This window comes from Nocardiopsis sp. NPDC006198, from assembly GCF_040613895.1.
GTDB classification, from domain to species: Bacteria; Actinomycetota; Actinomycetes; order Streptosporangiales; family Streptosporangiaceae; genus Nocardiopsis; species Nocardiopsis tropica.
In genome coordinates, this window is the sequence record NZ_JBEXSY010000010.1 from 114,427 (window position 1) to 155,511 (window position 41,085).

Below are 41,085 nucleotides of genomic sequence, written 5' to 3' on the forward strand. Positions count from 1 at the left end.
GGCGGGCGGACCGCCGCCGGGCAGGACGCCGGTGCGGTCCGGTGAAGGAGGGGCGACGCGGGTGGGACCCGGCCCGCCGTCGCGGTCGTCGGAGCCGGGGCGGAGGACACGCGTGACCCAGCGCGTGGCTCCCGCGCGGTCCGGGCCGCTCCGTGCGGTGGTCGCGGTGGGGTCGATCCGTTGGGTCGGCGCGTTCTCGTCACCGGGGTCGGGCGTGACCATGGAGGTCGGGGCCATCCTTCGGATAGGCGGTGGTGTCGTCGGTGTCCGGGGGGATCGACGGACCCTTCCAGGGTAGGTCCCGTGCGGCACCGTCGCCGGTGCCGCGGAACCGTCCGCGAGCGGGTCCGCCGTCTCCCTCCTACCCCGTTTGACTCCTCACGCCTCCGTGGAGTTCCGCCCGGTTCCCGCCGCTCCGGCGCCGCCCGGGTGCTGCTCCCTCGGGACGAGGCCGAGTGCGGAGCAGGCCTCCCGGTACAGGCGCACGACCTCGGCGCGGATCTGCGGACGCTCGGTCAGCGGCCGCTCCCAGGGGACGCGGACGACCCGCTCGGCGCCGTCCTCCGTCACCGCGTAGTCGCCCCCGTCACCGTCCAGCCCGGTCATCCGGGCGGCGGTGGCGCCGGGCGCTCCCCCGAAGGCCCGGCAGATGAGGAGGGTGTCCTCCGGGTGGTCGCCGTTCATGTGCGCGGCGACCGCGGCGACGACGTCGGGGGAGAAGGGGTTGGGCGGGGACAATGTGCCTCCTGGAGGTGGGCGGTGTCACGGAAGGACGAAACGGGGGAGGGCTGTGCGCCCTCCCCCGCCGACGATATCCGAGACCCCCAGGATGATGACAGGGTGTCGTCACCTTGGCCGGGCGGTGTCCGTGTCCCACCGGGGGCCTGTCCGGCGCCCCCGGGTCCCGGCCGTCCCGGGGCGGCCGCCCGCCGCCGCACCGGGTCCCGCGGGTCTCAGGCCTGGCGGGTGAACTCGGCGTCGATCTCGATGGTGATCTTGTCGCCGACGACCACGCCGCCGCCGTCCATGGGCATCTCGATGTCCACGCCGAACTCCTTGCGGCTGATCTGCGTGCTGGCGGCGAAGCCGGCGCGGTCCAGGCCGTACGGGTCCAGGGTGGAGCCGTTGAACTCCAGGGCCAGCTCGACCGGGTTGGTCCTGCCCTTGATGGCCAGCTCGCCCTTGAGGACGAAGTCCTCGCCCCTGGCCTCGATGCCGGTGGAGCGGAAGGTGAACTGCGGGTTCTGGTCGACGTCGAAGAAGTCGGCGGACCGGATGTGGTTGTCGCGGTCGCCGTTGTCGGTGTTGATGGAGCCGGCGTCGATGGTGGCCTCGACGGAGGACAGGGCGGGGTCCTCGGGAACCGTCAGCGTCGCCTCGAACTTCTCGAAGCGGCCGCGCACCTTGCTGACCATCATGTGGCGCACCGAGAAGCCGATGACGGAGTGGGTCGGGTCGATCGTCCAGGTGCCGGGCTTCAGTTCCTGAGCTGCCATGGTGTGTCTCCCTGTCGGGTTCGGCGGACCCGCGGGTCGGGTCCGGTGGTCTCTACTGAGGAACAAAGTACCTTAGAAGATTCTTCCTGGGAAGGATTCTAGGGTCTCCGCCGGAACCGTGCAAGGGGCGCCCGCCCGCCACGGCCTAGGCTTGGCGCATGGAGAACGCTGCGTGGCTCGACGGAGGCGAACAGCGCGTCTGGCGCGGGTTCCTCAGGATGAACGCCTGGATCTACGACGAGCTGGAGAAGGACCTGCGGGACCGCACCGGGCTCTCGCTCGTGGAGTACGGCATCCTCGTCCACCTCTCCGAGGCCCCCGGCCGCCGTATGCGCATGCGGGTGCTCGCCGACAGCGTCATCGTGTCCAAGAGCAGGCTCTCCCACCAGGTCGCGCGGCTCGAACGCGACGGCTACGTGCGCCGCGAGCACTGCGACGACGACAGGCGCGGGCTCTGGGCGGTGCTGGAGGACGAGGGGGCGGCGGTCCTCGACCGGGCCGCGCCCGGACACGCCGTGCGGGTCCGCTCCCTGGTCTTCGACAAGCTCTCCGGGGAGCAGGTGCGGCAGCTCGCCGCCGTCATCGACGCGCTGGAAGGTGACGAAGCCGTTTCCCGGGGACAGGACTCCGTGTGACCGGAGTACGGGCCGCCCGGGCCCCGGGTAGAGTCGGAGCCCGTGAGCAGACCATCGATCATCGGCGCCCAGAACTTCCGTGACGACGACGGCGGAGCCGACCCGGAGGTCGAGTCCTGCCTGCGCCGGCACGCGGCGGGCGAGATCGGCGACCGCCAGGTCCTCGCCGCCCTCAGCCGGTCCCGCCTGCTCATCCCGGTCGTGGCCGTGGCCACCGGGACCGAGGAGGGGGTCGGCGGGCTGACCAAGGACAAGAGCAGCGAGGTCGCCGTCCCCATCATGACGGGCAGGGACGGGCGCCGCGGAGTGCTCGCCTTCACCTCGGTCGACGCGGTGCGGCGCTGGCGGCCGGACGCGCGCCCCGTGCCCTTCACGACCAAGGACGCCTGCCAGGCCGCCGTGGAGGAGGGCGCCGACGCCCTGGTCGTCGACGTCTCCGGCCCCGTGCCCCACACCGTCCAGGGCCGCTTCCTCACCATGCTCGCCGAGACCGGCGCCGTTCCCGAACCCAAGGACGACCCGCAGGTCCTCGCCCTCGTCTACCGGGTGACCCACGGCGAGTTCGGCATCGAGCGCGTGCGCATCCACCCCTCCGAGCGGGGCGAGATCGGCATCCGCCTCGAACTCGAGGAGCGCGACGACGAGGCGCTGCGCCGCGTGGCCGAGAGGCTCGCCTCCGAGCTCGGGCACGTGCTGCCGGGGGGCATCGAGCTCAGCGCCGTCGTACGGGCCAGGCGCGACTAGGGCGCGGCCCGCGGGGCCCGGCCCGCGCCGATCGCCGCGAGCCCGGAACGACCCGCGGAACACGGCCGGGGGACCCCGTCGCGGGCGGGGTTGTCCACAGGGGGGACCGGGTTGTGTCGCGGCGGGCGGCGGAAGGGTAACTTCCCACCATGCCCACCCCCGCGGTGCTCGCGTCCTCCCCGTACCTGTGGACGGTCCTCGTCGCCGTCCCCCTCGTCCTGCTCGGCCTGGCGGTCGGCCGGCTCAACGGCCGGGTCGTCCCGCTGTTCGGGCCCGCAGGCCCTCCCCGGCCGAGGGGAGGCCCCGGCGCCGTCCCGGTGCCCGCGGAGGGCCCGCCCGGGGCGGGCCGCGACGACGCCGGGGCGGAGCCCGGGGCCACCGGGGGCGGTCCCCGCCCCGGGACCGCCGAGGAGGAGGACGAGGGACCCCCGCCGCCGCGGTGCCCCCACTGCCTGGCCGAGATCCGTTTCCTCCCCGGGCTCCCCGCCGTGGAGGCCCGGGCCTTCCGAAGACGCGGGGCCTGCCCCCACTGCGAACGGGCCATCCGCTCCGACCCCGCCGTGATCGCCGCCACCGCCGTCCTCTTCGGGCTCGTGGGCGCCGTGTGCACCCTCGGCCCCGACCTGTCGCCCTTCGGCCTGCTCGCCGTCCTGTGGCTGGTCTCGGTGGGCGTCCCGCTGTCCGTCATCGACCTGCGGGTGATGCGCCTGCCCGACGCCGTCGTCGCCCCCGCCTACCCGGTCGCCGCCGCGCTGCTGGGGGCCTCCGTCCTCCTCCCGCCGAGCGGACCCGATCCGGGGCGGGCCGCCGATGCGCTCCTCAGTATGGTCTTCGTCACGGTGGTCTACTGGCTGCTGTGGAGGGTCCACCGCGGCGGGATCGGGTTCGGCGACGTCAAGCTCTCCGGCCTCACCGGCCTGTACGCGGGGTGGGCGGCGGGCCCGCTCGGAGCGCTCGTCGCGGTCTTCTGGGCCTTCGCCGCGTTCTCCCTCGTGGGACTCGCGCTCATGGCGCTGCGCCGCCTCACGCGCAGGGACCCCTACCCGCTCGGCCCGTTCATGCTCGCCGCCACCCTGGCGACCGTCCTCGCCGGGCAGCCCCTGCTGCCGTAGGCCGTCCCGGCCCGCGTGCGCCCCGAGCGGGGCGGACGCCCTCCCGGGCGGCCGGGCCCCCGCACCGCCCCGGATGCCACCCCGGCCCGCGATCCGTGGGAGGATCGTGCACATGTTGCGTTGGCTGACCGCGGGGGAGTCCCACGGACCCGCACTCGTCGCGATTCTGGAGGGCCTCCCGGCCGGTGTGTCCGTCACCTCTGACGACATCGCCGCCGCGCTGCTCCGCCGCCGCGCCGGGTACGGCCGTGGCGCCCGGATGAAGTTCGAGAAGGACCAGGTCTCCGTCATCGGAGGCATTCGCCACGGCCGCACCCAGGGGGGTCCCGTCGCGATCGAGGTCGGGAACACCGAGTGGCCCAAGTGGGAGAAGGTGATGTCGCCCGACCCGGTTCCCGTCGAGGAGCTGGAGGGCCTGGCGCGCAACGCGCCCCTCACCCGCCCCCGCCCGGGGCACGCCGACCTGGTCGGCATGCAGAAGTACGGGCACGTGGAGTCGCGCCCCGTCCTGGAGCGCGCCAGCGCCCGTGAGACGGCGGCCCGCGTCGCGATCGGCGAGGTGGCCCGGCAGTTCTGCCGCCAGGCCCTCGGCGTCGAGATCGTCAGCCACGTGGTGTCCATGGGACCGGTCGAGGTGCCCGAGGGCTCCCCGGAACCGCGCCCCGAGGACCTGGCCGCCGTCGACGCCGACCCGCTGCGCTGCTTCGACGCCGAGACCAGCGCCCGCATGGTGGCGGAGGTCGACGACACCAAGAAGGCCGGCGACACCCTCGGCGGCGTGGTGGAGGTCCTCGCCTACGGACTGCCGCCCGGCCTGGGCAGCCACGTCCACTGGGACCGGCGCCTGGACTCCCGGCTCGCCGGGGCCCTCATGGGCATCCAGGCGATCAAGGGCGTCGAGGTCGGCGACGGGTTCCGCACCGCCGCCCGGCGCGGGTCGGTCGCGCACGACGAGATCGAGCCCGGACCGGACGGCGTGCGCCGCCGCACCAACCGCGCGGGCGGGGTCGAGGGCGGCATGACCACCGGCGACCCCCTGCGCGTGCGCGCGGCGATGAAGCCCATCGCCACCGTCCCCAACGCGCTGGACACCATCGACATCGGGACCGGCGAGCCCGCCCGGGCCGACCACCAGCGCAGCGACGTCACCGCGGTCCCGGCCGCCGGCGTGGTCGCCGAGGCGATGGTCGCCCTGGTGCTCGCCGAGGCCGCCGTCGAGAAGTTCGGCGGCGACTCGGTCGCCGAGACCGCGCGCAACCTCCGCGGCTACATGGAGTCGCTCGACATCCGCTGATCCGGCGGCCGGCGTCCCGCCCCTTCCCGGGGCGGGGCGCGGGCCCCGCACGGCACGCCCCCGATCCCCGGCGCCACGGGGCAGGGGCGGCCCCCGCGGGCCCCGCCTCCCGGGCGGCGCGCCCCGCGCCCGGCGGGACCTCCGTGACGCGGCCCCCCGCCCCCTGCACGCCGGGTTTCTGCTAGACAGGAGGGCAGACGCACCCGCCGGCGGCCCCACGGGCACGCGACGGCCGGGTGCGCTGACAGCACTCGCAGGGTCCACCGGACAACCCGCGCACGCGGGCGGTGGCCCGGATCCCACCTAGGCAGGCAGAGCGTGGCAAGAGCGATCGCGGTGCTCATCGGTTCGCCCGGATCGGGCAAGTCCACCGTCGGCGAGGCGCTGGCCCGACGGCTCGGGGCGGACCTGCTGTGCACCGACACCGAGATCGAGCGGCGTGCGGGCAAACCCGTCGGCGACATCTTCATCGAGGACGGCGAGGAGCGCTTCCGCGCCCTGGAGCGCGAGGTCGTCGCCGAGGGCCTGCGCGCCTGGGAGGGCGTGATCGCCGTCGGCGGCGGCGCCGTACTCGACCAGGACACCCGCACCGACCTGGCGGACCACCACGTGGTCTACCTCCACGTCGAGTTCGGGGAGGCCGCCAAGCGCGTGGGCATGGACGCGGCCCGGCCACTGCTCTCGGGCAACCCCCGGACGCAGCTACGCAAGCTGCTCAACGAGCGCCTGCCCGTCTACGAGGGGCTGGCCACCGTCACCGTCCCCACGACCGGGTTCCACCCCGAAGAGATCGTCGACTCCATCCTGCCCACGCTGACCGGGCAGAGCACCGGAAGGGCCCAGCAGTGACCGTGACCCGCATCGGCGTCGGCGACCCCTCCGGCCGCTACGACGTGGTCGTCGGCAGCGGCGTCCTCTCCGAGCTCCCCTCGCTGGTCGGCGACGCCGCCCAGGTCGCCGTCATCCACCCCGGTGGCCTGGACGGGATCGCCCGCCCCGTGGTCGGCGCCCTGGAGGCCGCCGGATACCGCGCCCACTCCCTGCCGGTCCCCGACGGCGAGGCCGCCAAGACCGCGGCCGTCGCCGCCGACCTGTGGTCCCGGCTGGGACGGCTCAACTTCACCCGCAGCGACGCGGTGGTGGGCGTCGGAGGGGGCGCCGCCACCGACCTGGCCGGGTTCGTCGCCGCCACCTGGCTGCGCGGGGTGCGCTCCGTGCTGGTGCCCACGACCCTGCTCGGCATGGTCGACGCGGCCGTCGGCGGCAAGACGGGCATCAACACCCCCGAGGGCAAGAACCTCGTCGGCGCCTTCCACCCCCCGGCCGGCGTCCTGTGCGACCTCGCCACCCTGCCGAGCCTGCCCAGGGCCGACTACGTGGGCGGCCTCGCCGAGGTCATCAAGGCGGGGTTCATCGACGACCCCGTCATCTGCGACCTGGTGGAGGAGGACCCGGAGGGCGCCGCGAGCCCCGAGGGCGCCCACACGCGCGAACTCATCGAGCGCGCCATCCGGGTCAAGGCCGACGTCGTCTCCGGGGACCTCAAGGAGAGCGGCCGCCGCGAGATCCTCAACTACGGCCACACCCTCGGGCACGCGATCGAGCGGGCCGAGAACTACACCTTCCGGCACGGCTACGCGGTCGCCATCGGCATGGTGTTCGCCGCGGAGCTGGCCCGCCTGGACGGGCGCATCGGCGCCGGCCTCGTCGAGCGCCACCGCTCCCTGCTCTCGTCGGTGGGCCTGCCCACCTCCTACGCGCAGGAGTCGTGGCCGGAGCTGCGCGCCGCCATGAGCGTGGACAAGAAGGCCCGGGGGGCGACCCTGCGCTTCGTCGTCCTCGACGGCCCGGCCTCCCCCTCCATCCTCAGCGGCCCCGCCCCCGAACTGCTGGACGAGGCGTACCGCGCGGTCACCGGCGACGCCCGGGTCCCGCACAGCCACTAGACTGCACACAGGTGATGTGCGCACTGGTGCACTCGGGGAGCTCCCCGAGGTGCCCGCGCACCGCCCCACCGACCACCGACCGGGCCCCGCCCGGTCCCCGACGTGTCACACCCCTGGAGAGACGACCGAAGTGGCCTCGACGAACGACATCAAAAACGGCACGACCCTGCGACTCGACGGCGGCGTCCTCTGGAGCGTCCTCGAGTTCCAGCACGTCAAGCCGGGCAAGGGCGGCGCGTTCGTCCGCACCAAGCTGAAGAACGTGCTCACCGGCAAGATCGTCGACAAGACCTTCAACGCGGGCGCCCGGGTCGAGTTCGCCAGCGTGGACCGCCGCGACATGGAGTACCTGTACCACGACGGCGAGTCCTTCATCTTCATGGACACCCAGACCTACGACCAGATCCCGGTCTCCGCGACGGTCGTCGGCGACAACAGCGACTTCCTGCTGGAGAACACCAAGGTCACCGTCGCCACCAACGAGGGCAACCCGCTCTACGTCGAGCTCCCCGCCGCCGTCGAGCTGGAGATCACCCAGACCGACCCCGGCGTCCAGGGCGACCGCTCCACCGGCGGCACCAAGCCCGCGACCGTCCAGACCGGCGCCGTCATCCAGGTGCCCCTGTTCATCACCGAGGGCGAGCGCGTCAAGGTCGACACCCGTACGGGCGACTACCTCGGGCGAGTCAACTGATGAGCGGAGCACGGCGCAAGGCGCGGCGGCGCGCGGTCGAGGTCCTCTACGAGGCCGAGGTGCGCGGCACCTCCGTGGAGGACGTCATCGGGCGCCGTCGGGCCCAGCCCGAACCTCCGATCAACGAGTTCACGGAGAACCTGGCCCGCTCGGTCGACGGGCGGCGCGAGCGCATCGACGAGCTCCTGGGCGCCTACGCCATCGGCTGGACGCTGGAGCGCATGCCGGTCGTCGACCGCAACATCCTCCGGATGGGCGCCTACGAGCTGCTCTGGGCCGAGGACATCCCCGACGGCGTCGCGATCGCCGAGGCCGTCGGTGTGGCCAAGGAGCTCTCCACCGACGAGTCGCCCAACTTCATCAGCGGACTTCTGTCACGCTTGATGGAGAACAAGGCGACGCTCTCGCTCTGACACCGCCGAACGGGTGGGACGGTCGGGGCAACGTGCTTGAGGGGACGCAAGTGACTGACAGGACCGGCGTGAGCGCGACCACCGGCAGCGGCTCCGGCGCGGGCTGGGCGACCGGCCCGGCGCGGGCCGCCGGCGCGGCCCGGACGGCGGTCGTGTGGGACGCCCTCTCACAGCTGCTGGAGGGCCTCGCGGACGACGGTCCCCTGGAGATCGTCGACGCGGGCGGGGGCACCGGCGGAGCCGCGGTCCCGCTCGCCGAGCTGGGCCACCGCGTGACGGTGGTCGAACCCAGTCCCGACTCCCTCGCGGCCCTCGAGCGCCGTGCGGCCGAGCAGGGCGTCACCGTGCGCGGCGTGCAGGGGGAGACCCGCGACCTGGCGTCCCTGTTCGCGCCCGGCAGTGCCGACCTCGTGCTGGTGCACAACGTGCTGGAGTACGTGGAGGACCCCGTCGCGGCGCTGCGCGACGTGGTCGGCATCACCCGTGAGGGCGGCGCCGTGAGCCTCCTCGTCACCAACGCGGCGGCAGGGGCGCTGCACCGCGCCCTGGCCGGGCACATCGCCGAGGCACGGCGCCTGCTCGGCGACCCGGACGGTCGCTGGGGCGAGGCCGACCCGATGCCGCGCCGGTTCACCCGGCAGCAGCTCCTCGAACTCGTCGACGGGGCCGGCCTGACCGGGGGGAGCGTCCGCGGCGTCAGGGTCTTCGCCGACCTGGTGCCCGGGCACGCCTGGGAGGGCGACGCCCAGGCCGGACAGCACCTGGTGGAGCTGGAGCGCTCCGCCGCCGAGCACCCCGAGCTGACCGGGATCGCCACGCAGCTGCACGCCATCGCCCACCGCCCCTGAGGGGCCCGCCCCGGACCCCCGCTGACGCCCTCCCGGGCGCCGCTCGCGGGGGCGGGGTTCCGCCCACGCCCGCCGCTCCGGGGCCCGGGCGTGCGGGGTTCCCGAGTCGGGAACCCGGGGGCGCACACGCCTGGGCAGGGCATAACCTGGTCCTATGAGCCGACGTCAGCTGGAACGCGGTGCCGCGCTACGGGGCATGGTCTCCCCCGACGGCATCGTGCCGTTGGGCGCCGACTTCCCCGCGGACGGGTCCGGTCCCGACTCCGACTGCCACATCCTGCACCTGGACATGGACGCCTTCTTCGCGAGCGTCGAGCAGCTGCGCCACCCCGAGGCGCGCGACCGGCCCGTCATCGTGGGGGGCACGGGTCCCCGCAGTGTCGTCTCCTCCGCCGACTACCTCGCCCGCTCGCGCGGCGTGCACTCGGCCATGCCGATGGCCCGGGCGCTGCGCCTGTGCCCCGACGCCGCCGTCTTCCCACCCGACGGCGCCGCCTACCGGCAGGCGTCGGAGGCCGTGATGGACATCCTTCGCTCGGTGACCCCGCTGGTGCAGCCGCTCTCCCTGGACGAGGCCTTCCTGGACGTGTCCGGGGCCCGCCGCCGACTGGGCGGACCGGTGCGGATCGCCGCGATGATCCGTGAGCGCGTGCGCTCCGAGCAGCGGCTGACCTGCTCCGTCGGGGTGGCCGCCAACCGCTTCACCGCCAAGCTCGGCTCCACCCACTGCAAACCCGACGGGCTGCTGCTGGTGCCCACCGCCCACGTGCGGGGGTTCCTGGACCCGCTGCCCGTGGGCGCGCTGCCCGGGGTGGGGGACAAGACCGAGCAGACCCTGGCCAGGCTGGGCCTGCGCACGGTCGGCCAGCTGGCCCGGTACGAGCCGGACCTGCTGCGCATGGAGCTGGGGAACAAGGCCGGCACCCGCCTGGCGGCGCTGGCGCGGGGCGAGGACGACAGCACCGTGGTCGCCGAGACCGCCGACAAGAGCGTCGGCGCCGAGGAGACCTTCGACGACGACGTCGCGGACCCGGACGTGGTGGACAGGGAGCTGTTGAGGCTCGCGGAGAAGGTGGGGCGACGGCTGAGGGCGTCGGGCCAGGTGGGGCGCACGGTGAGCGTGAAGCTGCGCCGGGCGGATTTCTCCACGATCACCCGCTCCAGGACCCTGGCCGAGAGCACCGACGTGGCCCGTGAGATCAGCGCCGTCGCCCGCGATCTGTACGCGGCCTCCGGACTGCGGCGTACACCGTTGCGCCTGATCGGCGTACGCGTCGAGGGGGTCGCTCCTGCGGACCGGGCCCATCGTCAATTGGCGTTGGGAGAGGAGGACTCCGGTTGGCGGGACGTTGAACGGGTTATGGACCAGGTGACAGCTCGTTTCGGTCCAGGCGCGATACAGTCGGCTGTGTTGGCCAAGCGTGACGAAAACGACGTATGATGCGGCAACTTCCGGGGCCCTCGGAGCGTTCTAAGGGTACGACCGGAGTCAGGGTAGAAGAGAGGCATGGAAGCCGGTGTTTCCGATACAGGGCGAGGGTATCGTGGCCGTTGTGGGCCAGGTGCGCGCGCAGCTTTTCTTTCCACCAGGCGCTAGTGCAACGTATTCTGGGCATACCACTGACCAAGAGACTGTTCATCAGTACCCGTCACCCCAATCGGGGACTGTCGTAGGGAGGCGCCGTGCCGCTCTCTGAACACGAGCAGCGCATGCTCGACCAGATCGAGCGGGCGCTGTATGCCGAGGACCCGAAGTTCGCGAACACAGTTCGGCAGACGAACCCCGCGGTCCATTACAAGCGCTGGATCATCAAGGCAGGGCTTGGTTTCGTCGTCGGCGTGGTGCTGCTGATGACGGGGCTGATGCTCCAGTCCACCGCTGTCCAGGTCACCATCAGCGTCCTCGGTTTCCTCGTCATGCTCTCGTGCTTCCTGTGGGGGGCCAACGCATGGCGGAAGGCGTCCGGCGGGGGTGCCGAGGCCGCGGCCGCCGCGGCGGAGCCCAAGCAGAAGCGCAGGGGCGGCAGCCGCCCCGGCATGATGAACCGCTTCGAGGAGCGCTGGCGCCGTCGCCAGGAGGGCGAGGAGTGACACCGCTCCTCCCCGGCCGCCACCGGCGACCGGGCGGAGCGCGTTAGCAGCCGGTGCGCGCCGGTCCCCGGGCCGGGGGCGCACCGACACGTGGTGGGGTCCCGCAGGGTATCGCGGGGCCCCACCACGGTGTTGTGGGGCACGTACGAATCGCCCGTCGTGGAATAGTTCAGACTTCTCTTTGGTCTGCGCTTGTTACGCGCCTTCGAGGCTGGCCGAAACCCCGCCCCCGGGGTCCTGTTCATGGGCCCGGAGGGGGCCGGGACGGGCCCGTGGACGGTGCGCTGCCGCGGCTCTCGGCCGCCCCGCCCCTTCACCCGTGCCGGGACGTCCGGGCCCGCCCCGCCCGGCGGCGGGGAAGGGCCCTGCGCCCGCCCGCGCCGCCCCGCGCGGGCGGGCGGGCGGGGAACTCCTAGGGCGTCGTGGCCGCGAGGTCCCGCGCGGGCCGGGGCCTGTGCCAGGGCGCCAGGGACCGGGGCAGCAGGGCCGCGCGGACCCGGGTCCCCCTCCCCGCCGCGGCGGCCAGGCCGGCACAGGCCGCCGCCAGGTCTGCGCGCAGCCCCCCGGCCCCGGTCGGCGCGGGCGCGTAGCGGGCCGACTCCTCGGCCAGGGCCAGCCGCCACAGCGCCGCCACGGCCTCCGCGGGCACGGGAGCCGGAACGTCGTCGGTGCGGGGGACGTCCGTCCCCGTCCCGAAGCGGGACAGTCGCTCGGCCGTGGCACGCGGGCTCTCGGTCGGAGCCCACGGGCCGCCCAGGTCCAGGCAGGTGTCCCGGAGTTCCCGCCAGGCGGTGTGCGCGGCCGCGGCCGGCTCGCCGCCCGACAGCGAAGCCGTCCGGGACCAGCGCAGGAGGGCCCGCGCCAGGGCGGGCAGAGCCAGAAGCAGCAGTGCGCCGACCGCACCCCCCGCCGCGGGGAGCCAGGACAGGTCCGGTCCGGCGTCGGAGCCGCCGCCGGAGGCCGCGGCGGGCTCGGTCTCCCGGTCCTCGGGCGCCTCGTCCGCCCCGGGGGAGGCGTCGGGCTCCTCGGCGTCCTCGCTCGGATCCGTGCTCGGGGAGGGCTCCGTGTCGGGGCCGCCGGGCTCCTCGGCGGGCCGCTCCCCGGCGCCGCCGTCGCCGGACGCGTAGTCGGGCACCGTCGCCGAGCCCTGCCCCTCGCCGCCGCTCGCGGCCGGGGTGGGCTCGAACCGCACCCAGCCCGCACCCTCGAAGTACAGCTCCGGCCACGCGTGCGCGTCGCCCACCGTGACCGCCCACCGGCCGTCGCCCATGCGCTCGCCGGCCGTGTAGCCCACGGCCACCCGCGCGGGGATGTCGGCCTGCCGGGCCATGACCGCCATGGCCCCGGCGAACTGCTCGCAGTAGCCCACCCGGTCCTCCAGCAGGAAGTGGGAGAGCGGGTCGGCGCCCTCGGGCACCCCCGGCGGGGACAGGTCGTAGGTGAACAGGCCCCCGGTGAAGTACTCCTGGATCGCGAGGGCCCGCTCGTACGGCGACTCCGCGCCCTCGACGAGGCCGTCCGTCAGCGCCTGCACCGAGGGGTCCAGGCCGCTCGGCAGGTTCCGGTGGTCGCCGGGGAGGGAGACGGGGGCCCCGGAGCCGGCCAGTTCGTCGCCCGTGGGGACGCGGTCCACCGTCTCCACGGAGAAGTTCAGGCCGGTGGGAGGGCTGTCGGTGGTGAACACCATGAGGCTGTCGGGGTCGGCGTACCACTCCCCGGGGGCGTCCACCGCGCGCGCCCAGTACGGCAGCGGCAGGAAGTCCATCCGGGGCGAGTCGGAGTCCAGAGAGATCCGCGTCGTCACCGGGCCGCCGTCGGGCTCCCCGTCCCACCCGGCGGGCAGCGGGAGCTCCCCGCTGACCAGGGTGTCGCCCGAGGCGCTGACCGGCGTCATGGTCCAGTTCTCGCCGTCGAACTCGTTCAGCACGTACGTGCGCAGGTAGTCGGGCTGCTCGGCGTCGGTCCGGTAGGTCAGCACGGTGCGGTCGGAGGAGGCCCCCAGCTCCCGGCGGAGCGAGACCAGCGGGTGCGTCGTGGTGAGGACGTCCCCGCCGGTGTAGGCCCCGTCGGCCATGGCGTAGAACGCGTCGCTGCGCAGTGAGGGCACCGCCAGCGGCACCGTCAGGGCCAGCAGCACGGCCGCGGCCGAGGCCGCCGACACCGTCGCCACCCGGAGCACCCGGCCGAGCAGGCGGGCCGAGGGGTCGCGGCCGTCGGGGACGCGCGTGCCCCACTCGCGTCCGCGCACCCACATGTCCACCGCGAGGAGGAACAGGAAGCCGAGGGCGCAGGAGGCCGCGGCCACCGCTCCGACGCCGGCGTCGTCCACCACCAGCGGGACGGCCACCAGCGCCAGCAGCAGGCCGCCGACCATGCCGGGGCAGCGCGCGGTCACCGCGAGGAAGTCCGAGGCCATCGCGAACACCGCGAACACCAGCGCGATGATCATCGTCACCCCGTAGGAGGCCGCCACCGGCGGCGCGTTGCCGTCGATGCTGGCGACGCCCTCCCCGAACACCTGCGCCAGGTGCTCCAGGGAGTCCCAGGTCGGGAGGAGGCCCAGCAGGGCCTCGTGGGGGGCGAAGAGGGGCGTGCTGAGGAACGCGACCGCGAACAGCTGGAGGAACGGCACGGGCAGGGAGTTCCACCCGCTCAGCCGGTACAGCGCGGAGATCCCGCAGACCGCGGTCGTCACGAAGGCCGCGGGGACCCACCAGGTCTCGCCGCGCACGACCGTGCCCAGCAGGGGCAGCGCCGACAGCAGGCAGACCAGGGACGCCAGGGGCATCAGTGCTCTCAACGCGGACCCTTTCCGGGGGTGCGGGGCGCGGCGGCCCGGACGGGGCCGTACGTTCCGGTGCGGACGGCCGCGAGGGCCCACAGCCGGGGCAGGTCCGCGAGGGAGGAGAGGACGAGGACGCGCCATCCGGCGGACGCGAGGATGTCGCGGACGCCGGCCGCGGCGTCCGGACCCTCCCACGCGGCGTGGGCGCACAGCACGGCCACGCGAGCCCCCCGTCCTCCGGTCCGGGCGAGGGCGGCGGCCTCGTCGGGGGACAGCGCCCCCAGGACCGCCACGACCAGGCTGGACGTGCCGCGGGATGTGCCGAGCAGGCCGATGCCGCCGAGCAGTCCCGGGGTGTCGGAGGGTTCCACGACGGCCAGGCCGTCCAGGACGCCCGCGGCGCTCATGGTCGGCACCCGCCCGCGCTCGGTGTGGAAGCGCAGGTCGTGGCCGCCGTCGAGCAGGCCCAGCGCCACGGAGGCGGCGACGCTGACCGCCGTCTCCAGGGATCCGGCGGGGCCGTGCCCCCGGTGGGCGGACCACCGGGTGTCCAGCAGGATCGTGCTGTTCTCACGCCAGTGCTGCTCGTCCCGGCGCACCATCAGCTCACCGTGCTTGGCGGTGGAGCGCCAGTGGACCCTGCGCAGTTCGTCCCCGTACTGGTACTCGCGCGGCACCGGGTCCTGCTCCCCGGCCCCGGTCACCGAGCGGCGGGGGCTCTCCTCGCCCTGCGAGCCGTCGGCGGACCCCGGCGACGCCAGGGGCACGGTCACGGGGGTCACGAGCAGGTGGGCCGGCGCCCCGACACGGCGTCCGACGCGCACGCACCCCAGCGGGTCGGTCACCGCCACGCGGAGCGGGCCCACCGGGTAGTTGCCGCGTGTCGCCGGCCTGACCAGGTAGGAGACGTCGCGGACGGAGCGGGGGCCGAGGTGGCCCACCGTGTACCGGGGCTCGGCGCCCAGCGGGACCGGCAGGGTGTCCTCGACCGACAGCGAGGCGACCGGCCAGACGGGGGAGGAGTTGCCGATCCTGACCAGGATCCGGGCGTCGTGGCCGGCCGGCACGCGGACGGGCGCCACGGTCCGGCTGTGCACGACCCGGGAGGCGGCTCCCAGGACCGTGAGGGCGGAGAGCGGCGGCACCGCGGCCAGGAGCACGCCCACGGCGACCAGCTCACGCTGTCCGACGAGGAGGCCGGCCACGAGGGCGATCGCGCCGAACACGAGCATGAACACCCCGCGCGGGGTGAGGGTCCGGCGGGGGCGCTCCTGCGGGTGGAGGGTGTCGGGCGGCGGCGCGGAGGGAGTCCCGCGGCTGACGCCCGGTGCGGGGGTGTGCGCGGGAGGCGCCTGGTGTCGGACGTCGGGCGGACGCATGGACCCTCTCTCGGAGGCGGCCCGCACCCGGCGGGCGGGACAGGCGGGGAGGCGGGAGGAGCGGGACGCCGCGCCCCCGCGGGGGCGCGGCTACTGCGGTCCGGGCACGGGCAGGCGCGCGACCAGCTTGGCGACGATCTGCTCGGGGGAGAGGCGCTCCATCTGCGCCTCGGGTGCGGGCAGCAGGCGGTGCGCGAGCACCGGGACGGCGAGCGCCTGCACGTCGTCGGGGACGACGTAGTGCCGCCCGTCCAGGGCGGCGTACGCGCGTGCCGCCCGCACCAGGTGCAGGGTCGCGCGCGGTGAGGCCCCCAGGCGCAGGTCGGGACTGGTCCGGGTGGAGTTGACCAGGTCGACGACGTAGCGGCGCATACCGGGGGCGACGTGGACCGCGCGCACGCGGTCGGTGAGGTCGCGGATCTGTGCGGCGTCGGTCACCGGGACGAGGGTGTCCAGGGGGGAGCGGGAGCTGTGCGAGTCGATCATGTCGAGTTCGGCCTGCGGGGCCGGGTAGCCGACGGACACGCGGGCCATGAACCGGTCCCGCTGCGCCTCGGGGAGCGCGTAGGTGCCCTCCATGTCGGAGGGGTTCTGCGTGGCCACCACCATGAACGGGCGCTCCAGCGCGCGGGTCTGCCCGTCCACGCTCACCTGGCGCTCGGCCATGCACTCCAGGAGGGCCGCCTGGGTCTTGGGGGAGGCGCGGTTGATCTCGTCGCCCAGCACGATGTTGGCGAAGACCGGACCGGGGTTGAACTCGAACTCGCGCCGGTCCTGGTGGTAGACGCTGACGCCGGTGATGTCGCTGGGGAGCAGGTCCGGGGTGAACTGGACGCGCTGCACGGAGCAGTCCACGGCCCGTCCCAGGGCCTTGGCCAGCATGGTCTTGCCGACCCCCGGGACGTCCTCGATGAGCAGGTGCCCCTCGGCGAGCAGGACCGTCAGGGCGATGCGCAGCACCTCCGGCTTGCCCTCGATGACCGTCTCGATGGCGCCGCGGACGCGGTCCGCCACGGCGACGATCTCGCCGACGTCCTCCTGGACACCGCCCCCGCGACCGCCGTGGTGTGTGCCGAGTGACACGAGACCCCTCCCGCTCCGTATGGCTTCGTGTGTCGGTGTTCGGAACCGAGGCTAGGCCCAATCGGAGCGATTGCAAACCAAAGTGCCGGAATCGGCGGCCGATTGATTCCACGGGCAACCAAAGAGGTCAAAGGGCCCGAATCGCTCTTCCGGGCATTGGCGGCGCCCACGCGGCACACCCTGCCCCCTCCGTGCGCCCGTGCGCGTGGAGGGGTCGTTTTCGCAGGTCGGCGGGTATGTGGGGGGAGAGTGCCGGACGACACCCGGCGGCATCCGCGCGGGCTTCGCCCGCCCCACCCTCCTGACCTGCGCATTTGTGGATTCTTCGGGGTGTGAATCCCGATTGGAGCTGTTGACGGTGGGGAAGAGTGGAGTAAGGTGGAGCATCGTGGAGAGGGTGAATTCTCCACTTCGGGGAGTGAGGGGGTGGGAGTGTGTTCCTCGGCACCCACACGCCTCGCCTCGACCAGAAGGGACGGCTGTTCCTTCCCGCGAAGTACCGCGACGAGCTGTCGGGGGGTCTGGTGGTCACCAAGGGCCAGGAGCGCTGCCTCTACGTCTTCCCGACGGAGGAGTTCCGGCGCATCACCGACGCGCTCGCCAGCACCCCGGTCACGGCCAAGTCCGTTCGCGACTACAGCCGGGTCCTCTTCGCCAGCGCCTCCGACGAGACCTGCGACAAGCAGGGCAGGGTGACCATCCCGTCGAAGCTGCGCGAGTACGCGGGTCTCGAGCGCGAGTGCGTCGTCATCGGCGCCAACACCCGCCTGGAGATCTGGGACGCCGACGCGTGGTCCGAGTACGAGGCCGAGCAGGAGCAGGCCTTCGCGCAGCTCTCCGAGGAGGTGCTGCCCGGGGTGCTGTGAACCCGGCGGAGCCACCGCCGGAACGAGCGGCACGACAGTCCACACCCTTGCAGACCGGGGGTCGGCAACGGCCTCCGGACACGGCGCACACGAGCTGGCGCGACTTCCCCGGTGCCAGGTCGTGAACACGGGTCCGCCGAACGGTGGACAATAGCGGCCGTGTCCGGAAGGCCTTGCCGAAACCCGGCCGGGCCACGCGAAGGACACCGCGGAGCGCACCATCGTGGCGCTACCGCGGCGACCAGGGGGAGACGGCGAAAGCGTGGAGGAACAGCACCGCATGGGGGACACCCGGCAGCACGAGCAGCCCGAAGGGGACGGCCCGGCCCGCGAACACCAGGACACCGGGGACGGAACCGGGCGGGGAAGCGGCATCGGGGACCGCATCGCCGCGGCCCGCGCCGGGACGGACCCGCTGCACGTACCGGTCATGCTCGACCGGATCATCGAACTCCTGGCCCCCGCGCTCACCGAGCCCGGGGCCGTGCTCGTGGACGGCACCCTGGGGCTGGGCGGCCACTCCGAGGCCCTGCTCAAGGCCTGCCCCACCATGCGCCTGGTCGGGGTCGACCGCGACACCACGGCCCTGGAGCGCAGCGCCGAGCGCCTCGCCCCCTACGCCGACCGCACCCACTTCGTGCACGCGCTCTACTCCGACATCCCGCGCGCGCTGGACGAGGCGGGCGTCTCCGGCGCCGACGCCGTCCTGCTCGACCTGGGGGTGTCCTCGCCGCAGCTGGACGAGACCGACCGCGGTTTCGCCTACGCCCACGACGCGCCGCTGGACATGCGCATGGACCGCACCCAGTCCCTGACCGCGGCCGAGGTCGTCAACACCTACCCGGTCGGCGAACTCACGCGGGTCCTGCGCACCTACGGCGAGGAGCGCTTCGCGTCCCGCGTCGCCAGGGCCATCGAGCGGCGGCGCGCACAGGGCCCGATCGACTCCACGCGCGAACTCGCCGAACTGGTCCGCGAGGCCATCCCCGCGGCCACCCGCCGCACCGGCGGGCACCCCGCCAAGCGCGCCTTCCAGGGCCTGCGCATCGAGGTCAACGCCGAACTCTCCATCCTGGAGCGCACCCTGCCCGCGGCGGTCTCCCGCCTGGGCGTGGGCGGGCGCATCGCCGTGCTGTCCTACCACTCGCTGGAGGACCGGATGACCAAGAGGGCCCTCGCCGCGCTGGCCACCGACACCACGCCCGCGGACCTGCCGGTCCCCCTCCCGGACAGGCAGCCCGAGCTCCGGCTCCTCACCCGGGGGGCCGAGCTCCCCACGGACGAAGAGAACGAACGCAACCCGCGCGCCCAGTCGGCCCGCCTCCGGGCGGCCGAACGGGTTCGGCCGCCGCGGCAGTAGGGAGACCAGATGAGCACGAGGACGGACACGCGCCGGGCACCGGCCCGCAAGGGCGGGAGCGGGAAGGGAGGGGGAGCCGCCCCCGCCTCGCCCGGGCGCGCCCCCGGGCGCAAGGCCGGGGCGGCGCGCGCCCGCCCGGCGCCGCGCATCCCCTTCGTCCTCCTCGTCCTGTGCCTGCTGGGCGGAGCGCTGGTCGCCCTGCTGGTGCTGCGCAGCGTCGTCGCCCAGGAGGCCTTCACCATCGCCAGCCTCCAGGCGGAGAACCGGGAGCTGGCCTACGAGGAGCAGCAGCGCCGCAACACGGTCGCGGGCCTGGAGGCCTCGGAGCGGATCGCGGAGGAGGCCGAGGCCATGGGCATGGAGCAGGGTGAGGCCCCGCTCTTCCTCGACCCCGAGAACGGTGAGATCACCGGGAGCGCCGGGAGCGGTGAGTGAGCGCGCCGAGGGACCGGCGTCCCCGGGACCCCCGCAGGCCCGGAGCGGCGGGCCGTTCCGGGGCCGGGCCGAGCAAGCGCCCCCAGCGTGAACCGCGCCGCCCCGACGGCGGCACCCGCGCACGCTCCTCGGCACGGTCCGAGGGGCGTTCCGCGCGCGGTGGGCGAGGCGGGGAGCGGGGCTCCGCGCGCCGCAGGTCGGGGCCGCCCCCGCCCCCGCCCCTGCTGCGCCGCACCTTCCGGCGGGGGGAGCCGCGCAGCCGGATCAAGTTCGGCGGCGTGCTGATCGTCGTCATCATGCTCCTCTTCGCCGGTCGCCTGGTGCAGATCCAGGGCCTGGAGGCGGAGCAGTACGCCGAGGCGGCCTCGCAGACCCGTCTCCAGACCATCGACATCCCCACCCTGCGCGGCGAGATCACCGACGCCGAGGGCAACCCGTTCGCCCTGTCGGTGGAGGTGCGCAACGTCTTCGTCGACCCCGAGGAGGTCGAGGAGGACGAGCGGGACCAGCTCGTCGACGAGCTCGTCACCCGGTTCGGCCTGGACGAGGCCGAGGTCACCGAGAAGGTCGACGCCCGGCCCTCCCGCTACCAGGTGGTGGCCACGAAGGTCCTGCCGCGCGACTGGGAGGGGCTGCGCGACCTGGGCCTGTCCGGCGTGGGCGCGGAGGTGGCCTACGACCGCGTCTACCCCGAGGAGACGGGGGCCGCCGACCTGGTCGGGTTCGTCGGCTCGGAGGGACACGGCCTGGAGGGCCTGGAGGGCTACCTCGACAGCACCCTGGCGGGCGAGTCGGGCCGGCGGCAGGTCGAGGTCGGCATCGACGGCACCCAGATCCCCATGGCCGGGGGCCTGGTCAGCGAGCCCGTGCCCGGACAGGACGTCCGGCTGACCCTGGACCAGGACATCCAGTGGTACGCCGCGCAGACCCTCGCGAACAGGGTGGAGGAGCTGGACGCCGTCGCCGGCAGCGTCGTCGTGGAGCGCGTCGGCACCGGGGAGATCCTCGCGATGGCCGACTTCCCGACGTACTCCCAGGCCGACATCGACTCCACCGGACCCGAGCAGTGGTCCAACGGGGCGGTCGCGGAGACCTTCGAGCCGGGCAGCACCAACAAGGTCATCACGGTCGGCGCGGCGCTGGAGGAGGGGCTCACCGAGCCGGAGACGGTGTACACCGTGCCCTACTCCCTCCAGTACTACGACCAGACCTTCCGCAACTCCAGCAACAACGGCACGCAGCGCCTCACGGTCAACGGCATCATGGCCCAGTCCAGCAACGTCGGCACGATCAAGATCGCCGACCAGGTGGGGGCCGGGGTCCTGCACTCCTACATCGAGGACTTCGGGCTCGGCCAGCCGACCGGGCTGAACCTGCCGGGGGAGGAGGCCGGCGTGCTGACGGCGCCCGAGGACTGGTGGGGCACGCAGCTCCCGTCGGTCTCCATCGGGCACGGCCTGACGGTCAACGCCGCCCAGATGGCCTCGGTGTACGCCACCGTCGCCAACGGGGGCGTGCGGGTGGCGCCGACGGTGGTCGCGGGCACGGTCGACACGAACGGGGAGTTCACCCCCGCGGAGGAGCCCGAGCAGCGCCGCGTGCTCAGCGAGGAGACCGCCGAACAGCTCGCGCTCATGCTGGAGGCGGTCACCGGGGACGAGGGCACGGCGCCGCAGGCCCGCATCGACGGGTACCGGGTCGCGGGCAAGACGGGCACCGCCAACCGCATCAACCCGGAGACGGGCACCTACGAGGACGGCGGGTACACGGCGTCCTTCTCCGGCTTCGCGCCCGCCGACGACCCGGAGATCGTCGTCCAGGTGGTCCTGCACAACCCGCAGGGCACCTACTACGGCGGCGAGGCGGCCGGCCCGGTGTTCAACGACATCATGTCCTTCGCGCTGAAGTCCCTGAAGGTCCCGCCGACGGACACCGACCCGCCCGCCATCCGGCTGTTCGAGGAGGACGCGGGCTAGCGCGCCGCCCGCCGGGGGCGTCCGCGCAACGCGCCCCGGCCCGGCACGCGGGCCGCCGCGCCCGGCCCCGGTCCGCGGAACCCGTGGGGTCAGGGGCGCCGGCCGGCCCTGCGGCCCAGGTGCGCGTCCAGGCGGGCGCGCACGGAGCGGACGTGCTCGGGGCCGGTGCGGCAGCACCCGCCCACGAGCACCGCTCCGGCCTCGTACCAGGACACCGCGGCCCTGCCGAACCCCTCCGGATCGCCGACGCCCGTCCACCGGCCGAGGGACGCGTCCCAGCTCTCCCCCGAGTTGGGGTAGGCGACCGCGGGCAGGCCCGCCGCGGCCACCGTGCGGACCAGGGAGGGGACGTGGCGGGGAGCGGTGCAGTTGACGCCCGCGGCGACGAGCCTCCCGGCCGCGTGCAGCGGCGCGAGTTCGGCGACCGCCCGGCTCAGGGGGGTGCCGTCGTTGAGGTGCTCTCCGTCGCGGCAGGAGAAGCTGATCCACGCGCGCGGCCCGGGAACCTCGGTGAGGAGCCGGCCCAGGGCACGGGCCTCCGGCAGGGAGGGGACCGTCTCGCAGGCCATGAGGTCCGCCCCGGCGCCGGCGAGCACGCGCCACCGCTCGCGGTGCCAGGCGTACAGGCCGTCCTCGTCCAGGTCGTAGTCGCCGGTGTACTCGGACCCGTCCGCCAGGGCCGCGCCGTAGGGCCCCACCCCGGCGGCGACCAGGCCCGAGCCGAACGCGTCGCGCTCGGCCCGCGCCAGCTCCACGGACCTGGCGAGGAGCCCGGCGGCCTCGCGCCGCGAGTGCCCCCGCGCCTCCAGGGCCGGGATGCTCGCCTGGTACCCGGCGGAGATCGCCACGTCGGCGCCCGCCTCGAAGTAGTCCCGGTGCGCGCGGCGGACCAGCTCGGGCCCGTCGGCCAGCAGCCGCGCCGACCACAGGCCGCCGCGCAGGTCGGCGCCGTAGGACTCCAGGCGGGTCGCCAGCCCGCCGTCGAGCACCAGCGGACGGACGCCGGACGCGCCCGGCACCGTTCGGACCACTCCACCCTCCCCCGTGAGGCTTCCAGGGTAGGCGCGGCGGGGCGCGGCCGCCGGTCCCCGGGAGCCGCGATCCCGGTTCCCGTCCTCCGGGCACGGTCCGCGGCCCCGAGGCGTGCCCCGCCCGGTCCCGGCGCCGACCGGGGGCGGGAGGGCCGGGGAGCCTCGGGGCCCCGCCGGAGAATCCCCGCCGCACGCAGCGTGGAAATTACCGACCGGTCGTCCGCAGCGGTTAACCTCCACACGTGCCACCGGTAATGCGACCTGAACACACGCCACTTCGTCCCCTGTCCGCCCTCGCAGCGCTGCTCGGGCCGGACGCCACACTCCTGCGCCCGGACCTCGGCGCGGACCACACGGCCGAGGTGCCCGGCAGGGAGGTGCACGTACGCGGCATCACCCACGACTCACGGAAGGCGGGCCCCGGAGACCTGTACGCGGCGCTGCCGGGAACGCGCGCCCACGGCGCCGACTTCGCCGGGCAGGTGGCCGAGGCGGGAGCCGCCGCCGTCCTCACCGACCCCGCCGGGGCCGAGCGCGCCGCCGCGACCGGCCTGCCCGTGATCGTCGTCCCCGACGCGCGGGCCGCGCTCGGAACGGCGGCCTCCTGGGTCTTCAAGGAGCCCGCGCAGGACCTGCTGCTGATCGGCACCACGGGCACCAGCGGCAAGACCACGGTCACGTACCTGGTCGAGTCCGGGCTCCGCCGGGCCGGCATGACCACCGGCCTCGTCGGCACGGTGGAGATGCGCGTCCGGGACGAGCGGGTCGCCTCCTCCCTCACCACCCCCGAGGCCACCGACCTGCACGGCCTGTTCGCGCTCATGCGCGAGGAGGGCGTCACCGCCGCAGCCATGGAGGTCTCCAGCCACGCCCTCGCCCTGGGCCGGGTCGGCGGAACCCGCTACGACGTGGCGATCTTCACGAACCTGTCCCAGGACCACCTGGACTTCCACTCGGACCTGCGCGACTACTTCGACACGAAGGCGCGGCTGTTCACCCCCGAGTACTGCGACATCGCGGTCGTCAACGCCGACGACCGGTTCGGCCGCGCCCTGGTGGACATGGTGCAGGCCGACGGGACGATCCCCGTCACCACCTTCGCCGTGGACGGCTGCACCGACGCCGACCCGGCCACGGCCATGGAGGCCGACTGGCGGGCCGTGGACGTCGACCTGGGGGCCACGGGCAGCAGGTTCCGGATCGTCGGTCCGGGCGGCATGGAGGCGGAGGCCTCCGTCGGCCTGCCCGGGCCGTTCAACGTCTCCAACGCGATGGCCGCCATCGTCGGCCTGGTCGAGGCGGGCCTGCCGCTGGAGACCGCGATCGCCGGCGTCGCCGCCGCCCCGGGGGTGCCCGGACGCATGGAGCCCGTGGTCGTCGACGACGTGCCCCGCGCCTTCCAGGACTTCACCGCGCTCGTGGACTACTCCCACAAACCCGGTGCCATCGAGGCGGTCCTCACCGCGCTCCGCTCCACCACCGACGGCTACGTGACCATGGTGCTCGGCTGCGGGGGCGACCGCGACCGCGCCAAGCGCCCCCTGATGGGCGAGGCCGCCGCGCGCCTGGCGGACCAGCTGGTCATCACCAACGACAACCCCCGCACCGAGGACCCCGTCTCCATCGCCGCGGCGATGCTCGAAGGCGTGGCCAAGGTCCCCGAGGACCAGCGCGCCCACGTCACGGTCGAACTCGACCGGGCCGAGGCCATCCGCATCGCGGTGGACCGCGTCCGCCCGGGCGACGTGATCGTCGTCGCGGGGAAGGGCCACGAGACCGGCCAGTACGTCAAGGGCGAAGTGCTGCCCTTCGACGACCGGGAGGTGCTGCGCCGGGCCATCGGCGACCACCTCGCCGTGAGCTCCCGCGAACGGCTGGGCGTCGCCCTCCAGGACATCCACAGGGTCCCTGACGAGGGATGACCCGACAACACTCCCGGGCGGCCTCCGTTCGGGACGAGGGGCGCGGACACCGTCCGCGCCCCTCGTGCGTCCCCGCCGCCCGGGGCGCGCGGATCACTGGTCACACGGACACTGCCGGTCACGAAGTGGACCATATTGCTCCACACAGGGCCCGGCGGGACCCCGGACACCGCAATGTGTTCTAAGGTAGGTCCGGCAATCGCAGCCCGACCGCCCACGGTGGCGCCCATGGCGTAGCCCGCCGACGCGGCCCCGGTGAGCCGGCGCGGCACCGCGCGCACGGCATCCGCGGTGCCATCCCCTGACCTGACTCCGGCCGGTGGCCAACAGCCCCTGTGGTGCCGTGGGCCGGGCCTGACATGAGGAGTGGATTTGATCGCGCTCACGCTCGATCGGATCGCTGAGATCACCCAAACCGCCATCGGCGGATCAGCGCGCCCCGACGCCGTCGTCGACGGTCCCGTAGTCATCGACTCGCGGCAGGCAGCGCCAGGCGCGCTCTTCGTCGCCCTGACCGGGGAGCACGTCGACGGACACGATTTCGCCGGACCCGCGGTCGCGGCCGGGGCGACGGCCGTCCTGGCCTCCCGCCCCGTCGCGGCCCCGCACCTGCTGGCGGAGGGGGGCGACGACGGGGTCGTCGCCGCCCTGGCCCGGCTCGCACGGTACGTGGCGCGGGAGCTCGGCGACGTCCGGCGCGGAGCGGACGCGGCCGAGGTCGTCGCGGTCACCGGGTCCTCCGGCAAGACCACCACGAAGGACCTCATCGCCCAGGTCGTCGGCGGGCTGGGCCCGACCGTCGCCCCGGCCGGCTCCTTCAACAACGAGATCGGCCACCCGCTCACCGTGCTGCGCGCCGACACCGGTACCCGCAACCTGGTCCTGGAGGTCTCCGCGCGCGGCGTCGGGCACATCGCCCACCTGTGCGAGGTCGCCCCGCCCAGGATCGGCGTGGTCCTCAACGTCGGCAGCGCCCACATGGGCGAGTTCGGCGACCGCGACACCATCGCCAAGGCCAAGGGCGAGCTGGTCGAGGCACTGCCGCCCGGCTCGGCGGACCGCGGTTCCGGCGGTGTCGCGATCCTCAACGCCGACGACCCCCGGGTGAGCGCGATGGCGTCGCGCACCCGGGCCAGGGTCGTCACCTACGGACAGGGCGAGGACGCGCACGTGCGCGCCACCGACGTGGTCCTCCGGGACTCCGGCGCCCCCTCCTTCACACTCCACCTGGGCGGTCGCACCGCCCCGGTGAGGTTGGCGCTCGTCGGCGCGCACCAGGTGCACAACGCCCTGGCCGCCGCCGCCGTCGCCGACGAACTCGGTATGGACATCGACGCCGTCGCCGCCGCCCTCGGCGCCGCGACCCCGGTCAGCCGGTGGCGGATGGAGGTCACCGAACACGACGGTGCCACGCTCGTCAACGACGCCTACAACGCCAACCCCGAGTCCGTGCGGGCCGCGCTGACCACACTCGAAGCGCTCGCCCGCAACCGCCGTTCCATCGCGGTGCTCGCCCACATGGCGGAGCTCGGCGAGGACGGAGGAGCCGAACACGAGCAGATCGGCGAGCTGGCCGCCCGCACGGGCGTGGCCCACCTGATCGTGGTCGGAGAGGCGGCCGAGGGCATCGCCGTCGGCGCCGAACGCGCTGCCCGGCAGGGGCAGTGGCGGGGTGAGTGCATCCGGGTCGCGGACGCAGGGGCGGCCGCGGCGGCGCTGCGCGAACGCATGCGCACAGGAGACGTCGTCATTGTGAAGGGATCGCGGGTGGCAGCGCTCGAAAGGGTTATCGACCTCATCACCAAGGGTGATGTCCAGTGATCGGCATCTCCATCGCGGCGGCGCTGTCGCTCATCGTCTCCATGGCGTTGATGCCGCCGCTCATCAAACTGCTGTACCGGTTCAAGTTCGGCCAGGAGGTCCGCGACGACGGACCCGAGGGCCACAAGACCAAGCAGGGCACGCCCACCATGGGCGGCATCGTCGTCATCCTCGGCGCGGTGGTGGGCTACTTCGGTTCCCACCTGGTGCTGTGGCTGGTGCAGCCCTCCTCGACGGGGCCGACCGCCTCGGGCCTGCTCGTGATGTTCCTGTTCGTCGGCATGGGCTGCGTCGGCTTCCTCGACGACTTCATCAAGATCTACAAGCGCCGCAGCCTCGGCCTGCGCAGCGGCGCGAAGATGGTCGGCCAGGCCGTCATCGGCATCGGCTTCGCCTACGGGGTCACCCAGTTCCCCAACGGGTACGGCTACACCCCCGCGGCGCCCAGCCTGTCCTTCCTGCGCGACTTCGGGCCCCCGCTGATGCTGGGCCTGTTCATCCTGTGGGCGCTCTTCCTCATCGTCGGCTTCTCCAACGCGGTGAACCTGACGGACGGCCTGGACGGCCTCGCGACCGGCGCGACCATCCTGTCCCTGGTGGCCTACGTCATCATCGGCAACTGGCAGCTGCGCCAGTCGTGCGTGTCCTACCTCTCGGACAGCTGCTACACGGTCCGCGACCCCCTGGACCTGGCCGTGGTGGCCGCCGCGGCGCTCGGCGCGTGCATCGGCTTCCTGTGGTTCAACGCACCGCCCGCCAAGATCTTCATGGGCGACACCGGCTCCCTGGCGTTGGGCGGCCTCATCGTGGGCCTGGCCATCACCACCCGCACGCAGCTCCTGCTGCTGCTCATCGGCGGCCTCTTCGTCATCATCACCATGTCGGTGATGATCCAGATCACGTCGTTCCGCCTCACCGGCAAACGCGTGTTCCGCATGGCGCCGCTCCAGCACCACTTCGAGCTCAAGGGGTGGGCCGAACCCACCATCGTGATCCGCTTCTGGATCATCCAGGGCCTGTTCGTGGCGATCGCCATCGGACTCTTCTATCTCGAATGGATGCCAAGGTAGAAGGCATGCCGCACCACTCTTCCGACACACAGCCCGGTCCCGCCGCCGACCCCGCTCCGAGCGGGGCCGGTCTGGAGGGACGGCTGGTCTGCGTCGCCGGTCTGGGAGTGTCCGGGCCCCCGGTCGCCAGGGCGCTCCTGGCCCGCGGGGCCCGCGTGGTCGTCGTGGACGGCCGCGACGACGACACCGTCCGGCCGGTCGCCGCCGAACTCGCCGACGCCGGGGCCGAGGTGGTCCTCGGCGGGACCCCGCTGCCCGAGGGCTGCGACCTGGTCGTCACCTCGCCCGGCTGGCGCCCCGACTCCCCGCTCCTGGTCCGGGCCGCCGAGGCCGGGACCGAGGTGATCGGCGACGTCGAGCTGGCCTGGCGCCTCAAGCCCGCGGACCAGGTGTGGCTCGCCATCACCGGGACCAACGGCAAGACCACCACCGTGCGGATGCTGGAGGCGATGCTCCGCGCGGACGGCCGGGACGCGCTCGCCGTCGGCAACGTCGGCACGCCGATCGTCGACGCGGTCCTGCCCGACGCCGACGGCCACGTGCACGACGTGCTGGCCGTGGAGCTGTCCAGCTTCCAGCTCCACTGGTCCAGCAGCGTGCGCCCGCACGCCGCCACCGTCCTCAACGTGGCCCCCGACCACCTGGACTGGCACGGCGGCCTCGACCCCTATGCCCGGGCCAAGGGCAGGGTGTTCGCGCCCGGGACGATCCGGGTCGCCAACACGGCCGACGCCTGGTCGGTCCGCCTGGCGGAGGAGGACGGCGATCCGTACGCCCCGCTCGTCGGCTTCCGGCTGGACACCCCGAGGGCCGGCGAACTGGGAGTGGTCGAGGACCTGCTCGTCGACCGCGCCTTCTGCGCCGACCCCGGCAGCAGCGCCGAGGAGCTGGCCACCCTCGCCGACGTCCGCCCGGCCGCGCCGCACAACGTCGCCAACGCCCTGGCCGCGGCGGCGCTGGCCCGCTCGATCGGCGTCGCGCCGGCGTCGGTGCGGGCCGGCCTGGCAGCGTTCCGGCCCGAGCCCCACCGCATCGCGCACGTGGCCTCCGTCGGAGGCGTCGACTACGTGGACGACTCCAAGGCGACCAACCCGCACGCCGCGGCGGCCTCGCTCGGGGCCTACGCGTCCGTGGTGTGGATCGCCGGCGGCCTGCTCAAGGGCGCCGCGGTCGACGACCTGGTCGCCGCGGCGGCCGGTCGGCTGCGGGGCGCGGTGCTGATCGGCGCGGACCGGGCCCGGCTGCGCGAGGCCCTGGCCGAGCACGCCCCCTCCGTCCCCGTGGTCGAGGTCGAGGGCCCGGCCCCGGACGCGCCCGAGGGCCACACGGTGATGGACGCCGTGGTCGCCGAGGCCGCGGCCATGGCCCGCGAGGGCGACACGGTGCTGCTGGCACCGGCCGCCGCGTCCATGGACATGTTCACCAACTACCCCGAGCGCGGACGCCTGTTCTCCGAGGCCGTGAGCCGCCTGCCCTGAGTGACCGGACGCCGCCCGTACGTGACGAAGTCCGCGCGGGCGGCGTCCGCTGTGCCCACCGCCACCCGGCCGGCCGCCAAAGATGGCCAACACGCGGGAAATGTCCACGGTTCCCGACCCGGGCGTGCGCCAGTATTGAGGCGCGAATCGTGCGGAGGGTGTGGATGGCGACGACAGCGGTTCCAGGAATGGCCCGGGCCAAGGCGAGGACGGACGCCGGAGGGCGCGGGCACGCCCTGTGGCGTGAGTGGGCCAGGTCCCTCGACCGCCCCCTCACCTCCTACTACCTCATCCTGGGCACGGCGGTCCTCCTGATCGCCCTCGGCCTCGTCATGGTGCTGTCCTCCACGATGGTCAAGTCCATCACCGAGACCGGCTCCTCCTTCTCGCTCTTCCAGAAGCAGCTGGTGTCGGCCGTCGTGGGCCTGCCCCTCATGATCCTGGCCTCGCACATGCCCCAGGCGCTGTTCCGCCTGGTCGGCTACCCCACCATGATCCTCTCGGTGGCCCTGCTGCTGCTCACCGTCTTCCAGGGCGTGGAGGTCAACGGCGCCACCCGCTGGCTGGACGTCGGCGGCCTGGTCGTGCAGCCCTCCGAACCCGCCAAGCTCTCCTTCGCCCTGTGGGGCGCCAACATCCTCGCCCGCAAGGACGAGCTGCGCGAGCTCACCGAGTGGCGGCACCTCCTCATCCCGCTGCTGCCAGGGTGCGGGCTCCTGGTGCTCCTGGTCCTCCTCGGGTCCAACCTCTCCACCGCCCTGGTGTTCCTCATTACGTTCCTGGGCCTGCTGTGGGTGGTGGGGGCGCCGGGCAAGCTCTTCGTCACCATGTTCGGCCTCGTCCTGGCCCTCGCCGTGATCGTCATCGCGATCGAGCCCTACCGGATGGCGCGCGTCACCTCCTTCCTCGACCCCGGGGCCGACCCGCTGGGCTCGGGCAACCAGTCACTGCACGGCCTCTACGCGCTGGGCACCGGGGGGATCTTCGGCGTCGGCATCGGGGCCAGCCGGGAGAAGTGGGGGTTCCTCCCCTTCGCCGAGTCCGACTTCGTCTTCGCGATCATCGGGGAGGAGTTCGGCCTGATCGGGACCCTCCTCGTGCTCGCCCTGTTCGGCGTGCTCGGCTACGCGGGCCTGAGGGTGGCCACCCGGGTCAAGGAGCCGTTCCCGCGCCTGGCCTCCTTCGCGATCGTCACCTGGCTCATGGGACAGGTCATGATCAACGTGGGCGCGGTCATCGGGCTCCTGCCCGTCACCGGCGTCCCCCTGCCCCTGGTCTCCTACGGAGGTTCGTCGCTGATCACCACCATGGTCGCCCTCGGCGTGCTCCTCGCGCTCGCCAAGGCCGAGCCCCAGGCCGCCAGGGCGCTGGAGGCCCGGGGTCCGAGTCAGGTACAAAGGGCTCTAAGCTGGCTGGGCCTGGAGAACTTCGTGGCCTCGATGAACAACCGGGGCGGAACGGTCTCCAGGCGCGTCGCCGCAGGACGGGGTCCGCGTACGCCGGGCCCCCGTGGCGGCAGGACAACGGCCAAGCACAGGAACGGACCGGTCCCGGCGGGTGACCGGCCAAGGAGGAATCGGCAACGATGAGGGTAGCCCTCGCCGGAGGCGGCACGGCCGGGCATATCGAGCCCGCGCTCTCCCTAGCGGACGCGCTTCGACGCATCGACCCCAGCACGGAGATCCTCTGCCTGGGAACCGAGCGGGGTCTGGAGACCCGGCTGGTGCCCATGCGCGGCTACGAGCTGGGCCTGATCCCGGCGGTCCCGCTGCCCCGCAAGATCACCCCGCAGCTCCTCAGCGTCCCGGGCAAGCTCGCCGGCGCGCTGAGCGCGGCGGGCGAACACCTGGACCGGTTGCAGGCGGACGTCATCGTCGGCTTCGGCGGCTACGTGGCCACCCCCGGCTACCTGGCGGCGCGCCGGCGCCGGATCCCCATCGTCGTGCACGAGGCCAACCCCCTCCCGGGCCTGGCCAACCGGCTCGGCGCGCGCATGACACCGCACGTGTTCACCGGACACCCCCACACCCAGATCCGCAACGGCCGCTTCGTCGGCATCCCCCTGCGCCAGCAGATCACCACCCTCGACCGGCTCGCCATGGGCGACAAGGCGCGCACCTACTTCGGCCTGCGCCCCGACCTCCCCACCCTGCTGATCTTCGGCGGCTCCCAGGGCGCGCAGCGCCTCAACGAGACCGCGTTCGCCTCCCGTGACGCCTTCCGCGACCGGGGCGTGCAGGTCCTGCACGTCGTCGGCCCCAAGAACGCGGAGGAGCCCCAGGACCTCACCCAGGCGGGCGTGCCCTACGTGGCCGTCCCCTACGTGGACCGCATGGACATGGCCTACGCCGCCGCCGACGTCGCCATGTGCCGCTCCGGTGCGATGACCTGCGCCGAGCTGACCGCCGTCGGCCTGCCCGGCGCCTTCGTCCCGCTGGCCATCGGCAACGGCGAGCAGGCCCTCAACGCCGAGCCGATCGTCCAGGCGGGCGGGGGCCTGATGATCAACAACGCGGACATCTCCGTGGAGTGGATCGTCGACCAGCTCATCCCGCTGCTCACCGACACCGACCGGGTCGTGGCCATGTCCGAGGCCGCCGCCCGGATGGGCCGCCGCGACGCTGACATGGCACTCGCCCGCGAGGTCATGGCCGTCGCCCGCGGCGACCGCCCCACCCCCGAGATCCCCCTGTCCGACGACGACGGCGAGGACGCGTTCTACGACGACGGGAAGGACGCCCGATGAGCCTGGTCCGCCCGACCGAGCCGGTTCCCGTCGACAAGCTCGGCCGCACCCACTTCATCGGCCTGGGCGGGGCCGGCATGTCCGGCATCGCCCGGGTCCTGCTCCAGTCCGGGGTGGAGGTGTCCGGCAGCGACGCCCGTGACAGCGACACCCTGCGCGAGCTGGAGCAGATGGGCGCCGACGTCCACGTCGGCCACGCCGCGGGCAACCTCGGCACCGCCGAGACCCTCGTGGTCTCCTCCGCGATCCGCGAGGACAACCCCGAACTCGTCGAGGCCCGCCGCCGCGGCCTGCGCGTCCTGCCCCGGGCGGCGGCCCTGGGGGCGCTCCTGCTGGGCCGCGAGGGCATCGCGGTCTCCGGCACCCACGGCAAGACCACCACGACCTCCATGGTCACCGTGGTGCTCCAGCACCTGGGGGTCGACCCCGGCTACGTGATCGGCGGAAAGCTGGTCACCACCGGCCTGGGCGCCGACGCCGGCCTGGGCGAGGTCATCGCCGTGGAGGCCGACGAGAGCGACGGCTCCTTCCTCATGCTCTCCCCGAAGGTCGCCGTGGTCACCAACGTGGAGGCCGACCACCTCGACAACTACAGCGGCATCGAGGAGATCCACGCCAACTTCGCGGCGTTCGTCGACCGTGTCGGACGCACCCTGATCGTCGGGATCGACGACCCGGGCGCCCGGCAGGTCGCGGAGCTGGCCCGCGAGCGCGGCAAGAAGGTCCTGACCTACGGCGAGGCCGAGGACGCCGACTACCGGGTCACCCGGGTGCGCGCCCGCGGTTTCACCACCGAGTTCACGATCCGCACCGCCGGGGGCGAGCCCATCGACGGCACGCTCGCCGTCCCCGGCCGGCACAACGTGCTCAACGCCGCCGCGGCCGTCGCCGTGGCGGACGAGCTCGGCCACGACCTGGAGGTCGCGGTGGAGGGCATCGCGGACTTCGCGGGGGCCGCGCGCCGCTTCGAGATCAAGGGCGAGGCCGGTGGCGTCGCCGTCTACGACAGCTACGCCCACCACCCGACCGAGATCGAGGCCGACCTGAGGGCCACGCGCGCCGCGCTGGACTCGTTCGCCGAGGACGCGGGCGAGGCGGGGGGACCGGTGCCCGGGGGCAGGGTCGTCGCCCTGTTCCAGCCGCACCTGTACAGCCGTACCCGCATCTTCGCCGAGGAGTTCGCGACCGCGCTGGGCCTCGCGGACGAGGTCGTGGTGATGGAGGTCTACGCGGCCAGGGAGGACCCCGAGCCCGGGGTCACCGGCGAGCTGATCACCTCCCGCGTCCCCCACGACCGGGTGCGGTACGTGCCGGGTCGCGAGGAGGTCGTGCGGACGGTGGCCGGGCTGGCCCGGCCTGGCGACATCGTCCTCACCATGGGCGCGGGGGACGTGACCGAGCTGGGGCCGCTGATCGTGGACGCGATCGCCGAGGCAGCCGACGAAGCGCCCGGAAGCCGGTAGGCGCAGGAGAGAAGAAGAGGACACGGGTGAGCGCGGACGAGGGCGGGGCGGCGGACGGGGCCGCACCACGGGGAGGATCCGATCCGTGGAAGGTCGCCTTCGTGGCGCTGCTCGTGGTGGCGCTGGTCTGCGTGGTCACCTGGGTGCTGCTCGGCTCCCGCCTGCTGGTGGTCCGCGACGTCGCGGTCACCGGGCTGGACCGGATGTCGCCGCAGGAGGTGGTGTCCGCGGTGGACGTGGCCACCGGAACCCCCCTGGTCAGGGTCGACCTCGACCGGAGCCGCGCCCGCGCCGAGTCCCTCCCGCTCGTGGAGGAGGCCACGGTGCGACGCGGCTGGCCCGCGACCCTGGAGGTCGAGGTGGTGGAGCGCCAGCCCGTGCTGGCAGTCCCCGTGGGGGAGGAGTACCGGCTCGTGGACGGTGACGGCGTGCGCATCGAGGACTCGAAGACCCGTCCCGGCACCCACCCCGTGGTCAGGGTCACGGGGGAGGTCGAGGGCAACGAGGCGGTCCGCGCCGCCGCCGACATCGTGGAGGCGGCGCCCGACTCGCTGATCGCCCAGATCCAGCTCATCGACGCCACCGACCCCGGGGCGATCACCATCGCACTCGGCAACGGCTCCACGGTGGAGTGGGGGACGCCCGAGGGGACCGCGGACAAGAGCGACGTCCTGCGCGTGCTGCTGCGCGAGCACCCGCCCGAGGAGGGGCGCGTCTACGACGTCGGAACCCCCGATCTCGCCATCGTACGGTGAAGAAGTACCCAGCTCCAGGCAAAGGAAGAGGCGTGGCACGGAAAGTCGAACCGCCGTCCGGCGGGCCGCGCAGCGCGCCCGTGAGGGGGTTCCGGACGGACTCCCGGGCATCCGGCGGGGACATTCCAGACGCGACGCGCCGAGTGCGCACATCGCTTCCTTGCGTTATACGCCGTTAGGCTGACCTCGTCATCGGTTGCCCGTGGTCGGCGGTCCGCTTACTGTCGGGAAGCACAGCCAACGTCAACAAAGCAGCAAAACACGCTTTTCGGGGTACGCAGGAACCGTTTTGCTCCGCTCCTACAGCGGATCGCGCCAGCCCTCCCCGGGCAGGATCGCAACGGCTCCGGTGACCCCGGGTCCCCGGACAAACGCGTCGAGAACGCCGTCGCAGGGACCCGAAACGCACACTGTAGAACCGGATGCCGGTCCGGAGGCGTACCCGGTGGCGAGAGCCACCGGAGCGTTCACGGAACGGCGTATGCGAGCGGAAAGGCCCCTCGTCGTGGCAGCACCGCAGAACTACCTCGCGGTCATCAAAGTCGTCGGCATCGGCGGCGGCGGTGTCAACGCCGTCAACCGAATGATCGAAGAGGGGCTCAAAGGCGTCGAGTTCATCGCCATCAATACCGACGCCCAGGCGCTGCTGATGAGTGACGCCGACGTCAAGCTCGACGTCGGCCGAGAGCTCACACGCGGCCTGGGAGCCGGAGCCAACCCCGATGTCGGCCGCCAGGCGGCCGAGGACCACCGGGAGGAGATCGAGGAGGTCCTCAAGGGGGCCGACATGGTCTTCGTCACCGCTGGTGAGGGCGGCGGCACCGGCACCGGGGGCGCTCCCGTCGTCGCCAACATCGCCCGCTCCCTGGGAGCCCTCACCATCGGCGTGGTCACCCGCCCCTTCGGCTTCGAGGGCAAGCGGCGCGCGACCCAGGCCGAGTCGGGGATAGCGATGCTCCGCGAGGAGGTCGACACGCTCATCGTGATCCCCAACGACCGGCTGCTGTCCATCTCCGACCGCCAGGTCAGCGTGCTGGACGCCTTCAAGGCGGCGGACCAGGTGCTGCTCTCCGGTGTGCAGGGCATCACCGACCTGATCACCACGCCGGGCCTGATCAACCTGGACTTCGCCGACGTCAAGTCGGTCATGTCCGGGGCGGGGTCGGCGCTGATGGGCATCGGTTCCGCACGCGGGGACGACCGGGCCGTCGCGGCCGCGGAGATGGCCATCTCCTCGCCGCTGCTCGAAGCGAGCATCGACGGCGCCCACGGGGTGCTGCTGTCCATCCAGGGCGGCTCCGACCTGGGCCTGTTCGAGATCAACGAGGCGGCGCAGCTCGTCGCGAACTCGGCGGCCCCCGAGGCCAACATCATCTTCGGCGCCGTCATCGACGACGCCCTGGGCGACGAGGTGAGGGTCACCGTCATCGCGGCGGGGTTCGACGAACCCGAGGTCACCGGACCCGTGGTCCGGGAGCGGCAGCCGGTGGACCCTCCTGAGGCCGTCGCCCACACCGCGGGCTCCGCGTCGCGCAGGGAGCAGCAGCCCACCAGGGTGACGCCCCCCGCCGGTGACGCGGGCGGGACGGCGGCCACCTCCATGCCGTGGATCACGCCCTCCCGCCCGGAGCGGACCGAGCCGGAGGCGGCGTCCGCGCAGATGCCGCCGGTCCGGTTCCCGTCCGAACCGGAGCCCGTCCGCCAGGAGCAGGCCCCGGTCGAGCAGCCGCGCACGGAGACCCCGGCCCACGGCTCGGAGTCCCACGCCTCCTACGAGGCGCCCGCCCCGGCGGGGTCCTCCGAGGAGGGGCGGCCCGCGGGGGAGCGGGAGGAGCCCTCGCAGCACGGCGAGGTCCAGTCCGGTCCCGTCCACGCCGTCTCCGACTCCACCGCCGAACGGCGGGGGGACGTGCCCACGCCCCGCCGCCGGGTCATCTTCGACGACCCCGACGACCTGGACGTGCCCGAGTTCCTGAAGTAGCGCACCACCGTCCCGGTACCATCGACGTGTCAGCGGCCCCGACCCATGCGGCGGGGCCGTCGCCGCCCCCGGGGAAGCGCGCGCCGGCCGCGCCGGCGCCGTCCCGGCGGGCCGAGGGAAGGACCGCGGTCACACGGATGGGCAACGTCATCGATCTGGGGCACGGCGTGCGTGCCGCCGTCACCGAACGGCACGGCGGGGTCAGCGCCCCGCCGTACGACTCGCTCAACCTGGGGCTGGGCTCGGGCGACGTGCGGGAGGCCGTCCTCGCCAACAGGCGGACCGCCGCCGCCGGCCTGGGGTTCGACATCGACCGGGTCGTGTGGATGAACCAGGTGCACAGCGCCGACGTGCTCGTCGCGGACGCGCCGGGTGGGGCGGGTACCTGCGACGGGGTCGTCACGACCCGCCCCGACCTGGTCCTGGCCTCGATGGCCGCCGACTGCCTGCCGGTCCTGGCCGCCGACGGCGAGGCGGGTGTCCTGGGGGCCGCGCACTCGGGCCGCCTCGGGACGGCGAACGGCGTGGCGGCCAACCTCGTCGGGTCGATGGTCGGCCAGGGGGCCCGTGCCGACCGCATCACCGTCTTCCTCGGTCCGGCCATCTGCGGCAAGTGCTACGAGGTGCCCCCGGAGGTGCAGGCCGAGACGGCCCGGGACACCCCCGAGGCCGCCTCCACCACCCGGAAGGGCACCACGGGGGTGGACATGCTCGCGGCCGTCACCGCCCAGCTGCGGCGGGCCGGTGTGACCGACGTCCGGGCCGACGGCCGCTGCACCCTGGAGAGCCCTGAGCTGTTCTCCCACCGGGGCGGCGCGCCGACCGGAAGATTCGCCTCGTTCATCTGGCGTTCCTGACTGTCGTACCGGGCCGCCAGGATGGATTTCGGAACCCGCCGGAACCGCCAGGGACCTCCCCTCCTGCGGTGACGCGTCCGAAACGCGGGCCCCACGACCCCGGAGACCGCATCGGACCCCGGGGACCCACCCGACGGGGAAAGAGAAGGAGCACCGTGCCACACGTCGACCCAGCTCGCGTCGAGCAGGTCCGCGCCAACCTCGCGGCCGTGCGGGCCAGGATCGAGCAGGCCTGCGCGCGCGCCGGCCGCGCGCCCGAGGAGGTGTCGCTGGTCGCGGTCACCAAGACCTATCCGGCCGACGATGTGCGGATTCTCGCCTCCCTGGGTGTCCGCGACGTCGGCGAGAACCGGGACCAGGAGGCCGCGCCGAAGGCGGCGGAGACCGCTGACCTCGGCTTGACCTGGCATTTCGTCGGGCAGTTGCAGACCAACAAGGCACGCTCCGTGGCCTCCTACGCCGACGTCGTGCACTCGGTGGACCGCACCAGGCTGGCCCGTGCGCTGGGGGAGCGGGCGGCGGCGGCCGGACGCGGTCTGACCTGCCTCGTCCAGGTGAACCTCGACGACGACTCGCGGGCCGGCGTCATCGGGCCGCGCGGCGGGGTCGACCCCGAGGACGCGCTCGCGCTCGCCGCCGACATCGAGGCGCACGAGTCGCTCACACTCGGGGGCGTGATGGCGGTGGCCCCCCGAGGGGGCGACCCGGCCGAGGCCTTCGCCCGCCTCCACGGGGTGGCGAGTCGTGTCCGTGATCGTTATCCTCTGGCGACGGTGATCTCGGCGGGAATGAGCGCGGACCTCGAATCGGCGATCGAGCGAGGAGCGACACACGTGCGACTCGGTACGGCGTTGCTCGGCAACCGCGGACCGATCGTGGGGTAATGTCCCCACATAGACCTTGGAACCCGTCTGTGGAGTTCGCCCGAAAGGGCGCCCCACCCCGTGGAACGCGGGGACGGCGGGCCAGTACGGAGGAGTCGGCTGCGGTGAAGGCCGCGGGGACGACGGAGGACATGAGATGGCCGGCGCGATGCGCAAGATGGCGGTCTACCTCGGCCTCGTGGAGGACGACCGTTACGATCACCGCTATGCGGACGAATATGATGAGTTCGACGATTTCGACGAGGCCGTGGAGGAGCAGCGCGATCGCGCTGCGGATTCTCCGCGTGGCGAGGAAACACGAGGCACCGCAGTGACGGACACCGGCGACTACCTGAGTACAGGTGAACGACGCGGTGGAACGACCACGACTGCCTCAACCGCCGACCTCGCTCGGATCACAACGCTCCATCCGCGCACCTACAACGAGGCGCGTACGATCGGAGAGCACTTCCGGGAGGGCACACCGGTGATCATGAACCTGACCGAGATGGTCGACAGCGACGCCAAGCGTCTCGTCGACTTCGCGGCTGGTCTGATCTTCGGTCTGCATGGCAGTATCGAACGCGTGACCAACAAGGTGTTCCTGCTGTCACCGGCCAACGTCGAGGTCACCGCCGAAGACAAGGCCCGGATCGCCGAGCGAGGGTTCTTCAATCAGAGCTAGACCATCACACTTGTCCAGAGATTGGGTCGGGGAACGACCGTGAGTATCGTCGTTGCAGTGCTGCTCTTCGCGCTACAGCTGTTCGTTTTCGTGCTGATCGCGAGGGTGGTCCTGGAGATGGTGCAGTCCTTCGCCAGGACGTGGCGGCCCACCGGGTTCGTCCTCGTCCTCGCGGAGATCGTGTACACCGTCACCGACCCGCCACTGAGGTTCCTGCGACGGTTCATCAAGCCGGTGAGACTGGGGAGCGTCGCACTCGACCTGAGTGTCCTCGTCCTCTTCATCATCGTGTGGATCTTGATGGCTCTCATCGGGAGCCTCGCCTAGCAGGGAAGGGGCGCGGGGGCAAGTATCAGGTCCCCGGTTCCGTTATGTGGTCTTGGTCATGATCTGGATTGCCGTAAGGTCACGATCAGGTAGCGTCCCTACGGACAGACTCCAAGCGCGCCAAGGAGACGAACATGCCGCTGACACCCGCCGATGTGCGGAACAAGCAGTTCAGTACGACCCGGCTCCGGCCAGGGTACGACGAAGAAGAGGTCGACGCCTTTCTCGACGAGGTCGAGTCCGAGCTCGACCGCCTGATCCAGGAGAACGAGGAACTGCGCGGCAAGCTGGCCGAATGCCTGCGGGGCAAGGTGCCCAACGCCGGCATGCAGGACTTCCAGCAGCCCCAGGACCAGGCGCCGGAGCCCCAGCAGCACGAGCAGATGCGCCCGGAGCCCGTCCAGCAGCCGCAGGCCGTCGAGCCGCAGCCCCCGGTCCAGCAGCAGATGCCGATGACCGGCGCGAACATGGGGATGGGCGGTGAGGAGAACATGGACACGGCCGCCCGCGTCCTCGCCCTCGCCCAGCAGACCGCCGACCAGGCGATCTCCGACGCCCGCCGTGAGGCGGACGAGACCCTCGGCCGCGCCCGCCACGAGTCCGAGGACATCCTCGGCAAGGCCCGCCGCCAGGCGGACCAGATCATCGGTGAGGCCCGGGCACGGTCGGAGAACCTCGACCGCGACGCCCAGGAGCGCCACCGCCAGGTCATGGGCAGCCTGGTGCAGCAGCGTGAGGAGCTGGAGCACAAGGTCAACGTGCTCAAGGACTTCGAGCGCGAGTACCGGAGCCGTCTGAAGGACTACTTCGAGCGCCAGCTGCGCGAGCTGAACGAGGAGGGCAAGCCCGTCGAGCCGAACCCGAACACCACGGGCGGCTTCCAGACGATGGCTCCGCAGGCCGGTGGCGCCCCCGCTCTCCAGCACGGCCCCGGCGGCAACCCGTTCGGTCAGCCCGAGCCCGCCCAGCACGGTGGATTCCACCCGGGTGAGGCTCCGCACGAGCGTCGCTAGACCAGCGGCATTCGGCTCCGAACAACTGAAGACTCCGGATACAACACGTGTAAAGGCCCTGGTCGACCCGTGATCCTTAGCATCCTCGCAACCGTGGCGGTGCTGGCGGCCATCGCCGTCATCGCGGCTGCCCTGGCCCTCGCCGAGACTGTCCTGGTGTACATCGCACTCGGACTGGCCGGCGCCAGCGTCCTCCTCCTCCTGGGGGGCATGGTCCAGGGACGCATCGCCGAGAGCAGGACGGGTCGCCCCGGAACGGACGGTTTGGGGAAGTCGTCCGTCCCGACCGGCGCCGCCACTCCGGCGGCGACGGCAGCGGGCCCCCACGTCGTGCCGGAGTACTCCGGGCGCGTTCCCGTACCGGCCCAAGGGCCGGTACGGGAAGCCCCCGCGCAGGACACGCCCGTCTGGGCTGCCGCGGACGACGCCGGGCACGGGGAACCGGAGTACGACGTCCCCCGCTGGCAGACCCCCACCGCGCACGAGTGGCCGGAACCGGACACGGCGCCCGCCGGGAGCACCGTCCGCGCGGGATCCCCGGCCGAGGCCGGCCCCGCGGCTCCCGCCTCCGAGGCGCGGACGGACGGGGAACCGGCCGACACGGCGGTCACCGCCGACATCCCCGAGGCCCGTGAACGGGCCGGTGAGGACGGAGAGGCACCCTCCCGCCTCCACACGGGGGACGACGGGCCCGAACTGGACCCCGCCCCCTTCACCTACAGCATTCCCGGCCAGGGCTCCTCGCACGAGGACGGGGCCGCCCCGGTCGACGCGACCGCGGACCCCGACGACGGGATCGCGGGCGCCGGGGCCCCCGAGGCGGACGCCTTCTCCTACCGGATCCCCGGCGAGGCGGACCGGACCGAGCGGGCGGAGGACGACCCGGAGACCGGCGACCCGGACACGGCGCAGGCCCCGGCGCCCGACGCCTCCGCGGACGGCGACGGGGAAGCCCGCCCGGACGCCGACGAGGCCCTGCGCGCCGAGCAGGCCGTGGAGCACGCGGAGGCCGACTCCGAGCGCGGCGAGGACGAGCCCGCGACCGGCGGGGACACCGGACCCGGGTCCACGGCCGACGGCGAGGGCCCCGCCTCCGAGCCCGACACGGACGACACCGCGGCGCAGGGGGAGCGCGAGCACGCCTCCTCCGAGGCGGAACCCGTACCCTCGGCGCACACCGACACCGACACCGACACCGACACCGACACCGACACGAGCGTGTCGGCGGAGGCCCGCGCCCCGGAGGCGCAGGACACGGACGCCGACCCCGTGCCGGAGGACGGCGGGCGCGTCGAGGACGCTCCCGCCGCCGGTACGGGCGGCGCAGCCGAGGCCGCGGACACCGGGGACCCCGCCCCTGAGGCGGAGTCCGCAGACGACGCGGACGGGGCCTTCACCTACCGCCTGCCCGGCCGGGGCGATGCCGCGGAAGAGGGGGCCGACGAGGCGGAGGGCGACCGGGAGACCGCGGACACCGGGCGGACGTCGGCGTTCAGCTACCGGCTGCCACAGCCCGAGGACGGCGGGGCGGTCGCGGAGCGGTCCGACCGGGACGGCGACGATGACGCGGAGGGCGTCCCCGCGGCCGACGGCACCGCCGACCCCGACACCACCCCCGCGCCCACCCGTCCGGAGCCGGAGGGCGATGCGGCCGACGGCCCGGGGGACGGGGCCGGGGACGCGGAGCCGGACGGGAGCGAGCGGCCCGCCAAGGCCGAGGACGAGGACGCCGAGGACGACCACGCCGTCGCCTACGCGGCCGTTCTCGACGGGGACACCGACCTCGACGGCGGCAAGGACTCGGACAAGGACCCCGACAAGGTCCACTGACCCCGACGCACGCGAACGGGCGCCGCCCCCCAGGGGGGACGGCGCCCGTTCGCGTCGGGGCCCGGTCCGGCGGCCCCGGGGCCGCC

Annotated in this window: 37 protein-coding genes (1 of these 37 only partly in view); 30 read left to right on the top strand and 7 right to left on the bottom strand. The window is 73.5% G+C overall.

Going from position 1 to position 41,085, the window contains the following annotated elements:
- The 3 genes from ABZ234_RS09950 to ABZ234_RS09960 form a co-directional block, all read right to left on the bottom strand.
- Window positions 1–222, bottom strand: the start of a protein-coding gene (locus ABZ234_RS09950; protein ID WP_355011746.1) for a protein kinase. Its footprint begins 2,484 nt before the window's first position; the window shows 222 of its 2,706 coding nt (coding positions 1–222); the start codon lies at window positions 220–222; its stop codon lies off the left edge, out of view.
- A gap of 156 nt (window positions 223–378) precedes the next feature.
- Window positions 379–738, bottom strand: a complete 360-nt coding sequence (locus ABZ234_RS09955) for a DUF2470 domain-containing protein (protein ID WP_267945842.1) — start codon at window positions 736–738, stop codon at window positions 379–381.
- 215 nt (window positions 739–953) lie between these two features.
- Window positions 954–1,496 (bottom strand): YceI family protein, encoded by a 543-nt coding sequence (locus ABZ234_RS09960; RefSeq protein WP_267945841.1) that lies wholly within the window; start codon window positions 1,494–1,496, stop codon window positions 954–956.
- Between the two features lie 158 nt (window positions 1,497–1,654).
- On the opposite strand from ABZ234_RS09960, the gene ABZ234_RS09965 reads away from it, so the two are divergent.
- The 11 genes from ABZ234_RS09965 to ABZ234_RS10015 all read left to right on the top strand — a co-directional run bounded on the left by ABZ234_RS09965 (window position 1,655) and on the right by ABZ234_RS10015 (window position 11,273).
- On the top strand, window positions 1,655–2,131 hold the full coding sequence (locus ABZ234_RS09965; protein ID WP_267945840.1) for a MarR family transcriptional regulator: 477 nt from the start codon (window positions 1,655–1,657) through the stop codon (window positions 2,129–2,131).
- 42 nt (window positions 2,132–2,173) lie between these two features.
- Window positions 2,174–2,875: an SseB family protein gene (locus ABZ234_RS09970; protein WP_267945839.1), complete on the top strand. Its 702-nt coding sequence runs from the start codon at window positions 2,174–2,176 to the stop codon at window positions 2,873–2,875.
- A 149-nt stretch (window positions 2,876–3,024) separates the two neighbouring features.
- Window positions 3,025–3,987: an A24 family peptidase gene (locus ABZ234_RS09975; protein ID WP_355011735.1), complete on the top strand. Its 963-nt coding sequence runs from the start codon at window positions 3,025–3,027 to the stop codon at window positions 3,985–3,987.
- A gap of 112 nt (window positions 3,988–4,099) precedes the next feature.
- Window positions 4,100–5,281: a chorismate synthase gene (gene aroC, locus ABZ234_RS09980; RefSeq protein WP_355011736.1), complete on the top strand. Its 1,182-nt coding sequence runs from the start codon at window positions 4,100–4,102 to the stop codon at window positions 5,279–5,281.
- 336 nt (window positions 5,282–5,617) lie between these two features.
- Entirely contained in the window at window positions 5,618–6,130 is a 513-nt protein-coding gene (locus tag ABZ234_RS09985; protein WP_330159653.1) for a shikimate kinase, read from the top strand.
- A complete protein-coding gene (gene aroB, locus ABZ234_RS09990) occupies window positions 6,127–7,227 on the top strand; it encodes a 3-dehydroquinate synthase (RefSeq protein ID WP_344176360.1) in 1,101 nt (366 codons plus the stop codon). The genes ABZ234_RS09985 and aroB overlap by 4 nt, the downstream gene beginning before the upstream one ends.
- Before the next feature lie 130 nt (window positions 7,228–7,357).
- Window positions 7,358–7,921 carry an elongation factor P gene (gene efp, locus ABZ234_RS09995; protein ID WP_267945833.1) on the top strand — a complete coding sequence of 188 codons (564 nt, stop codon included), beginning with the start codon at window positions 7,358–7,360 and terminating at the stop codon, window positions 7,919–7,921.
- Window positions 7,921–8,334, top strand: a complete 414-nt coding sequence (gene nusB / locus ABZ234_RS10000) for a transcription antitermination factor NusB (RefSeq protein ID WP_267945832.1) — start codon at window positions 7,921–7,923, stop codon at window positions 8,332–8,334. The genes efp and nusB overlap by 1 nt, the downstream gene beginning before the upstream one ends.
- Before the next feature lie 50 nt (window positions 8,335–8,384).
- Complete coding sequence (locus ABZ234_RS10005; RefSeq protein ID WP_267945831.1) at window positions 8,385–9,182, top strand: methyltransferase domain-containing protein; 798 nt, start codon at window positions 8,385–8,387, stop codon at window positions 9,180–9,182.
- Window positions 9,183–9,336: 154 nt separating this feature from the next.
- A complete protein-coding gene (gene dinB, locus ABZ234_RS10010) occupies window positions 9,337–10,623 on the top strand; it encodes a DNA polymerase IV (protein WP_267945830.1) in 1,287 nt (428 codons plus the stop codon).
- Between the two features lie 242 nt (window positions 10,624–10,865).
- A complete protein-coding gene (locus ABZ234_RS10015; protein ID WP_267945829.1) occupies window positions 10,866–11,273 on the top strand; it encodes a DUF3040 domain-containing protein in 408 nt (135 codons plus the stop codon).
- Between the two features lie 412 nt (window positions 11,274–11,685).
- On the opposite strand, the gene ABZ234_RS10020 is transcribed toward ABZ234_RS10015, so the two are convergent.
- The 3 genes from ABZ234_RS10020 to ABZ234_RS10030 form a co-directional block, all read right to left on the bottom strand.
- Window positions 11,686–14,061: a transglutaminaseTgpA domain-containing protein gene (locus ABZ234_RS10020; RefSeq protein ID WP_355011747.1), complete on the bottom strand. Its 2,376-nt coding sequence runs from the start codon at window positions 14,059–14,061 to the stop codon at window positions 11,686–11,688.
- A gap of 8 nt (window positions 14,062–14,069) precedes the next feature.
- Window positions 14,070–15,290 (bottom strand): DUF58 domain-containing protein, encoded by a 1,221-nt coding sequence (locus ABZ234_RS10025; protein ID WP_355011748.1) that lies wholly within the window; start codon window positions 15,288–15,290, stop codon window positions 14,070–14,072.
- Window positions 15,291–15,527: 237 nt separating this feature from the next.
- The gene (locus ABZ234_RS10030; protein WP_267945828.1) at window positions 15,528–16,520 is read right to left on the bottom strand and encodes a MoxR family ATPase; all 993 of its coding nucleotides are present in this window, start codon (window positions 16,518–16,520) and stop codon (window positions 15,528–15,530) included.
- 434 nt (window positions 16,521–16,954) lie between these two features.
- Between ABZ234_RS10030 and mraZ the strand changes: the two genes are divergently transcribed.
- The 4 genes from mraZ (at window position 16,955) to ABZ234_RS10050 (ending at window position 21,157) form a co-directional block, all read left to right on the top strand.
- A complete protein-coding gene (gene mraZ, locus ABZ234_RS10035) occupies window positions 16,955–17,386 on the top strand; it encodes a division/cell wall cluster transcriptional repressor MraZ (protein WP_267945827.1) in 432 nt (143 codons plus the stop codon).
- 280 nt (window positions 17,387–17,666) lie between these two features.
- Window positions 17,667–18,746 carry a 16S rRNA (cytosine(1402)-N(4))-methyltransferase RsmH gene (gene rsmH / locus ABZ234_RS10040; RefSeq protein ID WP_355011749.1) on the top strand — a complete coding sequence of 360 codons (1,080 nt, stop codon included), beginning with the start codon at window positions 17,667–17,669 and terminating at the stop codon, window positions 18,744–18,746.
- A 9-nt stretch (window positions 18,747–18,755) separates the two neighbouring features.
- A complete protein-coding gene (locus tag ABZ234_RS10045; RefSeq protein ID WP_344180776.1) occupies window positions 18,756–19,181 on the top strand; it encodes a hypothetical protein in 426 nt (141 codons plus the stop codon).
- The gene (locus ABZ234_RS10050; protein ID WP_267945825.1) at window positions 19,178–21,157 is read left to right on the top strand and encodes a penicillin-binding protein 2; all 1,980 of its coding nucleotides are present in this window, start codon (window positions 19,178–19,180) and stop codon (window positions 21,155–21,157) included. The genes ABZ234_RS10045 and ABZ234_RS10050 overlap by 4 nt, the downstream gene beginning before the upstream one ends.
- Window positions 21,158–21,246: 89 nt before the next feature.
- Here the strand turns inward: ABZ234_RS10050 and mmuM are convergent, their stop codons facing one another.
- The gene (mmuM, locus tag ABZ234_RS10055) at window positions 21,247–22,188 is read right to left on the bottom strand and encodes a homocysteine S-methyltransferase (RefSeq protein ID WP_355011737.1); all 942 of its coding nucleotides are present in this window, start codon (window positions 22,186–22,188) and stop codon (window positions 21,247–21,249) included.
- A gap of 254 nt (window positions 22,189–22,442) precedes the next feature.
- On the opposite strand from mmuM, the gene ABZ234_RS10060 reads away from it, so the two are divergent.
- From ABZ234_RS10060 to ABZ234_RS10130, 15 genes are all read left to right on the top strand, one after another.
- Entirely contained in the window at window positions 22,443–24,110 is a 1,668-nt protein-coding gene (locus tag ABZ234_RS10060) for a UDP-N-acetylmuramoyl-L-alanyl-D-glutamate--2,6-diaminopimelate ligase (protein WP_267945823.1), read from the top strand.
- Between the two features lie 372 nt (window positions 24,111–24,482).
- A complete protein-coding gene (gene murF / locus ABZ234_RS10065) occupies window positions 24,483–25,931 on the top strand; it encodes a UDP-N-acetylmuramoyl-tripeptide--D-alanyl-D-alanine ligase (protein ID WP_355011738.1) in 1,449 nt (482 codons plus the stop codon).
- Window positions 25,928–27,001 (top strand): phospho-N-acetylmuramoyl-pentapeptide-transferase, encoded by a 1,074-nt coding sequence (gene mraY, locus ABZ234_RS10070; RefSeq protein ID WP_267945821.1) that lies wholly within the window; start codon window positions 25,928–25,930, stop codon window positions 26,999–27,001. The genes murF and mraY overlap by 4 nt, the downstream gene beginning before the upstream one ends.
- 5 nt (window positions 27,002–27,006) lie before the next feature.
- Window positions 27,007–28,479 (top strand): UDP-N-acetylmuramoyl-L-alanine--D-glutamate ligase, encoded by a 1,473-nt coding sequence (murD, locus tag ABZ234_RS10075; RefSeq protein ID WP_355011739.1) that lies wholly within the window; start codon window positions 27,007–27,009, stop codon window positions 28,477–28,479.
- Window positions 28,480–28,667: 188 nt separating this feature from the next.
- On the top strand, window positions 28,668–30,068 hold the full coding sequence (gene ftsW, locus ABZ234_RS10080) for a putative lipid II flippase FtsW (protein ID WP_355011750.1): 1,401 nt from the start codon (window positions 28,668–28,670) through the stop codon (window positions 30,066–30,068).
- The gene (gene murG / locus ABZ234_RS10085) at window positions 30,065–31,225 is read left to right on the top strand and encodes an undecaprenyldiphospho-muramoylpentapeptide beta-N-acetylglucosaminyltransferase (RefSeq protein WP_267945819.1); all 1,161 of its coding nucleotides are present in this window, start codon (window positions 30,065–30,067) and stop codon (window positions 31,223–31,225) included. The genes ftsW and murG overlap by 4 nt, the downstream gene beginning before the upstream one ends.
- On the top strand, window positions 31,222–32,688 hold the full coding sequence (gene murC, locus ABZ234_RS10090; protein WP_355011740.1) for a UDP-N-acetylmuramate--L-alanine ligase: 1,467 nt from the start codon (window positions 31,222–31,224) through the stop codon (window positions 32,686–32,688). Before murG ends, murC begins: the two co-directional genes overlap by 4 nt.
- Before the next feature lie 26 nt (window positions 32,689–32,714).
- Window positions 32,715–33,443, top strand: coding sequence for an FtsQ-type POTRA domain-containing protein (locus tag ABZ234_RS10095; protein ID WP_267945817.1), 729 nt, complete (start codon window positions 32,715–32,717; stop codon window positions 33,441–33,443).
- Window positions 33,444–33,948: 505 nt separating this feature from the next.
- Window positions 33,949–35,424 carry a cell division protein FtsZ gene (gene ftsZ / locus ABZ234_RS10100; RefSeq protein ID WP_267950453.1) on the top strand — a complete coding sequence of 492 codons (1,476 nt, stop codon included), beginning with the start codon at window positions 33,949–33,951 and terminating at the stop codon, window positions 35,422–35,424.
- 137 nt (window positions 35,425–35,561) lie between these two features.
- The gene (gene pgeF / locus ABZ234_RS10105; RefSeq protein WP_267945816.1) at window positions 35,562–36,281 is read left to right on the top strand and encodes a peptidoglycan editing factor PgeF; all 720 of its coding nucleotides are present in this window, start codon (window positions 35,562–35,564) and stop codon (window positions 36,279–36,281) included.
- A 155-nt stretch (window positions 36,282–36,436) separates the two neighbouring features.
- Window positions 36,437–37,165, top strand: a complete 729-nt coding sequence (locus ABZ234_RS10110; protein ID WP_267945815.1) for a YggS family pyridoxal phosphate-dependent enzyme — start codon at window positions 36,437–36,439, stop codon at window positions 37,163–37,165.
- A gap of 136 nt (window positions 37,166–37,301) precedes the next feature.
- Entirely contained in the window at window positions 37,302–37,829 is a 528-nt protein-coding gene (gene sepF, locus ABZ234_RS10115; protein ID WP_267945814.1) for a cell division protein SepF, read from the top strand.
- A gap of 39 nt (window positions 37,830–37,868) precedes the next feature.
- On the top strand, window positions 37,869–38,156 hold the full coding sequence (locus tag ABZ234_RS10120) for a YggT family protein (protein WP_267945813.1): 288 nt from the start codon (window positions 37,869–37,871) through the stop codon (window positions 38,154–38,156).
- 134 nt (window positions 38,157–38,290) lie between these two features.
- The gene (locus ABZ234_RS10125; RefSeq protein ID WP_267945812.1) at window positions 38,291–39,169 is read left to right on the top strand and encodes a DivIVA domain-containing protein; all 879 of its coding nucleotides are present in this window, start codon (window positions 38,291–38,293) and stop codon (window positions 39,167–39,169) included.
- A 69-nt stretch (window positions 39,170–39,238) separates the two neighbouring features.
- Window positions 39,239–40,999 carry a hypothetical protein gene (locus tag ABZ234_RS10130; RefSeq protein ID WP_355011741.1) on the top strand — a complete coding sequence of 587 codons (1,761 nt, stop codon included), beginning with the start codon at window positions 39,239–39,241 and terminating at the stop codon, window positions 40,997–40,999.
- Window positions 41,000–41,085: the final 86 nt, after the last annotated feature.

Coding starts and splice junctions, on each gene's coding strand:
- murG (WP_267945819.1), top strand. CDS start 30,065: ATGAGGGTAGCCCTCGCCGGAGGCGGCACGGCCGGGCATATCGAGCCC.
- ftsW (WP_355011750.1), top strand. CDS start 28,668: ATGGCCCGGGCCAAGGCGAGGACGGACGCCGGAGGGCGCGGGCACGCC.
- dinB (WP_267945830.1), top strand. CDS start 9,337: ATGAGCCGACGTCAGCTGGAACGCGGTGCCGCGCTACGGGGCATGGTC.
- ABZ234_RS09975 (WP_355011735.1), top strand. CDS start 3,025: ATGCCCACCCCCGCGGTGCTCGCGTCCTCCCCGTACCTGTGGACGGTC.
- murC (WP_355011740.1), top strand. CDS start 31,222: ATGAGCCTGGTCCGCCCGACCGAGCCGGTTCCCGTCGACAAGCTCGGC.
- ABZ234_RS10045 (WP_344180776.1), top strand. CDS start 18,756: ATGAGCACGAGGACGGACACGCGCCGGGCACCGGCCCGCAAGGGCGGG.
- nusB (WP_267945832.1), top strand. CDS start 7,921: ATGAGCGGAGCACGGCGCAAGGCGCGGCGGCGCGCGGTCGAGGTCCTC.
- sepF (WP_267945814.1), top strand. CDS start 37,302: ATGGCCGGCGCGATGCGCAAGATGGCGGTCTACCTCGGCCTCGTGGAG.
- ABZ234_RS10125 (WP_267945812.1), top strand. CDS start 38,291: ATGCCGCTGACACCCGCCGATGTGCGGAACAAGCAGTTCAGTACGACC.
- ABZ234_RS09960 (WP_267945841.1), bottom strand. CDS start 1,496: ATGGCAGCTCAGGAACTGAAGCCCGGCACCTGGACGATCGACCCGACC.
- aroC (WP_355011736.1), top strand. CDS start 4,100: ATGTTGCGTTGGCTGACCGCGGGGGAGTCCCACGGACCCGCACTCGTC.
- ABZ234_RS10060 (WP_267945823.1), top strand. CDS start 22,443: ATGCGACCTGAACACACGCCACTTCGTCCCCTGTCCGCCCTCGCAGCG.
- ABZ234_RS09965 (WP_267945840.1), top strand. CDS start 1,655: ATGGAGAACGCTGCGTGGCTCGACGGAGGCGAACAGCGCGTCTGGCGC.
- murD (WP_355011739.1), top strand. CDS start 27,007: ATGCCGCACCACTCTTCCGACACACAGCCCGGTCCCGCCGCCGACCCC.
- ABZ234_RS10025 (WP_355011748.1), bottom strand. CDS start 15,290: ATGCTCGTGTTCGGCGCGATCGCCCTCGTGGCCGGCCTCCTCGTCGGA.
- rsmH (WP_355011749.1), top strand. CDS start 17,667: ATGGGGGACACCCGGCAGCACGAGCAGCCCGAAGGGGACGGCCCGGCC.
- ABZ234_RS10020 (WP_355011747.1), bottom strand. CDS start 14,061: ATGCCCCTGGCGTCCCTGGTCTGCCTGCTGTCGGCGCTGCCCCTGCTG.
- pgeF (WP_267945816.1), top strand. CDS start 35,562: ATGGGCAACGTCATCGATCTGGGGCACGGCGTGCGTGCCGCCGTCACC.